Below are 57,671 nucleotides of genomic sequence, written 5' to 3' on the forward strand. Positions count from 1 at the left end.
TAGCTGCTTTCCGGGAGCGGATGGGTCGGTGAGCCGAGACCCAGGATGTAAAGAAGCAGGGCCTCGTCGTAGCCTTCCCAACGGTATTTGATGAACCCACCTTCCGGGGTCCAGCCGTGCGTCACTGTCGCGCCCTGGTTCTGTGCCCATTTCCAGTCGGCCCGGCGATAGAGCGCATCGGCAAGCATGCGGATTTCCTGCTCCTCCGCAACCACCGCGTCGAAATAGGCGGCCGCCGCTAACGCACCTGCTAGCAGGAGAGCGCTGTCGATCGTCGACAGCTCGCAGCGCCAGGCGCGCCGGCCCGTCTGCATATCAAGGAAATGATAGTAGAACCCACGGTATCCGGTGCCGTCCGGCTCCGGCCCCTGCGGACTCGTCCAGAAGAAGCGCAGCGTGCTCAACGTCAGCGCCGCGGCTGCCCGGCGCGACATGAACCCGCGCTCGACGGCGACTGGGTAGCAGGCGAGAGCGAGTCCCGTCACAGCGATGCTTGCAGGCCAGTCGGCGGCTGTCTTGTCGCGGATGAGGCCGTTGGCAGGATTCGCCTCGTCCAGGAAATAGTCGAACGTTTCGCGCTGCAACCGCAGCAGGTCGTTCAGGCTGGCGTTCTGCCGCGTTCGCCTGGAACGTCCTGTCGGTGGGGGCATGGTGGCGTCTCCGTTCACGCTTTGCCTTCAGTTTCCGATCTCGAAGATGGCGGCTCCCGACGACGCGTAGTCCAAGGCGTAGTGAAGCTCGCCTGCCGTCTGCGCGTGCACGGTGCACAGGGGCTCGCCGATGGCCACGGCATCTCCCAGCCGGACGCGCAACTCTACCCCGGCAGCTTTCGAGTCCGGCGCTCCAGCCAGCTTGGCCAGTTTTCGCGATCCTTCGGTTGTCGATCGACCGGACGATGCCTGCGCCCGACGCGCAGATCGGCGAGCGCTGCGACGCGGTCGGCGGAATGCGCATCCCGCCCTGAGCTTCGCAGATGCGCTGGAATTTCGCCCAGGCGCGGCCGTCGTCGAGCGTGCGCGCAGCGAGCTGCTGGCGTTCCCCGGTTTGGGCGCGACCACCCAATTCGAGGAGCGCTCCTGCCAGCGCGCAGGCCCGATCCCTCAGATCAATCGGCGCATCGGCCGACAGCTGGAGCACCCGGAGCACGTCGCGGGCTTCCAGTGCAGGCCCAATGCCCCGGCCGACGGGTTGGCTTCCATCCGTGAGGACGATCCTGCTCCTTAGCCCGAACGCCGTGGCGACCACAGAGAGGCGATTCGAGAGGGCCTCGGCAGCCGCCTCGCTGCGAATCTTGGCCGTTGGACCTACGGGCAGGTCGAGAACCAGATGAGAGGAGCCGGCGGCGATCTTCTTCGACATCACCGATGCAACCATTTGCCCCTCGGAATCGAGATCGAGCGCGCGTTCCACCCGGATCAGGACATCGTCTGCCGGGCTGAGGCGAACGGCTCCTCCCCAGACGATGCAGCCCGACTCTTCTTCAACCACGCGACGGATCTGCTCGATACTCAGGTCGACCGGAGCCATGGTTTCCATGGTGTCGGCGGTGCCTGCCGGCGAGGTGATGGCGCGCGACGAGGTCTTCGGCATCATCAGGCCATGGGCGGCAACGATCGCCACCACGATCGGCGTCGTGCGGTTGCCCGGTAGCCCGCCGACGCAATGCTTGTCGACCACGGTTCCGCCAGGCCAAACCAGCCGTTCGCCGACCTCGACCATCGAGCGCGTCAGGGCGACGGTTTCGGCCTCGTCGAGTGGAAATGCCGACGTGCCCGTGATGAAGGCGGCCAGCTCGATATCCGAATAGCGTCCGGAGGAAACATCGGAAAGGATTGACGCGAAATCCTGGTCGCCGAGCCGATTGCCGAACATCCTTGATCGAACGTGGCTGAAGGATTCGACCGGTTCGGGATGCCGCACGTGGATGGCGGCGCCCTCGTCGGCGCCCAGTCGGGACCAGGCCGATTCCGACAAGCCGATTTCGCCGGTGGCCAGGAGGTCCGACGATACTTGGTAAAGTGTCGCAAGGACCTCGCGGCCACCAGCCGAGAGGAGCACGCGCGAATGGGCGGTGAGGCCTTCTGAACGGCATACGTGGCAGTCTGTCCGCATGAAGACGACGGCTTCATGTTGCGTGTGGATGCCAAGACGCCGAGCGCGCAACGGAGCCGGTTCTTGTAGTGCTAACGCTGCCGCCTTCATGGAACGATCGCTTTCTCCAGGTGCTCAGGGACCCTGCACGACTGTCGAGATCCAGGGATGCGGCAGTGACAACGCCGTCGGCCACAGCCGCATCGACGCTTACATCATGCCCGTTGGCGCAGGCATGAGCAGCTTGTCGGCCACCGCCTTCTGGGCATCATCCAGCGACGCGTAGAAGGGCTCCAGCGCGACCTTGAGTCGTCGCAGTCCTTCGAGCCGCGTCGAGAGCATTCGCTCTTGAAGCTCGATCCGCTTTACTGGCGTTCCGGAATCTCCGCTCATCATGCCGGCCGGCATTTTCGCCATCGCGTCCTTGGCCGAGCTGGCGTTAGCCCGCAGCGCCTCGGCGAGGGCGTCCCATAAGGGCCGCTGGGCCTTGGTGAGCTTCAGTTCGGTCGAGAGGAAGGCGATTCGTCCCTCGACATGCTCGGGCGACATCATCTGCCCCATGGGGCTGTCGTCGCCCGACATCATGTCCATCATCATCTTCATCATGCCGTTCGACACAATGTTGTTGGACATCGAGCTGCCCGTCATCATGGGCATGGCCGAGCTGGGGGCTGCCTCCTCCGCCTTCTCCGTCGCGGCGGCGGGCGGCGAGCCGTCTCCGCCGCCGGTTTTATGATGGGCTTCGTTCGCGAGAACAGGCGCCGAGAATACAAGCATCGTCCCGATCGCCAGGGCACTAAAGAGGGTTTTCATGACTATGTCTCCTTGTTGGTATTGCGGCTTCATCAGCGCCTCGTTCAGCCTGCATCGCCCGATGCTGGGCTCGCGGACTGGAAGGTGATGCCGTTCGGCCCCTTGCCGACTGCATAGGATTTCAGGACCGACTGGTCCTTGACCGAGATCAGCGACACGGTGCCGTCGACGATGTTGGTCACCAAGACGAAGGCACCGTCGTTGCTGACGGCGACTCCATGAGCACCCAGCCCAGTGCGGATTGTCTTGACGACCTTGCCGCGTCTGGCCGCGTCGTGCGGCGTAATGGCGACCGGAAAGGAGTCGACCTTCCCAGTTGAGAGGTCGGTCCGGCTGATGGAGCCACCATGTTCGTCGGCGGTGTAGACGAAGCCTGAAGCAACGGGTTCGGCTCCCGCTGGCCTGACGATCAACGCAGCCGCGGCGACGGCTGCTGCTGCCATCAGGGCCAACAGCGTCATGCGTCGGGCGATACCCGAGCGGTTGTCGACCGCCTGGGCGACGGCATTGTTTCTCATGGTCTCATCCTCGAAATCGGTCACGCGATGTAGTCGACGACGGTCATCATGCCGGTCGCCATGTGATAGAGGTGATGGCAGTGGAAGGCCCATGTCCCTGGGTTGACGGCATCGAACGCCACCGTCACCTCGCGCATCGGCGGCATCCAGACGGTGTCGCGCACGGCTCCCGCGAAGCGGCGCCCATCGATGGCGACCACCTGGAAATGGTGGCCGTGCAGATGCATGGGATGGCCCATCATGCTGGCGTTGCGCATCGTGAGCTCGACACGCCCGCCCTTCTTGACCGGGATCGGCTGGTGGTTGCTCCATGTCCTGCCGTTGAGGGTCCAGGAGTAGCCCTGCATCGCTCCGCCGAGCTCGACGGGTTCATGGATATCGGCGATCCGCTCTGCGAGCGGTTTGGCGGCCGCAAGCCTGGTCTCGAATGAGAGATCGAGTGGAGGCCCGGCCCGATCGCCTGCGGACGCGATGCGCTTGACTTCGCCTCCCATGGTCGCCAGCACGAAGCCGGTGCGCTGGACGCCGCCTTCGCGCAGGGCCAGGATCGGCCACGCTCCCTTGTCCCCGGGAATGCTGAGCCTGATGTCGATGCGTTGGCCCATGGCGAGCGGGAAGCCGCTGCCGCGAAGGGGAACGACGGGATTGCCGTCGACGGCAATGACCTCGCCTTCGAGCGTCCCGGTATCGATCCAGAACGCCGTGGCGGTCGCCCCGTTAATCAGGCGCAGCCGGACCGTTCCGTTTCTTTCGACGGTGAAGACTTGAGGGTCATCGAGCGTACGGTCGTTTGAGAGATAAGCGTCGTATTCGATGTCGTTGACGTCCATCGGCATGGCCATGCCCCGCTCGGTCGACATGCCTTGCGTACCCATGCCCGACATCGCGTGTCCGGCCATGCCGCCGTTGTCCGACGCAGGTGCCGATCCGGTCAGCCCGGCAAGCAGTTCCTCGGGTGTCTTGAAGCTGAAGTCGTGGAGCAACACCACGACGGGCTGCTCGTCCGCGCCATCTTCAGCGGGGTCGGTGACAATCAGCGGCGCGGCAAGCAGTTGCTGCTCTTGCAGCGTATGGGCATGCATCCAATGCGTGCCCGGCGTCGCGATGGGGAAGTTATAGTCATAGGATTGGCCGGGCTGAAGCAAGGGCTGCGGCAGGTCCGGCACGCCGTCCTGCCCGAAGGGCGGCGTCAGGCCATGCCAATGGATCAAGGTCGGCGCGGCGAGCGCGTTTTCGAGCCGGACCTGGAAGCCATCGGCTGCCGACACGGTAAGCCCATGCGTGCCGTCGGGCTGCACGAGACCCAAGACGTTAGCGGCGCGGCCGGCGACCTCGATGACGCGCGTATCGGCCCGGATGATTTTAGGTGCAGCTGCCCAGGCGGCTGGTGGAATGATCAACGACTGTACGGCACTCGCCGCACCAATAGCCGCAGCAGACGCCAAGAACTGGCGACGGGATATGGATTGCATAACAAAGCTCTCATGTTCGTGACTCGAGACCGGCTTGACCGGCGGCGAAGCGCACGAACGCGAGGCTCGTGCGCTCAGGCAGTCACGGCGAGTTTTGGCGGGCGCAGGCGAATCGGTATGTCGGCGGGAGAGGAAACGAAGGGCGGCGCAGTCGCGACTGGCTGGGCCTGCGACGTCGCTACGAATGCCTGGGCGTCAACCGGAACGCAGAAAGAGCAACTCGAAGCGGAATCGGAACATATTCCTTGATCGTGGTTGTGGCCAACGTCCCTGCACGGAGCGCGATGACCATCATGTCGGACCGCCGCGGAGCCATGAATGTGCTCCACCGTCCATTGGGTACCACCCGGAGCCGCGGCTGCGTTGGCATGGCCATAAAAGGCCGTGGTGAACGCCATCAGCAGGGCGAGGCAGACGGCGACCCAACGCGGCCCGCCGAATCGTGACGAGCGCTTCATTGAACGGTCCAGCCCTGATCGGATGCATGCCGACCCACAATCAAACCTTCCACAGCGGCAGCAAAGGCCATCTTGGAACTGATCATACCCTGGAGACCTGGACAGCGATTTGTCCTAGATCAAAGAGTTCAGGGCTCTGGAAAGAGTTCGGTGGTCTTCCCCGTCGACCAATAGGTCAGCAACCCGAGCCACTCGTGCGCGGCGAGGTCCGCTGCCGCGAGGCCACCTGCATCAGAGGCCTGAACCAGAGAGTGCCAGCCCATAGCCTAGCACAACGCGAGAACTCCCGATTGACGTCGATGTATCGGGCCTGAAGGCGAGGACGCGGGCTGAATCGCCGATAGCCATGCGCTCAACTCAGTTGCCTGGGTGTGGGATATCTGCGGCAATCAGGGAATAACAAGTTCAATTTCGGGCCAAGAGTGTTACCCGTAGCCTATGTGTCCGGAACGGACCTAACCTATGTGTCCAGAACGGACCAAGAGGGCTTGGTGCCCAGAGGCGGAATCCAAGTAAATGAAATCTGGTTTTGCTTTCAAATGTTTGTGGTTCGCATAGCCACGGCACCTACCAACAGGACTACCAACAAAATATTTCTGTGGATTAGTTTGGTTCCCAAACCTCGCTCTGCACGCTACGACGCCGGCGTACCTGCACCTTATCTCACAAGCCGATAGCGGTTGCTACTTGGGGTGGCCCAGTTCGTCCCCCTTCAATGACATCCCATGATCCGGGGGGTCGAGTCGGGAGAGGGATACCGCCAATACAGTGCTGCCACTGAATTCGTTTGCTAACTCGATTCCTTTGCAAGTTATAGGGCGGTTTGCAGCCTTAAATCGTGTCCCCGCAACCAATTCTGTCATAAATCAATAGCCGTCCCGGTCTAGCCGGGGCGGTTTCTTGCGTTTTAAAGGCAAGGGACGTCTCGGTGGCGCGTTGCGCTCGAGCTGACCTTGCCCCTCTGATCTAATCCGGTTTGAAGTTCGTCTGGCCCATCGAGAGGACCAGGACATGAAACGCAGCCGCTTCTCTGAAGAGCAGGTCATCGGAATTTTGAAGGAACACGAGGCCGGGTATCGGTTGCCGATCTGTGCCGCAAGCACGGGGTCAGCGACGCCTCGATCTACAACTGAAAGGCTCGCTTCGGCGGGATGGATATTCAACTGGGCGTTGATGCGCGCTCGCTCTTGAACGCATGACTGGGGCATGCTCGATACTGTAGGTTGGCCCGTGATTGGGTCGGGGGAGTAGTCTTGCACATCACGAACAGCGGGCGCGGCATTCACCAGCGCGAAGTCAAAGGCATTGACCGACTGAAGGCAGCTATGCCGCGGGACTGGTATGCCTTTACGAATCTTGATCTGGCGCTGGGAGCCGGAAAAGCTCGGGAGATAGACGTTATCCTCGTCACCAACCGCCGGATCTTCGCGATCGACCTCAAGGATTGGTACGGCAACATCGAGAGCGTAGACGGTCGATGGCTTCTCGATGGCCACGACAAAGACGCGTCGCCGGTCGGCAAAATAAACGACATCGCGCGGCAGTTGGGAATATTGCTAACTAAGGAATTTGCGAAACGACCAGAGACAAAGCATGTCCCGGTCCCACGGGTTGAAGGCCTCGTCGTCCTCATCGGTAAAGCGGACCGCTCTGGAATTACCGAAGCCGAACGGGCGAAGGTCCTCACCCTCGGTGAATTCAAAGCAGCCGTGTTCCCCGATCAATCAGATCGAGCGACCTTCGGGAATATTGCAGAATACATCGTCCATCATCCACTCACCGAATCAACCTGGAAAGAACGCCTGAGCCGCTTCTTCAACGCAGGGCCAACGACGCTTTTCAAGCCAGGGCGGAGAAGCTTTCAGAGGTATGTTGCTGATGATTCGTCGACGTTCGAGCACCCTGATGGCATTTACCGAGAATATGACGCTCGTGAAGAGGGGACGCCCCCGAGCTTCGGTACTCTTCGCCTTTGGGATTTTACCAAGGTAAAGGACGCTCGGTTCCAGACAGAGGAAGGTCGTCTGGAAATCGCGGGCCGGGAACGCCAAGTCTATCACTGGCTGCGCGACAGGAGCGACAGCATTGATCGGAACCTGCTAACGCCAAGGCTCGAAGATCCCGATCGGAGTGTTCACTACTGGGAGATCTACGACCGCCGACCACGGCTGAAGCGATTATCTGACTTTGCCAAGACCGAGGTGAAGAGCCTTTCGCCCGTCGAACGTATAGAGCTCGCGCGACAGCTTTTGTCGGTTCAGGCGGAACTTCATCGCAATTCTGCGGCCCATCTGGATCTTGGCGGGCACAGCATTTGGCTTGAAGCACCGACCACCGTCCAGATTTCTCACCTTTTCGCCGCACGTTTCCCCGAGGTGAGATCTCTCGGCGACTCTCGGTATCATTTTCTGGCGAGCGTAACCGTCCCTGAGGACGTGCTTGGCGAAAACGCGGGGCCAATGCGACGGGACGTCTTCCTCGGCGCGGTCGCAGTGCACCAAATTATCTATGGCTGTCTGCCCGGTGGCAATCCGCCGGAGTGGTCTGCCGCCGTCGATGCAGGAGCTGAGTTCGAGGTCTTGCATCATTGGTTTGCGGAGGGCCTGGAGCTTGATGCGAAGAAGCGTTTTCCAGACGCTCGTGCAGCTCTTGAGGCATTCAACAAGGCAACTGTACAGCATCCTACCCCTGAAGAGGTTCAGATCGGACTGGCTCGATATCGGGAGGTCATACGTTCCCAATTAGCTTTGGCGTCAGCGTATCCAGTTGTCGGAGAACCGATTCGCGAGAGCGATCGCTTGGATGCATGGCGTACTGCCGCAGACGATAAGCAACTCGTGGTTAAATTGTGGAAGCAATCAGCCTGGGGCGACCTCCGAAAAGAGGGCGCGCGGATACTCGCCTTCCTCGATAGAGCAGCAGAGATCAAAGCCGACGAGCCAGAGGGCATCCCGGCCATTCATACTATCGCTTGGCTTGGCGACGCTTTTGCGGTGGTCCAAGAATGGATCGAGGGTTCCTCACTGCTTTCGATCATCGAGGAGCACCCGCAACGATGGCAAATGGCGATCGAAGCCTTGGCTGCGGTGCGGCGGCTGATCAAAATTGTCGAAAATCTCCATGCTACGGGTGTCGGTCACGGAGATCTGAAGCCTGAGAACATCGTAATCCGCGAAGATGGAAAAACGTTCCTGATAGATATTCTGGACTTCTCGTCACTTTCGGAAGGCGAAATACAAAATTCCGCGTATGCGATTGCTGGGGGCGATCGCTTCGAACGCGACAGATATGGCCTTACTTGCTTGGCAGAGGAGATTTTTGGCGCCGCACGCTTCAAACCGGAGCATGCTAGCCGACTCTCGAAAGCGATCGCGACCTGCAGGGAAATGGAGCCGCGTCTTGCGACGATTCTTCCCCTCGTGGAGGCAATCGACAAAACGTTAGGCGAGTTGGAGGAGGCCGACAGTGATCTCGCGACCGCCGCCGCCACTGTGCTCACGTTAGCCATCCGCGGTTCCGAAATCGGTGCGCTGGAGCCGGACGAAGGACGTTTCTTTTTGCGCAGTTACCGGAACCCAGTGCGTGGACCAGCCACTGTGCATTTGCGAGGTGCGTTTGAGGAAATCGAATTCCGACTAGACGACGCTGGAAAATTAAAATCTGCGACCCGTCGCAGACTGAGCCAGACGCGCATTGGAATTGTCGCCCGTCACGAGGTGTTTAACTTCGAAGGGGAAGTGCTCGTCGAACGCTCGGACCACAATGATTTTTCTTCTATGGAGCAGTTTCTTGAAGGTGACGCTATTGCAGCCTCGCTTGCAGGAAACGGCCGCGATCTCGACCCGAGCTCTCTTGAAGTTGGTGATCTCGGGGCGTCAGATGAAGACGACGAGGAACGACTGATTGAAGAGATAGCGGCGACTCCAGTTGCCGGACCGGACTCTGTCGACGTTCCTTTGCTCTGGCGCAACCTTATCGACAGCGAGAAGGAACTGACCACAGAGGGCGTGGCCCAAACGGACAGTATTTTTGACGGAGCTGCCGGACGGCACCGGCTCTCGTTTGAGTTGGAAAGCGGGACCTTTGATTTCGACCGCAACGATACAGTCGCGGTCGAGAGGTTGGGAAACAAGGGTATTTGGCGCCGAATTGGAGAGCTCGACGTTCAAAACTCGAGAGCCAGTCTCGTGGTGATAGAGACGACGCAGTACGGCAGCGCCGGCAGGCGCCTTGTCGAGGATGGACAGCGGCTACGCTTTGTCAGCCATTTTGAAACCGAGAGTCTTCGTCGCCGTGGAGAGGCCGTGGACCGCATACTAGCTGGCAACGGTCGCGCCGGCAGCCTTGTCTCCGTCTTCGATCCACGGACTAGAGCGGTTCCTAAGGTTGTCCCTCACTCGCTTAAGAGACTGGAACTAGCTAAATACGACTTGAACGCAGACCAGGTCGCGGCGTTCGAACGCATCATCTCTGCGCGCCCTTTGGGTCTTTTGCAGGGGCCTCCGGGAACTGGGAAAACGCGGTTTATTGCAGCGCTGGCTCACTACGCGATCACGGAAGGCCTCGCTCGAAACGTTCTCTTGTCAAGCCAGTCGCACGAGGCAGTGAATACCGCCGCCGAAGCATTGCTCAAGCTGTTCCGAGCATCGAAGGAGGAACCAAGCATGCTTCGGGTGGCGATGAACGACGATCAGGTTTCCGATCCGATCAGAGGATACCACACACGCAAAGTCGAGCAGGCCTTCAAGGATCGCTTTCATGCTTCTTTTAGTGAGCGAATGCACATTGTGGGCACTGCGCTGGGCATGCCGCCTGAAATCGTCAACGAGGCAATTTTGATCGAAACTGCGATCCGGCCGATTGGGCGAAGGCTTGCGGAATTCCAGACAGCTTCGGAGCCTCCGCAGGAGCGTATAAATGGGCTGAAGGAAACCTTGGGTGCGATGCTCGTGCAGCTCGGGTTAGACCCCTCATTGGTGGATGATATTGACGGCAGCGCTGATGATTTCAATCACACCTTAGTTGAGTGCCTTATGACGCGCCACGGGAGGTCGGGTGCCGCTAGCGCGGACAAGCTCAACCGACTTCTCTCTGCGGCGAGGTTGGGGCGAGACTTCGTCGGCAGCGCATCACGATCGCAGCGCAGTTTCGAGACCTTTCTTGCAGGCACTCGGCAAGTTGTGATCGGCACATGTGTTGGGCTCGGGCGAGCTTCCCTTGGCTTGACCAGCACTGCGTTCGATTTGGTTATCGTTGACGAAGCCGCAAGATGCACGGCTAGCGAGCTTCTGGTCCCGTTGCAGGTGGCTCGGTGGGCAGTGCTTGTAGGTGATCAAGCCCAGCTTCAGCCGCAGCACAAGGCCGAGGTTATCGAACAGGTTGCTGAAAGGACAAAGATCGCGAAGAACGAGATCCAACGAAGCGACTTTGAAAGGGTATTCGAGACGAAATATGGATTGGCGGCGGGCGCGCGCCTACGGACCCAGTACCGCATGCTTCCTCCAATCGGAAAGCTGGTTTCGGAGGCCTTTTATCCAAAACTCGATCTCGAGGCCGGCAGAGAAAAGCCGGCGATTGATCTCAACCTGTTGCCTGGGGAACTGTCCCACCCTCTGACCTGGATAGAAACTGACGATTTGGGAGAAGCGGCATATGACGCGAAAATGAAGGAAGGGGGAAGCAGGCAGAACAGGGTCGAGGCCGACGCAATCGTAGCGACGTTGGAAACATGGTGTGCTCACTCGCCCTTTCGCCAATGGCTTGAAGCGCAGACGGAGTTTCCAATCGCCGTCGGAATAATTTGCATGTACGCAGCCCAAAGGGACCTCATCCATCGGAAGCTTCTTAGATCATCGGTATCGGAGCTGCTGACTAAGCACATCAAGGTAGGAACCGTAGACAGCTACCAAGGCAAGGAAAACCCGATTGTCGTGCTTTCGTTGGTGCGGAATAACATCGATGGAGCGCAGGAAGGCCCGGTTCGCACTATTCGGGAAGGCTTCCTCGTCGCTCCCAACCGGATAAATGTTGCCGCCAGCAGAGCAATGGACCGCTTGGTAATCGTTGGGGCTCGACACCGCTGGCGTACCGCTGGTCCGATGGGGCAATTGGTAGCTGGCTTCGCGAAACGTGTGGTCGAGGGTTCGGCGCGAACTGTGACTGCCAGGGAGATTTTGGAACCTAGATTCAACGAAAATGCGTCGCCAAAAGAGAGCCGCGGTGAAGGACCTACCGGTGGCAGGAGGAGGAAATGATTGGCCGTCCCATACTGCGTCTGAAGGTCGATGAACTCGTCCCTCCCGAAGAAGACAAGCGAATGGAAATGGGAGTCTATGATCTCCTGTTGCCGTGTCGACGTTACGATATCTCGTACAAGGTGGCCATCTTAGGGTTGGTAAGCCCCACGTTGGAATTCCTGTTGCGCCTCGTCAAAGCGGTGCCTGGTCTTAGCGAGGACGATGCGCGCGAGTTCTTCGGCTACGATCGTGTTGAGATGGAATATGTGCTCGAAGAAGCTACTGGACCTGGCTACTTGGAACGCGAAGGAGCACGGCTTTGGCTGGCAAATCCCGGTGAAAGACTCTTTAACGACGGAGACGATGGCCCGGTGATTTATAAGGTTGAGGGCCGACGTGGATCCTATGGGTTTGATCTAATTGCCTTGGCTCCTGAGCTTCAACGTAGTTTAGACAAGTTGGAGCAGGGTCTTCCAGACTTGGTGTTGGACGAGGAGGCAACCTCTGGGGCAATCTCGAAAGATATTCCTGATCGATTTCGTCGCTTCTTTCGCGAACTAGGCGACCGATCGGATCGTGAACAGGTGCAGAAGCGGGATCTATATTCAATCGATAGCGTGTCGCCTGGCGATCGCTTCCAAGTCCCCATACGGATGAAGGTTTATGCACAGGCTGCCAATCCAAGTTTGGGCGAAATTGACCTAAACGCTTGGCGACCCGATGTCGAACTTGGGGACAGACCGGAGGTCGAAAGGGCCGCAGGTCATTTCCTTACGACAGGCCTGCGTGCCAGCTCTCGACCTGACCGTGATGGCGCTGCCTACCAAACTCTGATTGATTTGGCGCCTGAGTTCCTTGGTGATTTCACGATTCAGGCTGGATTGTCGGTAAAGCGATATTGGCGCGAAGCTGTCTCGCGCACAGGCGACCCCAGAACGGACCGTATGACTGTACCGCTCGTCGGACAGATCACCACACAACAGAATATCGAGCGGCTTTTGAGAGTGGTCGATTATGGGATCCGTAATGTCGAGGAACCGCCAGGCGTTGTCCTTTCCGTGCCTCCTAACGTTGGCTTTTGGGGCGCTACTTCTCTTCTTCGCGATGTTATCGCGCTCTTGCGACGCAGGGTGGGGGCAGACGAGGGTAACGACGAGAACGAGCCACAGAGCTACTGCATTGTTGCCGGCAAGCCAGCGAAGTATGTCGAACAAGCTTTCGATCGCGTGGAGATTCTTGACGCCTTTGAAGTGTCTCCATCTCTAGAAATGCTGCTTTTGCCGGGAGTTGCTTTTGCGGCACTGGTTCATGCCCCGATCGGAACACAGACAGGAACCGCCGCCCCACTTGGTTTCGCATCATTCGATCCGGTCGTCCTTGATAGGGCCCATTCATTTGTCATAGACCGGGTACTTAGATACGTCGGAAACGACGTGCTGCGGAGTGATGTGGAGCGGGCAATGGCGATCCCGCGGAAAGTAAAATCAGCAGAAACTATGCCGGAATCCGGAGAATCTACATTAAAATAGATGTAAAAATTTGATATAGGTCGATTTTCGTACCCGAATAAGCTCTGTTGACTGCAGCCGGTGCTTTACTATGTGAATTTGCTTTGCCATGTCCCACGCCCCGATAAGATGCAGGGTCTTTCGCCACCCGCCTTGTTTGTTTCAGTGCATCTGACCTTGCCTCCAGTTTTTATCCAGTTTTGAGTTCGTTTCCGGCGTGGGTGCCCTACTGGGCGGATCAGAACCGCGTCGAATGGCATTACATTGCGCCCGGCAAGCCAATGCAGACGGATGTTGTAGAATAGCCCCTTCTTCTCATTCAGCGGCTTTTTCCACAGGCTTCGGTCGTTCGGGCCTCGTTCGCCATCGGGAAGTCGCTGCTGCATAGGCAGCTTCTGCCTTTTCGACTCGGGATCGTTCTTCGGCGCGCTTGGCCGGGATGTTGTAGTCGAACGCGGAGCCGCGCCTGGCATGGCTGGTCGGGAGGCCGGCGCGTAGCTCGACCGATCTGAACTTGCGGGCGAGCAAGGCCGGCCGGGCCCAGATGTAGTCGGCATCCTTGCTCAGCATGTGCCAGATGATCATTGCAAGCTTGCGCGCGGTGGCGACGGCCGCGATGTGCTTCCCGCGACGCGAGGCAATCCGCTTGTAGAAGGCGCGCAGAGGACCCGGCGAGCACGCAGCCGCCCATGCCGCCTCGACTAGCATTCCCCGCGCATGGCCGCGACCCTGCTTGGTGATGCGGCCATGATAGGCCGGCCCTTCACCGGACTGCCGCACGCTCGGATTAAGACCAAGATAGGCGACAAGCCTCTGTGGATCGCCGAAGCGCCGAATGTCGCCGATTGCCGCGGCAACGCTCGCAGCCACGGTGACGTCGAGGCCGGGCAACGTCATCAGGCGGCGGATTGTCGGATCCTGGAGGGCATGCACGGCGATATCCGCCTCGACCACCGTCAACGCCTCGTTGACCTGGTTAATCAAGCCGAGGTGGCGCTCGATGGCGGCGCGCTCATCCGCGGGCAATATTTGCCTCGTCAGCCATTTACGCCCGCTGATCCCGACGAGGTTCCCATGCGGACATGGCGGGATCAGATGGGCGTGGAGTATCGACTGGATCAGGTTCTTCAGCCGCGAACGCTGGCGAACCAGCTGCGTCCGCCTGGTGACCTGTCTTCGGAGGGCAAGGGTCCCCGGATCCGGAACCCAGACCTCCGGCAGAAAGCCCGAGGCGTAGAGCTTCGCAAGGACAGTGGCGTCGATCGTGTCAGTCTTCACCTTCGCGTGCGCGATCATGTGCACCTGCTTGGGATTGGCGATCACGATCCGATCCACGTGGGGCGAAAGCACTTCAGCGACGGCCGTGGCATTGCCGGTCGCCTCGATCACCACATGATCATCGTGGGTGAGTTCCCTCCTGGCGAACTCCTCGAGCTTATTGCGCAGCATTTGAACGCGGCCGAGCTTGATGATCTCGCCATCAAGCAACGACACGACCTCAGCGGCTACGCGGTGTATGTCCATGCCTATAATACGCACGGTTCCCTCCATCGTTGGTCACGAACAGGGAGCCAGCGGGCAACACGACAAATACGGATCCGCGCTCGCAGCGCATCCGGGCGAGTCGTTGGGGCGGCCAGATAATGTGCCCGAACTCGCAGTTCATCTGCATACGACGGCCTGCCCGCACTTGCGTGCTCCCGGTGCCCCGTGGCCCGGATCCGCCAAGCTTAGCCAAACCTGACGACCGAACAAACGATGGCACCAAGAACAACATGCCGGATAATGGCTTCATCGAGAGCTTCAACGGCCGACTGCGCGATGAACTGCTCAACGAGACGCTGTTTACCTCGCTGGCTCAGGCGCGCGTAGCCATCGCCCTGTGGCGCGCCGACTACAACACTGCGCGGCCGCACTCCCAAATCGCCTGGCAGACACCGGCCGAGTTCGCCACTACCTTCAATCCGCGACGGTCGCTCGCGCTGCGCTATGCCAAAGGCTCCGCGCCAGCGGCCGTCGCTTCACCCGCCCAGTAGGGCACAACCCACGCCGGAAACGAACTCAAAACTGGATAAAAACTGGAGGCAACGTCAGCGTGCTAGACGGAGTGAGCTCCTGGTCGAATATGAACACTCACTGGCGTTCCGCTGCTCTGCAACACGAGTGCCAACCTTAACGGACGTGGGTTCTTTCCCGATGCCGCGGCAGCCTGTGAGTGGGGACGCGTGGACCACGTTTGGTGCAATGGGTTGCTGTTGACCAACCTGAAAAATCAACGACCGGTTGGCGAATGTGGTGCAAGCCGTTGAAATGAGCGCCAGAAACTACTGACCGTCCGCTTCCGCCTGACGGTTACATGCGTGTAGCCGAATAGCGGATGATTCCTATGAGGGTAGTTGATGGCGCTGGGCGCCAACTCTCAGCCGGAAAAGGGTACAGCGGTCGGCGGCCAGGGCGGCGCGGCCATAGGCGCTGCCGTGGCAAATGATCCGGTGCAAGGCGCCGTTGTTGGTGGCGCCGACTGCGCCGTTGCCGGTGCGTTGATCGGCCGGGCCAATGAACCGGACCGCTGCCCCTACCGGGATCGCTACGGGAAATGTATGCGAAAGTCTTTGGTGGGGCGGCAGCGTTGCTCGCTGACTGGCCGGCGATGGCCAGTGACGCGGTGTTGAGCGAACCGGCGCACTACAATCCCAATTTCTCTTTCGTCGGCGGCGTCGTCGTCATCGACATCGAGGCCAACGAGCTAGTTCGGCGGGAAATCTTCCTGGCGGGCTCCGTCGAATGCTTAGCATCTCGACAGCTTTGGCGGCTGGACCTCGTATCATGCCGCTGGGCGAGCCACTGGCCGGCTTAAACGCGACCGAAAAAGCCGAGGTCGCCGACAAGATCGAGATGCTTAGGCCGACAATGTTTCAATTCTACTGGTCGAGCACGACGATCCGTGATGCGTCTTTGCGACCGGATCGATCCTCGAGAAGTGAGCTGCGCAACACTTCCGATCCGAAGCATCTCGCGCGCTGGCGCTCGGAATGGCCCTACCGGCCCGAGATGTGTCTCGCCTGGCAGCCGCCGCCTCAAACCATCGTTGATTTGCAGATCCTTGGCGCGCTGTGCAATTTGGCGGACCATGTATCGATCAATGGAGCGGATCAGCTTGCTTCTAATGGCCGCCGTTTGCTTTTCGGGCGTCGCACCTGATTTCCTTCAAAAAGAGATGCAAGAAGCGTTCGATCCGGCACTGACCCTTAAGCGGGGGGCTGGTTTGAGTCGATGCCGGACCGAACCGTCTCAGGGCAACGCCGGCTTTCTGGTGGCAGATTGCCACCACGTCGCGGCTAAAACGTGGCGATAATGTGATACGGAATCACCGATTCCAACACGCACTTCGAAAATGTGACCTAGACGTTTGGGAAACGGCGCAGCGCAGCTGGTCCGGGACAGGGGGCCATCAGCCGCTCCGCGAGGTGGGCAAAGGTCAAGACCTTGTCGCGATTGTGATGAAATCACGCCGGAGTCGCGGTCGGCCCTCGTAGATGACATCGTCGCGATGGCGGTCGCCACGCCACTGGCGCCAGCTTTGCCAGGAGCTGATTAGACTGATGGCCCGGGCCATCAGCACCGGCACCGCGGGGACGCCGGGTAGACATTCTGCCGTTCGATATCATCTACCGGAGGTATATGAAACTGATGGAATTCTATCATGAGCGCAGAGTTTCCTTTCGCGGATGAAAGAAAGCTCGATTGACTCGCCCGCCCCATTCCGGTCTCGTGAATCAACGTGCGGTTGCGGCCTGCAGAAGTCAGTCGACGGACGCGATTCATGAAAGGAAACCCATGGCCAGGCATCACACCGCTGTGCACTCGACACGTCGCGGCGCCCCGACTTACGCCCAGGGCGTTTTTCGCGCTTGCCTGTGACCGGTCAAAATCCGCGGTGCGAGTATGTCAAATCGCGAGCGTGTCATCGCGGCCGTGGAGAGATGTGGCTCGGTGCAGGCAAAGGCGGCGCCTGCTTGGACTGACGCCGCGCCAGATTGGATACCCGCTGAGGAAATACGGCATCAGATCAAGCGTCCTTGAAAGGCCGACCGAAGCAAATATCAGGGACAAATCAAGCGTTGGAGGTTGGCGGAGCCTTGGCCCGATGACGAGTGGATGCGGACCTGAGCGTCGGGCCAATCCGACCCGGGAGGACAGCCCGCCCGACCTCACGGGGTCAATGTGCTGACAACGGCGGTGTGAACGAACCGTCGGTCGGCCATGTGCTTTAGACCATCGTTCATCCCGGATTCCCTCTGCGACTGAAACGGAGAAAAACATGTCCGATGCAAAACTTCAGAGTGTGCTTTCGTCTCTTTCGCAAGTGGCGAGACAGTTAGATGCTCTGCCATCAGATAGACCAGCGCCGGGTTCAAGTTGGGTAAAACTAAACACGAATGAGAACCCGTTCCCGCTTCCAGCAATCATCATGCAAAGCGCGATTGCAGCTCTCGAACGGCAGTATCTATATCCAGAAGACGATAACATCAGCTTGAGGGAAGCAGCCGCCAATGCCTACAGCGTCTCCATGGATCAGGTGATCGCCGGCAACGGATCGTCTGAATTGCTTGGACTTGTCTACAGAGCTTTCCTTGCCCCGGGGGATAGCGTGGCGATGATGTCGCCAGGGTTTTCGTTCAACCGCAAACTTGCAACGTTGCAGGGTGCTCAATTTGTCGAAATCAAATTTAGCGAAGATCATTCTTTGCCGATGGAGCAATTGCTCTTCGGTCCTGCAAAGGACGCCAAGTTCATTCTGTTAGCCAATCCGAACAATCCGACCGGAACGTTCGTTCCGGTGGCCGATATCGAACGCCTGGTAGCGAAATCGGACCGCTTGATCGTGCTGGATGAGGCCTACGTCGACTTTGCACCCGAGAATGGTCTACGCCTCATCAATCGCTATTCGAACCTTCTGGTCTTAAGGACATTTTCGAAAAGCTATGCTGCCGCCGGCGTTCGCGTCGGTTTCGGTTTCGGTCACCCTGAAATTATCGGCAGGCTACGCAATATCCAGAACGTCTTCAACATGAATGTGATCGGGCAGGCGGTTGGTATCAGCGTCCTTGCGCACCGCGCCGCCTATGCAGACAACCACAGACACATCAGGCATGAACGACGGCGAGTGACGCTCGCGCTCTCGCAACTTGGATTTTCCGTAATCCCTTCCCACGCAAACTTCTTGCTTGCCCGCGTGCCAACGGGACAGGACGGCTCATGGTGGCAATCAGCCTTTGCAAGGCAAAAAATACTTGTTGCCGTCTTTCCCGATAAAGGTTTGGAAAATTACATCCGCGTCAGCATCGGTACAAAAGAGCAAATGGATGCGTTTCTTCGTGCCGCTAGTCGTATTAGTCGAATATTGAATATGTCAAGGCCCCCGCATTAGGTTGCTAAGGCTCTGCTTTAGCATTTCTCAGGCAATAATCCGAGCGATTACACAAGCGAGAAATCTTGAAATTGCTTGGAATACGCAAGCAACCGGACTTGTTGCGTCAAAAATGGAGACAATATCATGAATAACGCCTTTCCTTCAGGCCTAGCTGTCGGCATCTTCGATCATCTGGACGAGGACGGCCTCGATATCGCCCGACAGTACGAAGATCGCCTGATGTTAGCGGAGGCGTGCGATCACCTTGGGTTCTATGCATATCATCTCGCGGAGCACCATTGTACCCCACATGGGAGAGGTCCATCACCGAATCTGTTCTTGTCGAGCGTAGCCCAGCGAACCCGGCGCCTTCGTGTCGGCCCGTTGGTAATGCTGCTTGCCCTCTATCATCCGCTACGTGCGTTCGAAGAGATCTGTATGCTGGACCAATTGAGCGGTGGCAGGCTCGAACTTGGGATAGGGCGCGGCTCGCTCCCGATCGAATTGGGTTACTTCGGGATTGGCTCGGACGCGGCGCCAAACCACTATGCGGAAGCCAGCGAAATTCTTATCAATGCGCTGAAGGGTGGCACGCTATCCTATCAAGGTCGCCATTTTGAGTTGAACAGCGTTCCGCTGACGCTAAGAACTCATCAGCGTCCACATCCGCCGACTTGGATCGCCACCAATCGACCGGAATCGGCAGTCTGGGCCGCTGCGAATGGCGTGAACATCGCGTGCGTGGGACCTTCCTCTTCCGTTCGAAGAATCACTGATGCCTTCCGCGCCGGTCGAGAGCACACCAGTGAGGCGGACGACCAAGCGCCATTTCTTGGATTGCTCCGAATGGTCGTGATTGGGCGTTCTGAAACAGATGCACGTTCACTCGCTGCACCTGCTTACGAACGGTGGCTCAAGAGCTTTAAATTCCTTTATGATCTCAATGGCATGCCGACTCCACCAAACCTGCCGCTGAGCTTCGATGCAGCAATCGAGAAGGAATTGTGCGTGGTAGGAACGGCAGCTTCTGCGGGACAAGCTCTTCTTGATCAGCTGGAAGCGGCAGGTGCAAACTACCTCCTTTGTCAACCGGCGTTTGGGGATCTGTCGTTAGATGCTTCCCTATATACCGCAACGGCGATTCAATCCGCAATTATGGCTCGAGTTGGCTAACCCCGGTTCGAACGTTCGCCCACCCAACAACGTGCCAAGCGGCATGCGGTCGCTAGCGACGACTAGGTGCGGGTTTCGGATGACCCATCAACCGGTTGGCACAGAGGCATGCGGCTTCCTCCTCAAAGCGGCGTGTTGTTGATAGGCGAAAGCGACCGTGTATGCCGCATTCTCACCCCTCGGATAGGGCCTTCATGTCCTAGGAGTAGACCCACGATCGCCTGCCAGACTTGATCGGAGCGTTGGATACGTTCGGCCCGATCAGCCTCTCGGCCCGATGTCCTTCGATCCGGCAAGCGCATCGAAAACATGTTGCTTGGCTTGGCGCACGCTCGCTTCCAGCGACGCTCCAAGAGCAAGCGAGGCGGCGATTGCGCTGGCCATCATGCAACCCGTTCCGCGCATCCCTCGCGGCAAGCGGGGCGCCTCGAACCGAACTGCAGGTTGGTTCGGCTGCAAAAGCACGTCGACGCAACGGGTTCCTTGTGCATGGCCGCCCTTGACGAGTACGGCGGTCCTCACCGTCCTCGATAGCTCTTCAGCCTGACGACAAGCCCCTTCTTCGTCCGCGGCGGGTGACGAGCCGGTAAACGCAGCCAGCTCGACCAGGTTAGGCGTTACAAGCCGGCAGATCGGCATCAGATCGTGGCGCAGCATATTAATGGCATCGTCCGCCAGCAGATTGCGTCCCGAGGTAGAGGCCAGGACCGGGTCGAGTACCACAGGCACTTGGCGGTTGACCAAAACAGCGCCGACTGCCTCAACAGCCGCCGATGTCCCAATCATGCCTATCTTGACGGCCGCGACAGCGTTGGCAGCGAACGCGGCGCGCATCTGGGCGGCGACAAGCTCCGGCGGCACAAGTTCGACGTGCTCGACAACGGCGTGCGTCTGGACGGTCACGGCCGTGACGGCAAGACAACTGCGCAGCCCGAAGGCGGAAACCGTTTCTATGTCGCGGACGATACCAGCCCCGCCGCTCGAATCCGAGCCGGCGACGATGAGCACATGCCCTGTCATCGCCACGGCGCTGTTGCCGCAAGCCATTTGAGGACACGAACCTCGGGACGCGCATTGCCGACGATGTCGGTGACGACCGCGGCGCTCTCAGCGCCCCGAGCGAAGACGCCGGTCGCGCGCTCGACGGTGAGCCCGCCGATAGCAACGAGCGGAAGCTCGCCGACACGCTGCTTCCAGACAGCGATGCGGTCTAGCCCTTGCGGATCCCATTTCATGGTCTTGAGTGTGGTCGGGTAGATCGGGCCGAGTGCTACATAGTCGGGATCAGCCGCCAGCGCGGATTTGAGCTCGGCGTCGTCGTGAGTGCTGAGGCCCATTGCAATGCCCGCCCGTCGGATCGTCTTCACATCGGCTCGTGCGAGATCTTCCTGGCCGAGATGGACGAAGTCGCAGCCCTCCTCGATCGCGACGCGCCAATGGTCGTTGATGACGAGCTGGCAGTGGTGCTGGGCGCATAAAGCCTTTGCCTTGCGGATCTCCACGCGCAATCCGGCCTCATCCACTGTCTTGATGCGAAGCTGAACCAGCTTGACGCCGAGCGGCACCAGCCGTTCGATCCAGGCAGCGCTGTCGACGATCAGGTAGAAGGGATCGAGCTTCATGAAAAAACTGCCCGGCCGATCGTCGGGGTCGATGGCACGGCGACGTCGCGGGGTTCGAGCATTCCAGAGCGGAAGGCTTCACGACCGGCATCGACAGCCTTGCAGAACGCACGTGCCATGCCGACCGGATCAGCCGCCCTGGCGACCGCCGTGTTCAGGAGCACGGCGTCAAAGCCGAGCTCCATGACGGTTGCCGCATGTGACGGCCGTCCGAGCCCTGCATCCACAATCAGCGGGAGGCCAGGGAAGTGCCCGCGCATCGAGCGCAGCGCCATGATGTTGACCGGCCCGAGCGCGGAACCGATCGGTGCGCACCACGGCATCAAGACCTTGCAGCCCGCCTCCAGCAGCCGCTCGGCAACGACAAGGTCGTCGGTGGTATAGGGGAAGACATTAAAACCGTCCTCGCACAGGATGCGGGCGGCCTCGACCAGGCCGAACACGTCCGGCTGCAGCGTATCGTGGTTGCCGATCACTTCGAGCTTGATCCAGTTGGTGCCGAAGACCTCGCGTGCCATTTTCGCGGTCGTGACGGCTTCCTTGACGGAGTGGCAGCCGGCAGTGTTGGGCAGGATTCTGGCGCCCAGCGAACGGATCAGCGACCAGAATTGTTCGCCGGCCCGACCGCCTGCCATCTCACGGCGCAGCGAGACGGTCACCACCGACGTGCCCGATGCCTTGACCGCATCGGCAAGGATGGCCGGCGAAGGATATTGCGCGGTGCCGAGAAGCAGGCGGGAAGGAAGCGTCGTCCCGAGAAGCTCGAACATGCTAGCCTCCCTGCATCGGCGAAAGGATTTCGATCCGATCGCCGTCGCTCAACCGGAATTCCGCCCGGTTGGCTTTGTGCACGAGGTCGCTGTTGACGGCGGTCGCCAGCCAATCGCCCTCATAGTCGAGCGCGGCAAGCAGCTCGGCCAGGGTGTTGGCGGCAACCTCATGCGCTTCGCCGTTGACCAACAGTTTCATGAGCAAGCTCCTTGGTTCTGTCTTGATTGAAAACCAGGTCGGCAGCCTGGCGCGCCATGGCGGGGGCGAGAAGAAAACCATGGCGATAGAGCCCGTTGATCGCGACGGTTTCTCCGCTCATTTCGACCCGCGGCAGATTGTCGGGAAAGGCTGGACGAACACCGGCGCCGGTCTCGATGATGCCAGCCTCGCCGAAGGCGGGATGGAGGGCATAGGCAGCACCTAGAAGCTCCATCATCGAACGCGCCGTGACCGGTCCGGCGGACTGGCTTTCAACCATCGTCGCGCCGATCATGAACTGCGTGTCGGCACGCGGCACCGCGTAGAGCGGAAAGCGCGGATGAAGCAGCCGGACCGGGCGCGACAGCGAGACATCAGGCGTGTGCAGGATCAGCATCTCGCCCCGAACGCCGCGCAGCCTGTCATCGACGGCGGCCATTCCCGTGCAGTCGATCTGACGATCGAAACCGGAAACATGCCGGGCGTTGGTGCCGAAGTGAAATTCGACACCCATGGCTGCGAGCTTGTCATGAAGTGCAGCCATCGCCTGGCGCGGGTCGAGATGAGCCTCATCGGGGAAGAGCAGTCCGCGGCGGAAGCGGCCGGCGAGGTCGGGTTCTAGGAGCGCAATCTCGTCTTCATCGACGCGGCGATGACCCGACGTGCGGCTGGCAAACCGGTCGAGCTCGCCCGCATCGCGCGGCGCGGCCACGACCAGTGTTCCGGCCCGCGTCACTTGCCCGGGCGTCGCCGTATCCCACCAGTCGGCGGCATCGCGTCCGAGATCGAGCACCGGCTGCTCGGCGCTTTCGCGCTCGCACCATGGCGCCAGCATGCCGCCCGCGAACCACGACGCATTGCCGCCGAGGGCATGTCTTGTCTCGGCAACTGTCACCGCCGCGCCGCGTGTGGCGAGCTCGAAGGCGGCCGTGAGGCCAGCGACGCCGGCCCCTTTGACCAGCACCCTCATGGTCGGTCGTGCGCCTGTGGCATGAGCGGCGCGCCGGTCTCGTCCGCCGGCACATAGAGATCCCCACCTTCGCGGTATTTCGCCGCCATCGCCGCCATGCCCTCTTTCTGTGCCTCGGCGCGGATGTCGTGGGAGATGCGCATGGAGCAGAATTTCGGCCCGCACATCGAGCAGAAATGCGCCAGCTTGTGCGCCTCCTTGGGCAAGGTCTGGTCGTGGAAGGACCGCGCCGTCTCGGGATCGAGCGACAGGTTGAACTGGTCTTCCCAGCGGAACTCGAAGCGCGCGCGGGAAAGGGCATCATCCCTGACTTTCGCCGCCGGATGCCCCTTGGCGAGATCGGCCGCATGCGCCGCGATCCTGTAGGTGATGACGCCAATCTTGACATCGTTGCGATCGGGAAGGCCGAGATGCTCCTTGGGCGTGACGTAGCAGAGCATGGCGGTGCCGAACCAACCGATCATCGCGGCACCGATGCCTGAGGTGATGTGGTCGTAGCCCGGCGCGATGTCGGTCGTCAGCGGTCCAAGCGTATAGAATGGCGCCTCGCCGCAGACGGCGAGTTGCTTGTCCATGTTCTCCTTAATCTTGTGCATCGGCACATGGCCGGGCCCCTCGATCATCACCTGGCAATCCTTCGCCCAGGCGATCTTCGTCAGCTCGCCGAGCGTCTCCAACTCGGCGAATTGCGCCGCGTCGTTGGCATCGGCGATCGAGCCGGGACGAAGGCCGTCGCCAAGCGAGAAGGACACATCATAGGCGCGGCAGATGTCGCAGATTTCCGCGAAGTGCTCGTAGAGAAAGCTTTCCCGGTGATGGTGCAGGCACCATTTGGCCATGATCGAGCCGCCGCGTGAGACGATGCCAGTGACCCGGTCGACGGTTAGCGGGATGTAGTGCAGCCGCACGCCTGCGTGGATGGTGAAATAGTCGACGCCCTGTTCGGCCTGTTCGATCAGCGTGTCGCGGTAGACCTCCCAGGTCAGGTCCTCGGCGATCCCGCCGACCTTCTCGAGCGCCTGGTAAAGCGGCACGGTGCCGATCGGCACCGGCGCATTGCGCACGATCCAGTCGCGGATGTTGTGGATGTTGCGGCCTGTCGACAGGTCCATCACCGTATCGGCGCCCCAGCGGATCGCCCAGACCATCTTTTCGACCTCTTCGGCCATCGAGGATGTGACCGCCGAATTGCCGATATTGGCGTTGATCTTCACCAGGAAATTGCGGCCGATGATCATCGGCTCGCTCTCGGGATGATTGATGTTTGCGGGAATGATCGCCCGTCCGCGCGCCACCTCCTCGCGCACGAATTCCGGCGTGACGAAATCTGGAATCGCCGCGCCGAAGGCCTCGCCGTCGCGCCCAAGCTTGCCGCGCAGGATCTCGCGGCCGAGGTTCTCGCGGATGGCGACGAACTCCATTTCGGGCGTGATGATGCCGGCGCGCGCATAGGCAAGCTGGGTCACCGCCTTGCCTGCCTTGGCCCTGAGCGGCCGGTTGCGAATGGGAAATTCCGGTGTCAGGCGCTCGCCCGTGACGAATCCATTGTCTTCCGGCCGGACATGGCGGCCGTCATAGGCCTCGACATCGCTGCGCGCCGTGATCCATTCGTGGCGAAGCCGGGCAAGGCCCTTGTCGATGCTGGTTTCGACAGTCGGGTCGGTATAGGGGCCTGACGGATCGTAGACGGTGACAGGCGGCTCCCCGGCTGTCGGATGGACGGAGATTTCGCGCATCGGCACTTTGATGTGCGGATGGAGGACGCCAGACTTGTGGATCTTCCGTGAGGCAGGCAGCGGTCCCGTTGAGACGGCTGGGGTTAGGGCATTCATCTTGAGGCTCCTTTGCTCATGCATTGGAGACCCAGTTCTGTGCCGGAAGGATGAAAAGACGCTTTGATCTACCTGCTTGGAAACAGGTCTTCGGGCGTAAACTCCCGCAAAGCGCTTGCACCGTCCCTACGCCAGTATGAACTGGATCAGGTTCAACGGGTCACTGCGCCGCGAAAGCCAACAGTATCTCAGCCCCTTGCCGGGACTCCCCTGGTGAATGCCTCAGGTTGAACGGGCCAGCGCTGCTTTGTCAAGCGCATTTGGCTCGCGGCGGCGATCGGCGACCAATCAAACCCAGCGGAAGCGCGCGCACGTATCGAGAGCAAGTCACGCCTGGAGGAGCGGCGAAGCGCCTACATTAGGCAAGCATGCGGATTCGAAGCCTTTTCCAGTATGGCATTTTCAGGCTTGCCGAACCGACGTTGCATCGCCCAATTGGGCGAGATTGCTATTGATGTCTGTGGGCTCGTCGTCGGCAATCCTTCCGCGTGGGTTAGACGCCCCGTTTATTCCCCCAGAGCAGAACATGGAGCTGCGGCAGTACACGCGCCTCGAACCACCTGTCACGGGTCACCTTTTCGGCCAGCCATTCCATGCGTTTCATCACACCGGCCATGTCGATGGACGCGTCTTCATTACCGGGACGCGGCGGCGTGTGATTGCCGGGCTGCAGATAGACGGGTAATTGCGGGTAGCGCGCCGCCGCGTCTTTGGCATAGGCATAGTCATCATCATCGAAGACGACGAGCTTCAGCGCCATCCGCGGCTTATCCTGTGCCGCCTTCACGCAGGCGTCGAACGCGGCCCAATCTGTCGTCATTTCGCTTGAGGGCGGCTTGGGGCTGAGCACCAGCACGTCGAGATCCGCGAACCATTCCTTAGGCATCGAGCCTTGGGTTTCCAACGCAAAGCGGTAGCCCTCATCATGCCCGCGCTCGATCAGCGGACCAAGCGGCTGGATGGCCGGATTGCCACCCGACAGCGACACCATCACGGGCTGACCGCCGGAAAGCGCAGCGACCTTTTGCCAGACCGCATCGGTTGACATCATCTCCCAATCATGGCGGAAGCGACTGTCCACCGCATGCAGGCTGTCGCACCAGGAACAGCGATAATCGCACCCGCCCGTTCTTACGAACACCGTCGGCAAACCGATCAGCATGCCTTCGCCCTGAATGGTCGGCCCAAAAATCTCGCTGACGCGGATTGCGGGCTGCAACGCGCACGTCATGGTCGGTATTCCGCCCAGGTTTTCGGCGTCTCGCTCACCCGCACGGCGGAGGTTTGTGGTAGCCGCACCTTGCACCAGTCGTGCAAGTGCCTGGCCAGACATTCCGCTGTCACACGGCCATGCCCCAGCACGTCGTTAAGATGCCGATGGTCGAACGTCCCATCGATGTAGTGTTTGAGCGCCGCCAGGTCTTGGTAGTCGCGCACAAAGCCATGTTCGTCCAGTTCTCCACCTGAAAGCTCCACTACGACGATGTAGTTGTGGCCGTGTAGGCGCGCGCACTGATGATCGGATGGCAAGGAGGTGAGCTGATGCGACGCCGAGAAGTGGAACTCTTTGGTAATGCGAAACATCACGCGCTCCTTGTCTGGACAGCGTGCAGCCAGAAGTCCGCGTCCTCATAGTCTGTCGGATCGGCAAAGCCGGCTAGATCGAATGCTTCGCGCCGTTCGACGCATGTCCCGCAGCGACCGCAATGACGTGCGCCGCCCTTGTAGCAGGACCACGTCGCCTCGAACGGTGTGGCGTACTTTGCCCCCTCGCTAACGATGTCAGCCTTCGACATATTCACATAGGGAGCGTAAAGGCGGATATCGGCGTAGCCTGCGAGCGCATGGTTCTGCATCGTCTGAAAGGCGTCGATAAAAGCCGGCCGGCAATCGGGATAGATGAAATGATCTCCGCCATGGACGGCAGTGGCCACCGCATCGGCCTTCTGCGCGGCGGCAACCCCGAAGGCGATAGCCAGCATGATGGCGTTCCTGTTCGGCACCACCGTGATCCTCATGGAGTCTTCGGCATAGTGCCCGTCGGGCACGTCCACACTATCAGTCAGCGCCGAGCCGCTCAGGTTCCGGCCAACATCGCGGATATCGACGATCTGGTGCGGAACACCCAGCCGCTTGGCGCAGATGGCGGCAAAGCCGAGTTCCTTTTTGTGCCTCTGGCCGTAATCGAACGAAAGCAGGCCAATGAGTTTCTGCTCGGTCGCCACCTTGTGAGCGAGCGAAACAGAGTCCAATCCGCCGGAGCAGATGACGAGGGCATTCATGGTTTGAATCCTTGTTTTGACCGGGTAAGGCTGCGACCGGAGATTTCTCTGCGTTCCCACTACTCCACGGAGCCGGTTTTGTGAATGGGGTGGACGCGATTGAGCGCACGTACCTTGTTGTCAGCGTCCCCAAGATGACTTTGCACGCGACTTGTCGCGCATCTTCGACCGCTGGGGGGCTGAGTCCGGCGCTGCGTATGTAGGCGTATAGACGATGCAGAAATCACTGCTGTGGCGCAGCAGCATTCCCGACACACCTTCGGCTTGTCCGGTTTGCCCCAGAACTTGTACGTCCCGAGTTTCGGCGACAACGCAAGGGTCGACCGGCAGTCCAGTGAAAGGCTTCTGCCGCGTGCTTTGCCGTTTTCTGGTCTGCGCATAGATCGCCTCGAGCCGCCGCGCCTCGTCATTGGTCAGAGCTGGGAATTCCTTTCCGAGGGCGCGGCTCGATAGGGGCCACCATTCTGGTTAAGGAAACGGAAGAGCAGATCGATCAGCCGCTCGGGCATTGTCGATAAAGGCATTCACCTATTGCCGGAATTGATCGTAGCGCTGCAGAAAAGCTGTTTCGTCAGGGAGGTACCGTTCGATCGTCCGCCGAGCGCAGGCAAAAAGAAATTCGGCGTGCGGGGTTGCATCGAAGTGTCAGTAGAAATCCGCGGTGTCATTCAGCACCCGGACGTTGAATTGCGGCGGCGGTTCCCGTTCGACCAATGGCAGAAGGCGCTTCAAATTGCTCTCCAGCACGCGCCTGTACTCGTCGATCTGGTCCAGGATCGCGGCCGAGACGGGAAACACCACTCCCGGCGATTGAAGCGGTGCATGGCAAGGACGTGGTGGATCAGGTAGCGGTGAATGCGGCCGTTTCCGTCCTCGAACGGATGGATGTAGACAAAGCCGAAGGCGAAGATTGCGGCGGCGACGACTGCATCAAGGTTTTGCGCTGGGCTTGATCGAACGCAATTCCAGAAACAACTTTCTGAAGGCGTCGCAAGGCAAGGCATTGTCGGCGCTGATCGTCGCCCCAGCTGATCCAAGCATCGGTTCCTGCTTGGGTCTAGCGCCCTAGGCGACGTCCTAGCGCCCTAGGCGACGCCATGGTCGGCGAGCGCTCTGGCTGACCTTAATCCAAATACCTAAGAATCACACGGTTCCATTGCGCTGATCGAGACGGCCTTCTAGCCCTATCCATGCCATGGATGCATTCCATCCAAACAACCAAGTTTACGGACCTGCCATGATGCTGCATAGCGAAATACCGGCAGGCACCGATCGATCACTCCACTGCCTTTGATCATTAGATGAGCGCGCCAAAAGATTCCAATAGAAGGAGAACTGTGGATGCCCCTGTGCCAGTGGATGCCCTGCTGTTCGGCGGAACTCTGAGGGGTCCTTACGCCACACCGTGTTGTAGAGACCGCATATCTGAACAGCAGGTGGCTGACAACGATGGCGCTTGCAATAGAAAGTACTAGCCCATTGCAACATGACCCCACCCTGCCTGTCCACTAGCAAAGCGAAATCATGAAATTCGGGTCAAGCGGCGTTCGAGGATTGGCTTCGGAATTGGTCGGCAAGGCCAGCGGACTTTATGCCGAAGCTTTCGCTTGGCGTTTGATTTCCAGCCGGGTTCAGCCGAATAGTTCGGTCTTCATAGGCCGCGACCTACGTGACAGCAGTCAGGCGATAGCCGACAATTGCATGGCGGCGTTGGCCGCAAATGGTTTCCAGCCGATCGATTGCGGCACCATACCTACGCCTGCCCTGGCATTATATGCATACAAACACGGCGCGGCGGCTCTTATGGTCACCGGGTCGCACATTCCAGCCGATCGCAATGGCATCAAATTCTATGGCCCGAATGGTGAAATCAGCAAGGCGGATGAGGCCGCGATTACGCGCTTTGTAGCCGAAAGATCAATTGCGTATTGCTTACCAACGGCTTGTCTGGGAACGACGTGGCCTATGCACCGTGAAGAAGCGATCGCCTCTTATCGAGAGCGCGCCCATGACATGCTGGAGCCGGGCTCACTTTCCGGCATGAGACTTGGTGTCTATCAGCACAGTTCGGTCGCGGCGGAACTGTTGGTACAGGTTCTTCGATCGCTCGGTGCCAGCGTGGTCGCCGTCGGGAAAACCGGGACCTTCGTACCTGTCGATACCGAAGCCGTGGACGCAGCAACAATCGCAAAATTGAAGAAGTGGGTCCGCGAATTCGGTCTCGATGCCATCGTGTCGACCGATGCGGACGCTGATCGGCCACTCATCGCTGATGAAAATGGCGATCTTCTTCGCGGCGACCTGGTTGGGCTTGCAACGGCTCTTTTCCTGAAGGCAGACACGATCGTGACGCCAGTGACCTCCAATTCGGGAATTTCGAAGGCCTTGGGTTTCGCGGTCCAGAGGACGAAAGTCGGGTCCCCATTTGTCATAGAAGCAATGGAAGCATTACACGGCGCCGGCGGCGTCATCGTCGGCTTTGAGGCCAATGGTGGTGTTCTGCTGGGCTCGGATTGTACGGTGAATGGGAAGACATTGACTGCACTGCCGACGCGGGACTCATTCCTCCCGATCCTGGCCGTCCTCAGTACCATGGCGTCGACAAAAAAGAAGCTGTCGCGACTGCGCGGGCTTTGGAATCTTCCTGTGTGCGCCAGTGACCGGCTTCAGAACTTCCCCGCGGAAAGTTCACGCAGATTGATGGATCATCTCGCAAGCCGGAACGCACTGCAGCACTTTCTTGCCTCGTTCGGGACCGTCGCCGAAGTTGACGAAACCGATGGCCTCAGGGCGCGGATGCTTTCAGGTGAGATCATACATCTGCGGCCTTCCGGCAATGCCCCGGAACTGCGCTGCTACTCGGAAGCTTCGACCGAGAGCAGGGCCATGGCGATCGTCGCCTCGACGCTGCAAGGGGCACAGGCATTCGCGCTTACAGACGAGATAGAGGACCTTTGATGAAAGTGGTTCCGGTCATCATCAGCGGTGGAGCTGGTTCGCGGCTCTGGCCCGCCTCAAGGCAATCGCACCCCAAACCTTTCCTCAAGGTGGCGGATGGACTTTCGCTCATCCAGCACACCGTGTTGCGCGCCGCTTCGATGCAGCATGTAGTGGAGCTTGTTACCGTGACGTCCACGGGGCACCTCTTCCTTACGAAAGACGTTTTCGACGAGCTGGATTCCGTTGTTTTGCCACGCACCTTTCTGCTTGAGCCTGAGGGTCGGGATACCGCCGCCGCCGTCGCTGCGGCAACCGTCCATGCCAAGGCAACACAGGGTCCCGATGCTGTTCTGTGTATTTTTCCCGCCGACCATATGATTGGTGATCTGCCCGCATTTCAAACCGCCATGAACCGGGCAATCGAACAGGCGCAGCAGGGGCGTATCGCAACCTTGGGCATAACCCCGGATAGGCCAGACACCGCATTCGGCTACATCGAGGCCGACGGTGAGAAAGTTGTCCGGTTCGTCGAGAAACCGAACGCCGAGACTGCCAAATCTTATGTCGCGTCCAAACGTTTCTTCTGGAACGCCGGCATCTTCTGCTTCAAGGCACAGGTCATGCTCGACGAAATGGCTGCGCATTGCCCGGAGGTGATCGATGCCGTTCTCGATAGCTATAATAACGCTCGCGTCAGCCACGGCGAACATGTTGCCAGCGTCGAACTCTCATCTGAGCACTTCGCCATGGCGCCGCGTATTTCACTCGACCATGCGGTGATGGAAAAAACCCACAATCTCGCTGTCGTTCCCTGCGAAATGGGGTGGAACGACATTGGATCTTGGAACGCAATGGCCGAACTGGTCGCCGCTGACGCGAGCGGCAACAGGATTCGCGGCGATGTCCATGTGGTCGACACCGTGGGCAGTTACATAAGCTCGGACAAACGCGTCATCGGCACCGTCGGCATCAGCGACCTGGTGATCGTGGATTCCCCAGATGCATTGCTTGTTGCATCCCGCGATCGCGTCCAGGACGTCAAGAAACTCTTCGAGGGCCTCAAGGCTGCGGGACATGAAGCGCACTTGCTTCACAGTACCGTGCACCGGCCCTGGGGCACCTACACGGTTCTGGAGGAAAGCGAGCGCTTCAAGATCAAGCGCATCGAGGTGAAGCCGGGCGGACGCTTGAGCCTGCAGATGCACCATCACCGCTCCGAGCACTGGGTCGTGGTCAGCGGCACTGCGAAAATAGTCAACGGCGACCAGGAGCTACTCCTGACCACCAATCAATCCACCTATATCCCTTGCGGCCACAAACACCGGCTCGAAAACCCCGGCAATATCGGACTGGTGATGATCGAGGTCCAAAGCGGCGAGTATCTCGGCGAAGATGACATCGTGCGGCTTGAGGACGTATACGGTCGAACCTGACAGTCCAACGTCACATGCCCTACGGTGGCTGGCAGACCGAACCTGCGTCGGCACTGGGCTGTCAGGCGACCGGCGGCTAGGCAAGGCGGGCAAACCAGAACAGGTTTTATGAGTATAGCTAGTGCGCGTCCATAAACGGCAAGCTGCTGATATTATTGAATGAATCCTGATTTTGGGTAGGCAAGGCCCGGCGGGTTCAGATACACTTCGAGATCAAGCCACTGATTCCAAAGCGTTTCTGCCACCGCCGGGGCCGACAATGCGCCAAGAACGCACCGTCCAATCCAGTGTATTTGATCTTTTCGCCGGACACGAGATCGGCTGTGAATTGAAAGCCATGTCGCAATGGCTGGACGAGCATCGCGAGCTTCTGAGCCTGGTGACGCGGGACCTGCGCCGGCACGATCTCAAGGAGACCGGCCGCGAGGGCCTGCCGGCGGAGGCTGTGCTGCGCTGCGCGCTGCTCAAGCAGCACCGCCAACTAAGCTATCAGGAACTGGCCTTTCACTTGGAGGATTCCGCCTCGTTCCGGGCTTTTGCCCGGCTGCCATGGGGGTGGAGCCCAAAGAAATCAGTCCTGCACAAGACGATCAGCGCGATCCAGGCGCCGACCTGGGAAGAAATCAACAAAGTACTGCTGGCAAGCGCCAGGCGAGAGAAGCTGGAAGGCGGCAAGGTCGTGCGCGTGGACAGCACCGTCACCGCCGCACTCGTCCACGAGCCGAGCGACAGCAGCCTGTTATGGGACGCTGTGCGGGTGATGGTGCGGCTGTTGCAGCACGCGGATGCACTGGGCAGCGCCATCCCATGGCACGATCACTGCCGCGCGGCGAAGAAGCGGTCCCGGTCGATCGAATATACCCGCGGCCGCCCGAAACGGGTGAAGCACTACCGCGAGCTGCTCAGGATCACACGCACCACCTTGGGCTATCTCCAGCAGGCGGCTGAGCAGCTGACCCTGGCGGCGAGCCCGGCCGTTGAACTGTGGCAGGCCCAAGTCCGCCATTACCGGCCGCTGATCGAGCGGATCATCGCCCAGACCGAACGGCGGGTCCTGGCAGGCGAGCCGGTCCCGGCCGGCGAGAAGCTGGTGAGCCTGTTCGAGCCGCATGCCGATATCATCGTCAAGGGCAGCCGCGACGTCGATTATGGTCACAAGATCAATCTGACGACCGGTCGCAGCGGACTGATCCTCGATCTCGTCGTCGAAGCGGGCAACCCAGCCGACAGCGAGCGTCTGCTGCTAATGCTGGAGCGCCACATCGCGTTTTACGGCGAGCCGCCGCGTCAGGCGGCGGCCGACGGCGGCTATGCCAGCCGCGCCAATCTGCGCCAGGCCAAGGCTTGGGGCGTGCGCGATATGGCGTTCCACAAGAAGAGCGCCCTCAGGATCGAAGACATGGTCAGCAGCCGCTGGGTCTATCGCAAGCTGCGCAACTTCCGCGCTGGTATCGAGGCCAGCATCTCCTGCCTGAAGCGCGCCTATGGCTTGGCCCGCTGCACCTGGCGCGGGCTCAACCACTTCAAGGCTTACGTCTGGTCCTCGGTGGTCGCTTACAATCTCGCCCTCTTCACCCGCCTCAGATCGACCTGACCCCCAGTCATCGGGCTGCGTTCAGGAGCACGCCGGCGAGCGCCGGCCGATACCCCTATGACCCCATTGCCGCCAGATCGACCCCCGGCCGCAACCTCCATGCCCTTGTACCATCACGCGTCCCCAAAACATCGCTTCAGCAGGCCAAAGACCACTGAAAACTCCGGGAAAACAGCCGTTTATGGACGCGCACTAGCTAGTGAGCGATGTCGAACAATAGGCTGGCCGAATTGTTGAGATGGCAGTTTTCCGGCGAGATTGTCAGACGACACTTGCGCATCCGCTGCAACGGCATGCGGCTACAGCGGGGCCATTAGGCGTAGGCGCATCGCTATCGCCATGCCACGTGGACAATCCTATTCGGGCTGGGCAGATGGACGGTAATTCCAGCTTTCGACGGCGTTGACTTCGTCGATGCAGACCGGCCCCGATGCACCGCAGTCCTCGCATTTCATCACAACGCGCGCCTCGTCCGTCTCATATGGCCTAACCTCGCAGCTTGTGCAGAACGGGCAAGGGATCGCTTTCATCGTGACGAACCTTCCTGATGGCCTCGGGTGGTTTCGCCGAAATCTTTCGTCTAAGCGCTCGACTTCGCAAGCGCTGATCGTTGTGCCGTAGTTCGGCGCCACCATCGGGTAGGGATATTTTGTCCACATGCCCTCGTACTATCAACCGGCTAGCCGGTTCTCTCTATCCACAGATCTGGCCTCTCGTGCGGGCCAAGGTTACATCCGTGTCACCCAGCATGAGGCCGATCTTCCGCAGAGCGAATCGATTCCGTAGAAATAAGAATTCTGCCACCGCCCCGCCGCCGTAAGGGTATTGATATACCCTTGGGATTTTGATCCGACCTAGCAGGCGGCGGGTAATCTTCAGAGGCCGACGTCAGGCAGCGTTCGGGATACCCCAGATTTCATCGAAGATACTCTCAGCCAAGCCAAGCGCCCGAGCGATCCGATCGCGATAGCCCTTGTCAAAACAATGGCCAGATTCGATCAACCCGACCTCCTCGACTGTCAGACCGCTGGTCACGGCAACGTCCTCGGTCGAATAGCCAAGATGTTCCCGACATGCCTGAATTACGGGTTTTCCGTTTGAGATTGCGGTAAGCACTGCCTCGGGCAGCGCGAAAGGCGTTGCGGTCATTTTGCCTCCAAATGCAGAGAACGGCCATTCGATAACTCGAAACAAGCGGCGGCCGATGTTGAAATAGGATGCCGAAACAGCCCGAGCCGGCGGCATCCAAAAATGCGATCACTCTCGAACGTGTGAGAGGCGCTACGCTAATATGGCGGCCGCCGCCGTTTAGATCAAGAACCTTGGCTCGCTTTACGAGGATTGCTCCAGTGGCCACAATTCGACGACACAGTGCAGCGCCGTCATCACGCTCACATCGATGATTGCGCGGCCGCTTTAACGCGCCGTCGGCTTGCGGCGCGATTGAGGAGCCGCGATCTGGCGGTCGGGCACTAGGCGCACCAGCTCGCGGACCAGCGTCAAAGTATCTGCGGGGACTGTCTAGCGATGCTTGCCGGCGGCGTTCATCTTGAGCTTTAATACCGTGTGGTCCCCTCCCGCCCATGCAGGAGGCCGGGTGCCCATCGGACAAGACGCTGAGGGACCAACATCTCTCTGTTTCAGCCCGACTGTTGGCTGTCAGATCCGCGACACCGGAGTAGGGCTGCGCTTTGCTGCGAATTCCTTCAACCTATTGAATGATGACCAGAAAATCCCCCGGAGGTTCCTTCTGCTCAGTTGGCACGACTTTTGATGCTTCTCGAGAGGCGACAGGAGATACCGACTGGCGTTCATCGTGGGTGACATCGCGCAATGCAACGAAGGAAGACAATATGTCAGGTCCGCGTCAGAATCGATTTTATGCAAAGAGGATTGCCGCCTTTAGCGCAAAGCGTTCACGAACCGCATATCAACAATGGCTTCCGTGCAAAACGCAGGGAGATCACTTGTGAAAATCCTATTCACTACGGTGGCTGTCGCGTTGCCGGCCATCGCTTTTGCTGCGCAAACGATCCCCGTATACCTCAGAGAAACAGCACGGGCCACCTTCAAGGCTCTACCATCCATCACGCCGACAGTCGCCAACAACCCGATCACACCGGAGAAGATAGCCCTGGGCAAGGCAATGTTCTTCGATCCACGCGTCTCGGCGTCAGGCGTCTTGTCGTGCAATTCGTGCCACAACTTGGCCACCGGGGGCGACGACAATCATGAAAGCTCGATCGGCCATGGCTGGCAGAAGGGACCGCGCAACGCGCCGACGGTACTGAACGCTGTCTTCAACATAGCGCAGTTCTGGGATGGTCGTGCTGAAGACCTGAAGGTTCAGGCCAAGGCACCGATCCAAGCCGCTGTCGAAATGGCCAACACACCAGGTCAACTCATCGCCACGCTCAAGTCGATGCCGCAATATGTCGAGTGGTTCAATTCAGCTTTCCCGGGCGAAGCCGATCGCGTCACCTTCGAAAACGTCGCCAAGGCAATCGAAGCCTTTGAGGCGACACTGGTCACACCGGCGCCCTTCGATGCCTTCCTCAACGGCGATGACGCCGCTATGACTTCCGAACAGAAACAGGGCCTGACGCTTTTCATGGACAAAGGCTGCTCGTCCTGCCACGGCGGTATCAACGTGGGTGGGGAGGGCTATTCCCCATTCGGCCTCGTTGAAAAGCCCAACACCGATGTCCTGCCGGAAAACGACAAAGGCCGATTTGCCGTGACCCATGAAGCCGACGATTCCTATGTTTTCCGCGTGGCGCCGTTGCGCAACGTAGCACTCACCGCGCCATACTTTCATTCGGGCAAGGTTTGGGATCTGAAACAGGCCGTCGCCATTATGGGGACCACCCAGCTCGGCCAAGAATTGACGGAAAAAGAAGTCGACCTGCTCGTTGCCTTCCTTAATTCGCTGACCGGAAAAGTACCGGAGGTCGCCTATCCCGTCTTACCCGCCGAAACGCCGACAACGCCTCGACCTGTATTGCATATCCTCCCGCAATGATTGGCCGGAGCTGGCTAGCGAAGGTCGCAATCACGAATGATTGCGACCTTCACTGGGACGAGACGATCATGACTTCCGGCGAGGCCTATCCAACTGGAAAGCTAGGGGGACTTTCATTTCCGAATTCAATTGAAACGCCAAATGAAAACCTGACCCGTCGACGCCCACATGCGTCACGACAGCATGACCGCCTTGCCGGCCACGTCGATCAGACGCTCCGACTAGCCGACTGTGTCGTGATATGTCGCTGCATGCACCCCCCGCCTTAGATTCGCTGCCAAGCTCGCAACCACCTGATCGAGCCATCGCGGACAACATTCCGCGCGGCGTTGGCGTGCGCCCGGCAGAAACCGGATGCCTTCAGATCCACCTCCTTCAAAACGTGCTCGATGGCGTTGCGACGCGCGAGCAGCTGTTGCAGCTCTGCAAACGCACCGATATGAAAACAAAGCTGCGACCAGCCAGCGACGTGGCTCGAGCATTTGTCAATGCACACCGCAAGTGCCGCTTGCTCTCGGGCTATCTCATCCATATAGCTCGGCGCAACAGAGGAAGCGCCAGTTGTTCAGTCTTCGTCAGCCGCGACCTCCTGTGCAATTCGTTCCAACAAGGAAGAAACTATGAGGCGGCAGACCCGACCCTTCACTGTGGAGGTTAAACAAAAGCGCAATTATCAAAAACGGGGCCATTCCATCTGGAGCGATGTCGATCTCTCCGCAGCTATAGCCGACACAACAAGGGAGGAGCTCAAAGACATGGATCTGCCAAATCGTCGGCTGATTGACTCTAATGTCATAGCCCTTGATGCTGAACACGCGCACAAACCGCGAGCGGAGTATCTCATGGCAAATCCCCTAGACGCTGAATCAGTAGAAACTGCAACCGAACACGCTCCCAAAGGAAGGACGCCTGAAACGAAGAAGAAAACCCCACCGTCGCGGAAGGCAAAGACTGAGCCCGGTCGCAAGAATGGCGCCAATACGGCGTCCCCGGCGAAGGAAGCAACAGCAACAGCAGCGGCCGTGCGGAGCGCCCGGAAGGTCTACTCCGGAGAAGAGCGCGCCCAGAAGCTCGCTCAGGTCGAGACGTCGATCAGCGGCGGCACCACTCTCAAGAGCGCCGTAAAGCAGGCCGGTATATCGGAACAGACCTATTATCACTGGAAGAGGGCCGCGGCGCCTAGATCCGATGGCGACGATCTGAAGGACCTGGTCGCCCTCGAGAAAGAAAACAAGCGATTGAAGAGCCTGCTCGCGGAACGCCTGCGCACAGAGAACGCGGAACTGAAGAGGAAGCTAGGGCTGCAATAAGGCTTCAGAAGATGCCGCCATTCGACCAGACGGATCGTAGAACTGTGATCGAAGGCTCGCCGGCTGTCGGATGGACGGAAATTTCGCGCACCAGCACCCTGATGTGCGGGTGGATGGCACCGGGCTTGTGGATTTTCCGCGAGGTGGGCAGTTCGGCCTGCCTATTTTACAAGGTTTTCGTGCATCGGACCTCGCAAAGCGCCCGTACGTTCTACGCCAGTATGAACTGATCAGGCTCAATGGGTCACTGCGCCGCGAAAGCCAGCAATATCTCAGGCCCTTGCCGGGACTCTCCTAGTGAATGCGTCAAATCGAGCGGGCGATTGGCCATCTTGTTAAGCGCATTCGGCTCGCGGCGGTCATCGGCGGCCGGTCGAACCCGAGGGACGCTCGCGGCTGTGTCGGCGACAAACCAAGCTCCGGAAACAATGGGCGGATTAAGGGGACCGCCGTGCCGTCGGACTAATGATCAATCCAGCGCGGCGAATTCCTTATTGCGAGCACGGCTCGACAGGTGGCGAGCACGCCCCTGTGCTCGTTGATCTGGTCCAGTATCGCGGCCGAGACAGGAAAACCACTCCTGGCGGATTACATGGCAAGCACGTGGTGAATCAGGTAGCGGTGAATACGGCCGAAGGCGAGGATGGCGGCGGCGATGACGGCATCAAGGTTTACGCTGGGCCTTGAGCGAAGGCCACCATTCCATGATGGCCGCGGCGGATTGTCAGCGCGATGTCAATGGGACGCGGATGCTGCGGGATTATAACCCACCCATGCACAGGTACTTCATTTCGAGATAATCCTCGAGGCCGTGGCGCGACCCTTCACGACCAATCCCTGATTGCTTCATTCCGCCAAAGGGTGCGGCCTCGGAGGACATGCGTCCCGTATTGATGCCGACCATTCCGTATTCGAGGGCTTCAGCCACGCGCCACACACGCTTTAGATTGGAAGCGTAGAAGTAGGCTGCAAGACCGTAAATCGTGTCATTCGCCTCGCGCACCACCTGGTCGGGATTGTTGAAGCGGATTATGGGAGCCAGCGGTCCGAAGGTTTCTTCCTGAGCAACCCGCATTGTCCTTTCGACGTCGGTGATCACCGTGGGCTCAAAGAAGGTTCCCGATTCGCCGATACGGTTGCCACCGCAACGGATCTTCCCACCCTGCCGCACAGCATCGCGAATATGATCTTCAATCTTTGCAAGCGCGCACTTATCGATCAGGGGACCGATCGAAACTTCTGGCTCGAAACCGTCACCGACGCGCAATGCACTGACGCGCTTGGTGAATTTGTCGCAGAATTCATCATACACGCTGGACTGTACGTAAAGCCGATTGGCTGAAACGCAGGTCTGGCCGGCATTCCGAAACTTTGCCTGTACCGCACCATCGACGGCAGCGTCTACGTCTGCATCATCAAAAACAATGAAAGGAGCGTTACCACCAAGTTCGAAGCTGGTTCTTTTGATCTGGTCCGAACACGCCCTCATGAGCAGCCGCCCTACCGCGGTCGACCCCGTGAAGCTAATCTTGCGGACCTTCGGGTTCGAGCAAAGTTCACGCCCAACCGCATCGCCTTCCGATGCGTAGATCAAGTTTAGAACGCCATCGGGAAAACCTGCCATCCGGGCAAGCGTGAACATAGCACCCGCGACAAGCGGTGTTTGCTCCGCGGGTTTCAGAACAATCGCGCAGCCGGCGGCAAGCGCCGGCGAAATCTTGCGAGCCACCATCGAGGCGGGAAAATTCCAAGGAGTAATGGCACCGACAACACCGATCGGCTGTTTGATTACCAGCATACGCCTGTCGTTAGAAGGCGGCGAAATCGTCTCGCCATAGATGCGATTGGCCTCCTCGGCATACCATTGGAGGTAGGCTGCAGCATGGGCGATTTCAGACTTCGCCTCTGCAAGCGGCTTACCCATTTCGGCCGTCAAAATGGCTGCAAGATCCTCGCTGTGGTCGAGGATCAGTTGGTGCCATTCCCATAAGATGTCGGAGCGCTCGCGCGCGGTGAGCGCCGCCCAATGTTCCTGCGCAGCTTCGGCCTTGTCGATTGCCAAGGAAACGTCCCGGACATCCATATCTGGAAGCTCAGCCAACAGCTCGCCTGTTGAGGGATTGAACACCGAAAAGCGCCTCGTGGCTTGCTCCGCATTCCGACCAGGCACACCGGCCAGATCGTCAAATAGCTCGGGATTTTTGAGACGTCTCGTCAGCGACTGTGTCACGGTCAAACCGTGGTCCCCCTTCATGGCTAAGTTACTAGCTGCGCTAGTGTACTAATAAGCACACCTTGTGCCGGACGATCGGACGAGATCGACCGGCCCTCCGTCTTTGCAAAAGCACTTCCTGATTAGCCGAGAGCAATGACAGCCTCAATCTCGATTCGCGCTTCGGAAAGCTTTCACTTCATGACAGGCACACGCGGGACGGGCTCGTGAAGAGCATCGCGAACCCCTTTTGCGGTGCTGTCACGTTATTTGAGGTACGGGCGCGCAAGTTCCCGCTGTGGCTTTTCAGGCAAGCCGATAAGCAACGGCCCCTGTCGCGTCCGCTCTCGTTTTCGGTACGGAAGGTGGGAATTCTCTGCTCGGTTGTTCAATCCTTTGTGCGATCGGTGTTCCACGTTCGGCATGACCTGGCGTCTTGCCGCCCCGTAGGAGCGCAATTTGTCGGTGATCCGCTTTGGCGCGATGCCCTGGTTCTTCAGAAGCCGCATCAGCAAGCGCCTGGCAGCCTTGGTGTTGCGGCGCGTCTGGACGATCTCGTCGAGCACATAGCCCTCTTGATCGACTGCTCGCCACAGCCAGCATTTCTGACCGTTGATGCCGCACCACGACTTCATCGAGATGCCATATATCGTCCTTCGCCGGCGCCTTCCGACGTAAACGACGCGCATAGTTGGGTCCATGCTCTAATAAGGAGTTTTCGATTTCCATCATCAACTCCAGTTCCCGAGTTGCATCCTTGCCGGGACGCTGCGCGGATGAGGTCGCTCCCATGCATGCGGTCCTACGGAACCGCGAACACCAGTTCGACCCCACCCGTTCCAACGCAAACATGCGGCGATCCTTGCAATCGACCTCGGAGAGAACCCTGAGCCCGGCAGGCGCTGCACCAACGAGGAGAGAAGGAGCCTAGTGACGAAGGCGATTAGAGAACTTCCTGAGACACGATCTCCGTTCGCAACGCTGCTGGCTATGCAACCTCTGCTGCACGCCTCATCACTGGCGCATAGCTGGTCGTTTTGCGCAAACCACTTCGTCTACTGGGGCTCCTCCAACCATTTGGGAGATGGATGGGTCTATCCAAAAAACTAATTTTAACTCTCTGTGAAAACTGCATAGCACATCCCTGCCGTGCGCCGTGATTTCTGCGCGGATATCGGTCCGGATGCCGACTCGAGTTTAGGGCTGCGCCGGAGACGCATAACATTGGTCTCGCCCTCGTGACGAAGGCACTGCGTTGATGAGAGCCCCTCATTTTGAAGGATTCGCAGGAGCAAAGAAATGCACATTCTCGATATTAACCAAATGACCCAGATCTTCGTGTATTCGCTTGAGATGGTTGTAATCTTCGCAACGTTATGCGCCGCGCTGGAGCTAACCTTTCCGGCTTATCGATACAGTTTTGCTTCATACGCTCGCGGCGTGCGAAATTATATTATTCGCCTCGGATGTGGTGCCTTTATGTGGCACTTCTACGCTGTGAGCGTGGGCTGGTTAGGGATAAAGCCGCTTGTAACGATCAATTTCGGTACGTTGCTTCACTCTGACAACGCAATCATTAATAATGGATTGGCCGTCCTTTCAGGCGTTTTGGTCGCGATTGCCGGCGACTTCTTCTACTACTGGATGCACCGCGCTCAGCATGCTGTTCCATTCCTGTGGCGCATGCACGCTACTCACCACTCGATCCGCGAATTGACGGCATGGAATTGCCATCATCACATTTCCGAGCCACTCGTTGCCGCAGGGTTGGTGTCACTACCACTCACGCTGTTCCACTTCGAATCTGGCGTAGTGCCTTTTGTTGCCATGACGCTGATTACTTTTCAGGTCCATCTTTCACACTCTAGCACCCGCATCAATCTTGGGCCGCTTCGATATATCATTGGCGACAACAAGTTCCACCGCATTCACCACTCGTTGGAACCCCATCACCAGCGCCGAAACTACGGGTTCTTTACAACTATCTGGGACACGATTTTTGCAACGGCATACTGGCCAAAAAAGAACGAGTGGCCGGAAGTTGGCCTCCGAGACCAATCCGAGCCGCTCACCGTGCGCGATTTCGTTATGTTTCCATTTGATCGACGTCGCTGGCGTAGAGCTAAAGTCGGAAGTGGTGAAAAGGCTGGGAATTAAACGAACGCAGCTTTACGCTTCTAATCCGATTGTCGAGGTCGGAACCCATCAACTGGACCTAGAAGGGGACGGATCCTTGGCGCTGGCCTTATCGGAGACGTAGGATCTGGAACTACCACAGGTGGGCAATGCGCGGACGACTGGCCTGCCACGGGTAGTTTCCCCCACCTGAGGAGTCCGGCCTCGATTGAAGGACGGACTGATGAAGAGAAAGCGGTTTACGGAAGAGAGCAGATCATCGCGGTTCTGCGTGAGCATGAGGCGGGAGCAAAGGCGGGCGACCTGGCGCGCAAGCATGGGATCTCCGAGGCGACGCTGTATAACTGGAAGGCGAAGTATGACGGGATGGACGTCTCCGATGCCAAACGGCTGAAAGCCTTGGAAGACGAGAACGCAAAGCTGAAGCGCGAGCCCCAAACCTTTTCCGACCGGCTCCATTCCAAAAAAAGGGGGCGGCATTGCTGCCGCCCTTCGAGATTGGTGAGAGGCGCGGACCTTAGAAATCCATGCCGCCCATGCCGCCCATGCCGCCGCCGCCCATGCCGCCAGTCATGCCGCCGCCAGCCGACTCCTTCTTCGGAGCCTCGGCGATCATGGCTTCGGTGGTGACCAGCAGGCCGGCGACCGAGGCCGCGTCCTGGAGAGCCGTGCGCACGACCTTGACCGGATCGATGATGCCCATGGCGATCATGTCGCCATATTCGCCGGTCTGGGCGTTGAAACCGAAGGTCGCGCCCTTGTTCTCGAGGATCTTGCCGGCAACGATCGAGGCTTCTGCACCGGCGTTGGCCGCGATCTGGCGGGCCGGAGCCTGCAGCGCACGACGCACGATGTTGATGCCGGCGGCCTGGTCGGAGTTGACGCCGACAGCGTTGATGGTCAGCGACGCGCGCAGCAGGGCAACGCCGCCGCCGGCAACGATGCCTTCTTCCACGGCCGCGCGGGTCGCGTTGAGGGCGTCATCGACGCGGTCCTTCTTTTCCTTGACTTCGACTTCCGTCGCGCCGCCGACGCGGATGACGGCAACGCCGCCCGCGAGCTTGGCGAGACGCTCCTGCAGCTTCTCCTTGTCGTAGTCCGAGGTGGTCTCCTCGATCTGCTGCTTGATCTGGGCGACGCGGCCCTGGATCTCTTCCTTCTTGCCGGCGCCGTCGACGATGGTGGTGTTTTCCTTGGAGATCGACACCTTCTTGGCGCGGCCGAGCATGTTGAGGCCGACGTTCTCGAGCTTGATGCCGAGGTCTTCCGAGATGACCTGGCCACCAGTGAGGATGGCGATGTCTTCCAGCATGGCCTTGCGGCGATCACCGAAGCCCGGCGCCTTGACGGCGGCGATCTTCAGGCCGCCACGCAGCTTGTTGACGACCAGCGTGGCCAGAGCCTCGCCTTCGACGTCTTCCGAGATGATGAGCAGCGGCTTCGAGGTCTGCACGACGGCTTCGAGAACCGGCAGCATGGCCTGGAGGTTGGAGAGCTTCTTCTCGTGGAGCAGGATGTAGGCGTCCTCGAGATCGGCAACCATCTTGTCGGCGTTGGTGACGAAGTAGGGCGAGAGATAGCCGCGATCGAACTGCATGCCTTCGACGACTTCGAGTTCGGTCTCGGCGGTCTTGGCTTCCTCGACCGTGATGACGCCTTCGTTGCCGACCTTCTGCATCGCTTCCGCGATCATGGCGCCGACCGACTCGTCGCCGTTGCCGGCGATCGTGCCGACCTGGGCAACCTCTTCCGAGGTCTTGATCTTCTTGGCGTTCTTGATCAGCGTCGCGACGACGTCGGTGACGGCGAGGTCGATGCCGCGCTTCAGGTCCATCGGGTTCATGCCGGCGGCAACCGCCTTGTGGCCTTCCTGGACGATCGACTGCGCCAGAACGGTCGCGGTCGTGGTGCCGTCGCCGGCAATGTCGTTGGTCTTCGAAGCAACTTCGCGGACCATCTGTGCGCCCATGTTTTCGAACTTGTCTTCGAGCTCGATTTCCTTGGCGACGGTGACGCCGTCCTTGGTGATGCGCGGGGCGCCGAACGACTTGTCGATGACGACGTTGCGGCCCTTCGGACCCAGCGTGACCTTCACCGCGTCGGCGAGGATGTTGACGCCGCGCAGCATGCGCTCGCGGGCATCACGGGAGAATTTTACGTCTTTGGCAGCCATTTTGTACTCCTGGGCATTTCGCCCGAAATTCAGATTGGATGGTACGGATGAAAGGCGGCGGCGTGTTAGCCGATGATGCCCATGATGTCGGCTTCCTTCATGATCAGAAGGTCTTCGCCATTGAGCTTGACTTCGGTGCCCGACCACTTGCCGAACAGGATGCGGTCGCCAGCCTTGACGTCCAGCGGGACCAGCTTGCCGGCTTCGTCGCGGGCGCCGGAACCAACGGCGATGATCTCGCCTTCCTGCGGCTTTTCCTTTGCCGTGTCGGGGATGATGATCCCGCCGGCGGTCTTGGATTCGGATTCGACCCGGCGAACGACCACGCGGTCATGAAGCGGGCGGAACTTCGACTTTGCCATTTTTTCTTCCTCGATGAGAACGGTGGGAAAAGCGTCCGGCAGCGCCGGACAACCTACAAAGCTCGGCTATGCCGGACCTACTGTTAGCACTCACCAAGGACGAGTGCTAACATGGTGACGGCATAAGGCCTAGGCTGGGGCTAGTCAAGACAAGAGGTGGGCGATCACGATATTCCGGGCGATGCAGGCCTGAAAGAGTTCGAGCGAATCGATGGTGTTCGGAAGCTCGGCCCGAAAGATAATATCCGCCCTTTCGGATCGCTAACCCCTTGGGCCTTCAGCGATGCGCAAGCGCCGTTTCGTTGCACCGGAGAGAGCGAGTGTGAGGCGCTGAGCATCTAGTAGCGACCGAGACGTGCCCAGCTTTTGCGTGGGGTGGCCATGCGGGATGTCTCCTGTAGCATTATCGCCCGCACCAGAGGCTTGCCCGTTTATTGGACTGTATTTCTATCCATAGGGTGGATGCATCTCATCGAAACAAACGATTTTCTCAATCTTCCGGAATCTCGCATTGACAGCACCTCACACGTCCTGATTGCCCGCTACCCTCATCGTGTGACAACTGCGAAAAAAGAGCCTGAAAGGAGAAGATCTTTCCATGAGCTCAGACGTGCGATGGAAGTTGCCGCGGGAAAATGAGCTGCAGTTGGATGCCAACGCCTCAGAGCAACCGGAACTCATCCGGTCTCCATAATCCGATTGGTGTTGGTGGGTTGCACAAGCCTGGTCAGGGACGATTTTTGCGACGTGACTGGCAGAGGTATGGCGCCGCACCCACGTCAAAAGGCATTGCTATGGAAAGGAACAGAATGGCTGATCAACTCGCAACGGGAATCATTGCCACGATCAAGAACCGCGTCGAATCGGAGAGCGGCGAGAGTGCGTCCATCATCGGCGAAATAACGACTGCCACGGAACTGACCTCGCTCGGAGTCGATTCGCTGGGTCTGGCGGATCTCCTCTGGGATGTGGAGCAGGCCTACGACATCAAGATCGACATGAACGCGGCGGATGCCTGGTCGAATCTCAAGAATGTCGGCGACATGGTGGAAGCTGTCCGCGGTTTGCTCGCGAAGGGGGTCTGATTGGACAGGCGAGTCGTCATTACTGGGATGGGCGGGCTTTGCGGCCTAGGCAACAACGCCGCCTCTATCTGAAAAGAGATGCGCGAAGGTCGCTCCGCCATCCGCCCGATGGTCACTTCTGCGCTTCATGAGATGAAGGGCACTGTCGGTACCGAGATCAAGGAGCTGCCCAAGCACGACATCGGCCGCAACCAGCTCGTCTCCATGGACCGCCACAGCTTGCTCGCTGTGCTTGCAGCGCGCGAAGCCATGCAACACGCCGGACTTTCCTGCGATGAGGGAAATCCGTATCGCTTCGGCGCGACAGTGGGCGTCTGCGGCTGGGGCTGGGGAACGGTCGAAGAAACCCTACCGCGACCTCCTTTTGGGCGGGGCGAAGCGTGCTGGCATTTACACTGCACCAAGGGGGTTGCCGAGCGCCGCTGCCAGCCAGGTCAGCATGAGTCTCGGCCTGCGCGGCCCGGTCTTTGCCATCGCCTCCGCATGCGCATCAGCCAACCATGCGATCGCTTCGGCCGCGGATCAGATCAGGCTCGGCCGGGCCGACGGGATGCTTGCCGGAGGCGCCGAAGCGTTGAGGTAGTCCACGTCCTCGGCATTCAGCCCGTCGTCGGCAAGGCAAGCGCGCATCGCGGCCTCCGGCCGCCGCTCGTATGCCTTCAGATGAAGGCATGGGAAGCAATGCGCGCGCTCGCTCCGGATACTTGCCGGCCCTTCTCCGCCGACAGAAAGGGAGTGGTGATAGGCGAGGGTGCGGGCATGGCCGTGCTGGAAAGCTATGAGCATGCCGCCGTACGCGGTGCCACAATGCTTGCCGAGATCGCAGGCATCGGCCTTTCCGGCGACGCCTTCCACATCGTCGCGCCGTCTATCGAGGGGCCATGCACGCGCATTGCCTGGGCGCAGCGAGCGCACTTGAAATGATCGCCTCCGTGATGGCGATCCGGGAGGGCGTCGTGCCGCCGACCGCTAATTATCGCGAGCCAGATCCCGATTGCGATCTCGACGTCACGCCCAATGCGGCGCGCGAGCGCAAAGTCCGCGTGGCACTGAGCAACGCCTTCGCCATGGGCGGCATGAACGCAGTTCTGGCGTTCAAGCAGGTGTAAAAGCGATGCGAGATGCCTCCAGTGACTCTATCTTCGGATCCAAATGCTTGCCGGATCACGATTGTGAAGGACCTGCCCCTTGGACCGCCTCGGTGAATGCGCCAAGTGGCAGCGGAAGCTGGACAAGCCGGGCCCCATTTTTTGGTAAAATTCTCAACTGTTGAAGCGACGTGGACGTACCGCTACCCGGAAGGTTAAGCGAGGCCCTTCGAGTCCGGCTCGAGGGCCTGTCCAAAGCTGTACCCGATAATGTCTGGAAGGCGCATGGCCGCCAGTGACCGCTTCCGTGCGAAGCCGGTCCTTAGAAAGGGAATCGATAAATGTTTGATCTGACCGGCCGCAACGCGCTCGTCACCGGAGCAAGCGGTGGAATCGGCGAGGCCGTGGCGCGGGCGCTGCACGCGCAGGGCGCAACGGTCGGCCTGCACGGCACGCGTGTCGAAAAACTCGAGGTGTTGGCTGCCGAGCTTGGCGGGCGGACAAGACTGTTTCCGGCGAACCTCTCGAACCGTGACGAGGTCAAGGCGCTGGGCGCAAACGCGGAAGCCGAACTCGAAGGCGTCGACATACTGGTCAACAATGCCGGCATCACCAAGGACGGGCTTTTTATCCGCATGTCGGACGCGGACTGGGACGCGGTACTCGAGGTCAACCTGACCGCCGTGGTCCGGCTCACCCGCGAACTGACCCATTCGATGATGCGCCGCCGCAACGGCCGCATCATCAACATCACCTCGGTGTCCGGCGTAACCGGCAATCCCGGCCAGCGAACTATTGCGCGTCAAAGGCTGGCATGATCGGCATGTCGAAATCGCTGGCGCAGGAGATCGCGACACGCGGCGTGACGGTGAACTGCGTGGCGCCGGGCTTCATCGAATCGGCCATGACCGACAAGCTGAACGACAAGCAGAAAGAAGCGATCATGGCCGCCATTCCGGCCAGGCGCATGGGCACCGGCGTGGAAGTCGCCTCGGCTGTGGTCTACCTGGCCTCGAACGAGGCCGCCTACATCACCGGCCAGACCATTCATGTGAACGGCGGCATGGCAATGATTTCGCCTCAAAAGTTCAGTGCGCCCCGATGACGCGTATCAACAGTGGAGGAAGTCCCACCCATAGCTGTCGGTTGGTCTGGCAACTGACGAGCGGGTCGGTCGGGCAACTGGCCGGGTTGAAGCCTCGTGATAAAGGCCGCCTTGGGGCCGAGGCTAGATCAAGCTCTTTCAAACGCATGCTTTCCTATCCATAGCGTGGATGCATTCATCGAAACAAAGGATTTTGCCCATTCTGCAGAACGTCGCATAGTAAGATTTCAAAGATGTAAGCCAAAAGGTAATTATCGATGTTTGTATTGGCTCCGAGCAGTATTTTTCTGGTGTACGCCTTCCGGTGTGCTCGGAACACAACCGAGTCGCATGTTCATTGCGGCTAGTTTCTTCGGTGACCTGCGCAAGCTACATCGAACCGGCTCGATGCGACAAGCGTCCTCCTGCTAGGCGCTTCCCCAACAAAACAGCAACAATGATGAGGTCTTTCCATGTGCTCTGACGTGCGGTGGAGGTTGTGCTGGGAAAATGAGTTGCAACAGGCCGACCATGTCGAACTCTCCGAGTTTTTCCGAAAGACCTACGGACCGACTGGGGCCTTCAACGCAGAGCCATTCGAAGGCGGCCGTAGCTGGGCCGGTGCGAGGCCGGAGCTCCGCGCAATCAGCTACGACGCGCACGGCGTAGCGGGTCATATCGGCATACTACGCCGCTTCATCAAAGTTGACGAGGTCGAGCTCCTGGTGGCCGACCTGGGGTTGTACGGAGTGCGACCGGATCTTGAGGGACAAGGGATCAGTCATTCAATGCGCCTTGTATATCCAGTGTTGCAGCAGCTTGGGGTTCCATTCGCTTTCGGCACCGTTCGGCACGCGATGCGGAACCATATGGAGAGGTTCTGCAGAGACGGCCTGGCGGCGATTGTGTCGGGCGTTCGTGTGCGGTCCACTCTCGCAGATGTGTATCTCGACCTGCCGACCACGCGCGTCGAGGACGTGCTCGTCGTGGTTGTGCCGATTGGACGCTCGATGAGTGAGTGGCCATCCGGCACCCTGATCGTTCGGAACGGTCCGGAGCTATGAAACATCTTGAAGGTGCCGGGTGATGGCGCTGAGGACAAGAGCGGCGGTTTTTTTGCAGAGCTACTCGGACTGAATACGCGTTCCCATTCACGTTAGCTGTGGATAACAAGGCTGAATTAACATGCAAAATCTGCGCATCTAAGTCGATCCGAGCACGAGGTTGCACGCGCACGGATTTTGCGGACCTGAATCGCCGTCACCCTGAAATCGACAAGGCATCGGCTATCCCAAAATCGGGGCTTGACGTTACGTAAGGTCCCGTGTTTTCCGATGTGCGGGAACGACTTCCAGTCTCAGCCCAAGGGCGACGAAAATGAGGGGCAGCAATGGTGGCTGGCGAACCTAATGACGTGCGCGTCAAGCGTTGTGGTGGGGGATGGGTTGTTCATATTGTCGAGGACGGCAAACTGACAGTTCTTCGGTTCAAGACACAGTCTCCCGCCGAAAATTTCGCCGATGGCCAACGAGCCAGGCTCGGTCTTGCTGCCAAGCCACCGATCGAGGAACCTGATATGTAACCGATCAGGCGTCAGATGGCTGGTGGCCTTTGGGCGCCGGCGGGAAACACTTTGCCGAAGGCCCACCCCAATGCTGCTTGCGGCCGTTCGGCTAGCCATATTCGCGATGATTGGTTGATGCGGAAGACGGTGGCCTGCTTGATCGACACGGCGGCAAAGATCATGAAAGCCAGGTCGTCAACGACCCAGCCGCGGCGCTTGAGAAAGCAGCAAGAATTGCTAGCCGCCACCGCCTAAGACAAGGGTTCACACATGCAAACCGCTGTTCGCGGATCAGCAGCTGCGAGACATTGCGCCATCCCACGAACGGCCGACGGTGTCGAAGGCGCAGTGGGCATCGGCCTTTCGAAGCTGAGCGTCAGCAACTTCGTCGAGTCTTAGACTAGACGCTCTTCAGTGCCGAACACGTTGCAACGGGCGAAGAGGCTCGCACATCTGTGGAGCGCGGCTCACGCCCCGGAGACCAGGGCAGGAATGAGCAAGGGCTCATCCGCCTCGTCAAGAATGGAGAAACTGTAACGGCCGTCTGTGTCAATATCGACGGAGTAGCTCAGGCGGTCGAGTATGTGGTTATCCTGGTCGAACGTGACGATCCGCGGCTTCAGCGAAGTGATATGCGCTTCGTCCAGGTAGATGGAGTTGCAGACGATAATCTCGTCGTCGGGCTGACAGGTGCGAGCCGCCGCTCCGTTGAGGATGCAGCACCGTGAACCGCGCTCGCCGAGGATGACATAGGTCGAAATCCGCGCTCCGGAATTCTTGTTCCATATCTCCACGAATTCCATGGGCAGGATTCCGGCTGCCTCGCAGTGGTCGGGGTCGAGCGTTATCGAACCATGGTAGTTGAGGTTCGCTTCGGTGACGTGAATGCCGTGCAGCTTGCCGGCCACTATTTTTCGCATTGGTTCTCTTGTCCCTATTCATCATGCAAGGTCAATCTTGGCAGCCGGTTCGCGCCGCTAAATTCCGACGACAAGCGCGCCGCCGCTGAGACCCGCGCCCGCTGCCGCAAGAAGAATTTTTTCGCCCGGCCGAAATGGCTCGGTCTGATTGGCCAGCGAAAGCGAGAGCGGGATTGTCGCGGCGGAAGAGTTGGCATAGTCGGCGATCGTCTTGACGATCGCGTGATCGGCTATGCCTAGGTTCCTCCCGACCGCGTCGAAAATGCGGGCGTTGGCCTGATGCGGCACGAACCGATCGATATCCTGCGGCCGCATTTGGGCTGTAGCGAGCGCGTCGTGCGAGCAGGCAGTCATCATCTCGACGGCCTTGCCGAACACTTCACGGCCGTCGGTGATCGTCATGCGGGTCTGCTCGAGATCGAGGTCGCCATGGAATGGGATGTTGCTTCCGCCGGCCGGGATCTGGATCAGTCCGTAGCGCGAGCCGTCCGAATCCACCGAAGCGCCGAGAATGCCCCGCTCAGGGTCCTCGCACGGACAAATCACCAGGGCGCCGGCGGCATCGGCGAAAAGGACCGAGCTCGCGCGCTCGGCTGGATTGATGCGGCGGCTGAGGATGTTGGCGGCGATGACAAGGCTCGATTTGCCGTGCAGGCGAGTGAACCCGTCGGCAAACATCAGCGCATAGATGAAGCCGGCGCAGGCGCCGGTGAGATCAATCGCACCGGCGCGGTTGAGGCCGAGCTTGTGCGCGACCAAGGGTGCACTGGGCGGCAGAAGGTGATCGGGCGTCGAGGTGGCAAGCAACAGCAGACCGATGTCGCTGCGGTCGACACCGGCGTTCGCCAGCGCCATGTCGCCGGCAGAGGCGGCAAGGCCCGACAGCGTGTCTTCGTCCGTTGCCCAGAAGCGCGAGCGAATCCCGGTGCGCCGCTCGATCCAGCCGGGTTCAAGCCCGAGACGATCTTCGATTTCCGGGTTCTCCACCTTGCGCGCGGGCGCATGATGACCAAACCCGAGAATGCGCGACGACCGGCTCATGGCTTTGAGCCGAAGCGTTCGCCGGCCTCCTCGATGGCGTCATAGAGCCCGTCCAACTCGTCTCCGGTGATGCAATAGGGTGGCAGAAGATAGAGGACATTGCCGAGCGGGCGCACAAGCAGGCCGCGCTCAAGGAAGAATGCGCGCAGTTTTGGCCCGATTTCGGCCAGATAGCCGGCAGAGTCGGTACGCAGATCGAGGGCGGCGATCGTGCCGGTCGACCTGCTGTCGGTGAAATATGGATTGTCCCGGAATCGTTGCAGCCCGGCGGCCTGCCTCGCGCCTAAGGCCGCGATCCGTTCGGCCACCGGCTCGTCCTGCCAGATCTCGATATTGGCAAGTGCTGCCGCGCAGGCGATCGGATTGGCGGTGTAGGAGCTCGAATGAAAGAAGGTCTTCTTCCGGTCTTCGGAATAATGGGCCTGGAAAATGGCATCAGTGGCGAGCGTGGCCGCCAGCGGGATGACGCCACCGGTCAAGCCTTTCGAGGTGCACAGGATATGTGGAGAGATGTTCGCCTGCTCGCAGGCGAACATGGTGCCGGTGCGCCCCCAGCCCGTCATCACCTCGTCGGCGATCAGCAGCGTGCCGGAGGCCTCAGTGATCTTCTTCAATTCGGTGAGAACCGAGGCCGGATACATCAGCATGCCGCCTGCCCCAAGCACCAGCGGCTCGACGATCAGCGCGGCGGCGCGCCGGTCGCGGGAGAGCGCTTCGAACCGATCCAGCGTGTCCTGCTCGCGCCCTGCGGCCGGGAAGGGAATGGTGTCGACCTCAAACAGCAAAGGTTCGTAGGCGGCGTTGAACTCGCCGCGGGCGCCGACGCTCATCGTGCCGATCGTGTCGCCATGATAGCTGTGCTCCATGACGGCGATACGCGAACGCGGCGCGCCGATGTTGCGGAAATAGCCGAGCGCCATTTTCAACGCGACTTCGACGGAGGTCGAGCCGCTGTCGGAATAGAACACCCGGTCGAGGCCGGGCGGGGCGAGGCCGACAAGCGCCTCTGCCAGCTGCTCGGCCGGCTCGTGGGTGAAGCCGGCAAAGATGATCTGGTCGAGGCTCGACGCGGTCGTCTCGATGGCCTTCATGATGCGGGGATGGCGGTGGCCATGGGTGACGACCCACCAGGAGGAAATCGCGTCCAGGATGCGGGAGCCGTCGGCCTTGTGAAGATAGGCGCCTTCCGTCCGGACAATCTCGGGGATTGCCGGCTCGAGCGCGTGCTGGGTGAAGGGATGCCAGACTCGAGACTGCGTCATCATTCGCCTCCTGCGATCGCTGTGAGGTCGAAGCCGGCAACCATCGCTTCCCTCAGCGTCTCACTTGTCAGCGGATCGAGAAGCGGCAGTCTGCCAAGCTGGCGCACGCCGCTGAATTCCACGATCGTCCTCTGCGTATCGGCCACCTCATCGCCGATGAAGGCGATGCCGATGAGCGGGATGGAACGGGCCCTGAGCGCTTCGATCGACAGCAAGGTGTGATTGATCGTGCCGAGCGTGGTGCGGGCGCACAGAATGACCGGCATCCGCCACTGTGCGAATATGTCGACGAACTTGGTGCGCCGGTTGAGCGGCACCATCAGTCCCCCGGCACCTTCGATGACGATCGGACCCGGCAAGTCCGGAAGCGAGAGCTTTGCCACGTCTATCGCGACGCCGTCGAGTTCGGCTGAACGATGCGGCGACAGCGGCTCCTTCAGGCGATACACTTCGGGCAGGACGCGCCCCATCGGCAGGCCGGCGAGCCGTTCCACAACCTCGCTGTCGGTTTCGCCGTCGAGGCCCGATTGCACCGGCTTCCAGTAGAAACCGTCGAGCAGGCCGGCGAGTCCTGCCGAAAACACTGTCTTGCCAATTCCGGTATCTGTTCCGGTGACGACGATGCGCTTGGTCATGTCGGCTCCGGTCATGTTTGGGCCAACACCTCAGCGAGCGCCTCGACCATGGCGGAAATGTCGGCTTCATCGACGTTGAGCGTGAGTGAGATGCGCAGGCGCGAGGTGCCCTCGGGCACCGTCGGCGGACGAATGCCGCGGATATCGAAGCCGCGGGCCTGCAATGCCGCCGCCACCGCCATGGTGCGCCTGTTATCGCCGATGACGAATGGCTGGATCTGCGATCCGCTGGGCGCCACACCGCAGCGCTCCGCCAACCGGCGGCCCGCGAAAGCGACACGCTCATGCAACTGAACACGGCGCAGGGGTTCGTCGGACAGCATGGCGAGCGCTTCGCGCACTGCCACTGCCATCAGCGGCGATGGTGCGGTGGCGTAGATGAATGGCCGGCAACGTTTGACGAGATAATCGCACAGCGTTCGCGGTCCGGTTACCAGCGCGCCGGACGCGCCGAGCGCCTTGCCGCAAGTATGGAGCACAACGATGTTGTCGCGGCCCTCGAATGCGGCGGCCAGCCCCCGGCCGTCCGGTCCCCAGACACCGGTGGCATGCGCTTCGTCAACGACGAGGAATGCCTCGTGCCGATCGGCAAGCGCGACGAGGCTCTCCATCGGCGCACGGTCGCCATCCATGCTGTAGAGGCTTTCGACTGCGATCCAGACGCGCCCCATGCCGCCTTCGGCGCGCCAGCGCGTGATCGCGTCCTCGACAGCATTGACGTCGTTGTGCGCGGTCAGCACGAACTGGGCGCGTCCGGCCTGTGCGCCCTCATGCATGCTGGCATGGGCGAGTTCGTCGAGAACCAGAAGGTCGCCCTTCTGCGGCAACGCGGTCAGGAGAGCGAAGTTGGCGATGTAACCGCTGCCGAAGAACAGCGCGCGGTCAGCCCCGAAGAACGCCGCCGCGTCTGCCTCCAGTTGCTCATGCTCCGGTGTATTGCCGCGCAACAGCCGCGATCCGGTCGCGCCCACCGGCGTGCCCCGCGCAATCGCCGCCGCAACCGCCTCGCCAAGTCTTTTGGAGGCGGCAAGTCCGAGATAGTCGTTCGACGAGAAGTCGAGACCGGCGCGCGGCGACAGCATCCGCAGCCGGTCCTTGCGCGCCAGCCCCTGCAAGGTTGCGTCATAGCGGGCAAGTTGTGCCCCGTTCATTGCGCCCCGAGTTCCATCGGCTCGATGCCGAGACGGCGGAACAGAAGGCTATCCTTGTCCTCGCCCGGATTGTTCGCCGTCAGCAGCGTGTCGCCGACGAAGATCGAGTTGGCGCCGGCAAAGAAGCACAGTGCCTGCATCTCGTCGGTCATGGCGGTGCGGCCGGCCGAAAGTCGGACATGCGATTTCGGCATCATGATGCGCGCCAGCGCGATCACGCGCACGAATTCAATCGGCTCGATGGGTTTAGCTTCGGCCAGCGGGGTGCCCTCGATCGGGATCAGCATGTTGATCGGAACGCTTTCGGGATGCTCCGGCAGATTGGCCAGCGTCACCAGCATGTCGATTCGGTCGATTGGCTCCTCGCCCATGCCGACGATGCCGCCGCAGCAGACCTTGATGCCGCTGTCGCGGACATTGGCCAACGTATCCAGCCGGTCGGCAAAGGTGCGGGTCGAAATGATCTCGCTGTAATAGCGCTCAGAGGTGTCGATGTTGTGGTTGTAGTAGTCGAGACCGGCCTCTTTCAGACGAGCGGCCTGCTCAAGATCGAGCATGCCGAGCGTCATGCAGGTCTCCATGCCCAACGCCTTGACGCCTTCGACCATCGCCACGACCGCACCCATGTCGCGCGCCTTGGGATTTCGCCAGGCCGCGCCCATGCAATAGCGGGTGGCGCCGGCGTCACGCGCGTTGGTCGCCTCGGCGATGACGCGCCGGACCTCCATCAGCTTTGACGCCTTCAACCCGCTTTCATGATACGCCGACTGGCTACAATAGCCGCAATCCTCCGGACATCCGCCGGTCTTGATGCTGAGAAGCCGGCTCAGCTGGACCTTGTTGGGATCGAAATTCTGGCGATGCACGGTCTGCGCTTGAAACAGCAGGTCGTTGAAGGGCGCGTCGTGGAGCGCCTGGGCTTCCGCTCGCGTCCAGGGGGGAAGCGCCCAACCGATTGGATCCGAGGTCAGGTCTGGGCTGAGTTCGTTCATAAGGTCTTGTTCTCCATAATCTTCCGTCCTTGGCCTGGAGCGTTGCAGTGGATGCTGAAGACAAGGCGCATGCCAGCGGGAAGTCTTCTATCGAAACGCGACTGGTGGCGCGCTTGAGCGGACTCTCCAACTGCTGCCCGCAGGCTCAACTCACGTCATCCGTGGGGATTACGGTTTCCGTTATTTTACTTTGAGCACAGGAATGCTCCTTTCTGATCGCGTCGCAGGATTCGGTGAAGGCGACGTCCAGCAGATAACCGAGAAGTTCCAGCCCGTGAGAGGCCGCCAACTGGCGCATCTCGTCGAGTCGGCAGATGATGACGCCAAGGGCTGCGACGCGGCTTTCTGTGCCTTGCTGGTCCGTCCCTCCCGCCTCCGTTGTTGAAGCGTGTCGCTTGGCGCCGAGAAGGCTTGCGTCGGCTGTTGGTGGAACCGGGGACGTGCTGACGCAGTTTAGCCTGCCACCGAAGGAGTTCCTGCGATCCCGGTTCATGTCCTCTCCATCAGTTCAGATGCCTGTTGCAATTTCGGTCGGCCGGCATGTCGAGACCGATGTCGAGAATGGGCGCGCTGTGGGTGAGCCAGCCGACCGATATGAGGTCGACGCCGGTCGCCGCAATTGCCGGGGCGCTCGCCCGCGTTACCCGGCCCGAAGCCTCGGTGATCGCGCGGCCACCGACCATAGCCACAGCCTGCGCAAGGTCCTCGACCGACATGTTGTCGAGGAGCACGGCGTCGACGCCCGCTGTAAGCGCGATCTCCAACTGGTCCAGCCTGTCGACCTCGACCTCGATCTTGACCATGTGACCTATGGCGCTACGCGCCCGCTCGATTGCGGTGCGGATATCGCCGGCAATGGCGATATGGTTGTCCTTGATCAGTACGGCGTCATCGAGCGCGAAGCGGTGATTGGCGCCGCCGCCCGCTCGCACCGCATATTTTTCCAGGACACGCAGGCCGGGCGTTGTCTTTCGCGTGCACACGATCTTTGCGTTATAGCCGCGCACCGCGTTTACGAGCGTAGCCGTTGCCGTCGCGATGCCGCTGAGCTTGCACAAGAAATTGAGCGCCGTGCGCTCTGCGGTCAGCAAGCTGCGGGCCGGCCCGCTTACGATCGCAATCGTCTCTCCGGCCGAAACCTTACCGCCTTCAGGACACCGCAGCTGCATGCTGATCCCGGGATCAACCAGCAGGAAGGCAAACATGACCAAATCGAGCCCGGCAACAACGCCGGCCTGCCGGGCATTCAACGCCAGCGTCGCTTTGCAATCGGCGGGGATTATCGCATCGCTCGTGATGTCGCCGGCTCTGCCCAAATCTTCCAGCAGGGCGTAGCGCACGATGGGCTCCATGATGATCTGTGGAAGCGGTGCAAGTGAAGTCATGTCAACGGCTCCGTTCGGATGCTTGCCATCTGAGCGTGACGGCATTCTCAAAAGCTGTGCAGAGCGTCAGTCGCGAAGGGAGGGCGGCGGCATCGCGCCCGGGGAAATCGGACCGATAATGCGAACCGCGGCTCTCTTCGCGTCGAAAAGCTGCGATCGCCATCAACAGTGCCACCAGGGCCGGATCGGCCGCGGCCGTCTCGCCGACAGAGATCGGCAGCAGTGTCGCGACCGTGTCGCGCAATGATTTCCCATTCCGAACAATGCCAAGCGCATTGGACACAATCGGGCGAATAGGTGAAGGGTCGGGCCGGATGGGAACAGTTGCCGGAAGCCTAGGCCACTGCCAACCCGCACAGGTAGCCGCGACGCTTTCAGCCACCCAGGCGGCGGTTGCAACCGCTTCGGTCAGCGAGTTGCTGGCAAGCCGGTTGGCGCCATGCAGTCCTGTGCATGCGACTTCGCCACAGGCCCACAGGCCGCTAACGGAAGTTCGCCCCTCGGCGTCAACGGCCACGCCGCCCATGTGATAGTGAGCAGCGGGACGCACGGGAATGGGTTCCACCGCCGGATCGATGCCGGCATGCTTGCAAATAGCGTCGATTGCCGGAAAGCGCCTTGCGAATTTCTGCCCGAGACAATGTCGGGCATCGAGATAGACGCCATGCCCGGCGGCGAGCTGATCCGAGATCGCCCGCGCAACTACATCGCGCGATGCGAGTTCTGCCCCGGGCGTGTCCGCCAGGAAGCGATGGCCGTGCTCATCGATCAGCACCGCGCCTTCGCCACGCACTGCTTCGCTGACAAGCGGCATTGGCCGGCGCGCAATGTCGAGGGCCGTCGGGTGGAATTGCACGAATTCGAGATCGGCTAGTTCCGCGCCAGCACAGGCTGCAAGCGCCAGGCCGTGCCCGAATGAGGAGAG

General features: G+C 59.9%; 48 protein-coding genes, 7 pseudogenes and 1 riboswitch (2 of these 56 only partly in view). Of the genes and pseudogenes, 22 read left to right on the forward strand and 33 right to left on the reverse strand.

Going from position 1 to position 57,671, the window contains the following annotated elements; genetic code table 11:
• From WDX12_RS14170 to WDX12_RS14190, 5 genes are all read right to left on the reverse strand, one after another.
• A protein-coding gene (locus WDX12_RS14170; RefSeq protein ID WP_434725286.1) for a glucoamylase family protein crosses the window boundary here: on the reverse strand, positions 1-434 show its 5' end (the start). The gene continues 694 nt to the left of window position 1, outside the view; only the first 434 of its 1,128 coding nucleotides appear in the window; its start codon is at positions 432-434; the stop codon falls past the left edge of the window.
• Positions 316-2,202 carry a thymidine phosphorylase family protein gene (locus WDX12_RS14175; protein ID WP_434725287.1) on the reverse strand — a complete coding sequence of 629 codons (1,887 nt, stop codon included), beginning with the start codon at positions 2,200-2,202 and terminating at the stop codon, positions 316-318. Before WDX12_RS14175 ends, WDX12_RS14170 begins: the two co-directional genes overlap by 119 nt.
• Before the next feature lie 99 nt (positions 2,203-2,301).
• Entirely contained in the window at positions 2,302-2,904 is a 603-nt protein-coding gene (locus WDX12_RS14180) for a Spy/CpxP family protein refolding chaperone (protein ID WP_434725288.1), read from the reverse strand.
• 44 nt (positions 2,905-2,948) lie between these two features.
• Entirely contained in the window at positions 2,949-3,422 is a 474-nt protein-coding gene (locus tag WDX12_RS14185) for a YncE family protein (protein ID WP_434725289.1), read from the reverse strand.
• A gap of 20 nt (positions 3,423-3,442) precedes the next feature.
• Positions 3,443-4,885, reverse strand: a complete 1,443-nt coding sequence (locus tag WDX12_RS14190; RefSeq protein ID WP_434725630.1) for a multicopper oxidase family protein — start codon at positions 4,883-4,885, stop codon at positions 3,443-3,445.
• 1,478 nt (positions 4,886-6,363) lie between these two features.
• Here WDX12_RS14190 and WDX12_RS14195 point away from each other — a divergent pair.
• The 3 genes and pseudogenes from WDX12_RS14195 to WDX12_RS14205 form a co-directional block, all read left to right on the forward strand.
• Positions 6,364-6,482: pseudogene (locus WDX12_RS14195) on the forward strand (transposase); the annotation flags it as partial.
• 123 nt (positions 6,483-6,605) lie between these two features.
• Positions 6,606-11,606, forward strand: a complete 5,001-nt coding sequence (locus tag WDX12_RS14200) for an AAA domain-containing protein (protein WP_434725290.1) — start codon at positions 6,606-6,608, stop codon at positions 11,604-11,606.
• Complete coding sequence (locus tag WDX12_RS14205; RefSeq protein ID WP_434725291.1) at positions 11,603-13,117, forward strand: hypothetical protein; 1,515 nt, start codon at positions 11,603-11,605, stop codon at positions 13,115-13,117. Before WDX12_RS14200 ends, WDX12_RS14205 begins: the two co-directional genes overlap by 4 nt.
• 294 nt (positions 13,118-13,411) lie before the next feature.
• Here WDX12_RS14205 and WDX12_RS14210 read toward each other — a convergent pair whose 3' ends face one another.
• On the reverse strand, positions 13,412-14,635 hold the full coding sequence (locus WDX12_RS14210; RefSeq protein WP_434725631.1) for an IS110 family transposase: 1,224 nt from the start codon (positions 14,633-14,635) through the stop codon (positions 13,412-13,414).
• 245 nt (positions 14,636-14,880) lie between these two features.
• Between WDX12_RS14210 and WDX12_RS14215 the strand changes: the two are divergent.
• The 7 genes and pseudogenes from WDX12_RS14215 to WDX12_RS14245 all read left to right on the forward strand — a co-directional run.
• Positions 14,881-15,132: pseudogene (locus WDX12_RS14215) on the forward strand (integrase core domain-containing protein); the annotation flags it as partial.
• 70 nt (positions 15,133-15,202) lie between these two features.
• Positions 15,203-15,405 (forward strand): annotated as a pseudogene (locus WDX12_RS14220) (nodulation protein NodU); the annotation flags it as partial.
• 90 nt (positions 15,406-15,495) lie between these two features.
• Complete coding sequence (locus WDX12_RS14225; RefSeq protein ID WP_432285006.1) at positions 15,496-15,768, forward strand: glycine zipper domain-containing protein; 273 nt, start codon at positions 15,496-15,498, stop codon at positions 15,766-15,768.
• On the forward strand, positions 15,693-15,953 hold the full coding sequence (locus WDX12_RS14230; RefSeq protein WP_432288539.1) for a hypothetical protein: 261 nt from the start codon (positions 15,693-15,695) through the stop codon (positions 15,951-15,953). Before WDX12_RS14225 ends, WDX12_RS14230 begins: the two co-directional genes overlap by 76 nt.
• On the forward strand, positions 15,923-16,297 hold the full coding sequence (locus tag WDX12_RS14235) for a hypothetical protein (protein WP_143977023.1): 375 nt from the start codon (positions 15,923-15,925) through the stop codon (positions 16,295-16,297). Before WDX12_RS14230 ends, WDX12_RS14235 begins: the two co-directional genes overlap by 31 nt.
• A 1,120-nt stretch (positions 16,298-17,417) precedes the next feature.
• Positions 17,418-18,527, forward strand: a complete 1,110-nt coding sequence (gene hisC, locus WDX12_RS14240) for a histidinol-phosphate transaminase (RefSeq protein ID WP_143977024.1) — start codon at positions 17,418-17,420, stop codon at positions 18,525-18,527.
• Positions 18,528-18,653: 126 nt separating this feature from the next.
• Positions 18,654-19,682: an LLM class flavin-dependent oxidoreductase gene (locus tag WDX12_RS14245; protein ID WP_434725292.1), complete on the forward strand. Its 1,029-nt coding sequence runs from the start codon at positions 18,654-18,656 to the stop codon at positions 19,680-19,682.
• A gap of 261 nt (positions 19,683-19,943) precedes the next feature.
• Here WDX12_RS14245 and WDX12_RS14250 read toward each other — a convergent pair whose 3' ends face one another.
• From WDX12_RS14250 to WDX12_RS14300, 11 genes are all read right to left on the reverse strand, one after another.
• Positions 19,944-20,729 carry a hydroxymethylpyrimidine/phosphomethylpyrimidine kinase gene (locus tag WDX12_RS14250; protein WP_434725293.1) on the reverse strand — a complete coding sequence of 262 codons (786 nt, stop codon included), beginning with the start codon at positions 20,727-20,729 and terminating at the stop codon, positions 19,944-19,946.
• Positions 20,699-21,304, reverse strand: coding sequence for a thiamine phosphate synthase (locus WDX12_RS14255; RefSeq protein WP_434725294.1), 606 nt, complete (start codon positions 21,302-21,304; stop codon positions 20,699-20,701). Before WDX12_RS14255 ends, WDX12_RS14250 begins: the two co-directional genes overlap by 31 nt.
• On the reverse strand, positions 21,301-22,074 hold the full coding sequence (locus tag WDX12_RS14260) for a thiazole synthase (RefSeq protein WP_434725295.1): 774 nt from the start codon (positions 22,072-22,074) through the stop codon (positions 21,301-21,303). The genes WDX12_RS14255 and WDX12_RS14260 overlap by 4 nt, the downstream gene beginning before the upstream one ends.
• A 1-nt stretch (position 22,075) precedes the next feature.
• The gene (thiS, locus tag WDX12_RS14265) at positions 22,076-22,273 is read right to left on the reverse strand and encodes a sulfur carrier protein ThiS (RefSeq protein ID WP_006334020.1); all 198 of its coding nucleotides are present in this window, start codon (positions 22,271-22,273) and stop codon (positions 22,076-22,078) included.
• Positions 22,242-23,243, reverse strand: coding sequence for a glycine oxidase ThiO (gene thiO / locus WDX12_RS14270; protein ID WP_434725296.1), 1,002 nt, complete (start codon positions 23,241-23,243; stop codon positions 22,242-22,244). Before thiO ends, thiS begins: the two co-directional genes overlap by 32 nt.
• Complete coding sequence (gene thiC, locus WDX12_RS14275) at positions 23,240-25,075, reverse strand: phosphomethylpyrimidine synthase ThiC (RefSeq protein WP_434725297.1); 1,836 nt, start codon at positions 25,073-25,075, stop codon at positions 23,240-23,242. The genes thiO and thiC overlap by 4 nt, the downstream gene beginning before the upstream one ends.
• Positions 25,076-25,180: 105 nt before the next feature.
• Positions 25,181-25,297: riboswitch (TPP riboswitch) on the reverse strand.
• A gap of 271 nt (positions 25,298-25,568) precedes the next feature.
• Positions 25,569-26,306: a 7-carboxy-7-deazaguanine synthase QueE gene (gene queE, locus WDX12_RS14280; protein WP_434725298.1), complete on the reverse strand. Its 738-nt coding sequence runs from the start codon at positions 26,304-26,306 to the stop codon at positions 25,569-25,571.
• On the reverse strand, positions 26,303-26,659 hold the full coding sequence (queD, locus tag WDX12_RS14285; RefSeq protein WP_434725299.1) for a 6-carboxytetrahydropterin synthase QueD: 357 nt from the start codon (positions 26,657-26,659) through the stop codon (positions 26,303-26,305). The genes queE and queD overlap by 4 nt, the downstream gene beginning before the upstream one ends.
• Entirely contained in the window at positions 26,659-27,357 is a 699-nt protein-coding gene (queC, locus tag WDX12_RS14290; protein ID WP_434725300.1) for a 7-cyano-7-deazaguanine synthase QueC, read from the reverse strand. Before queC ends, queD begins: the two co-directional genes overlap by 1 nt.
• Before the next feature lie 645 nt (positions 27,358-28,002).
• The gene (locus WDX12_RS14295) at positions 28,003-28,155 is read right to left on the reverse strand and encodes a hypothetical protein (RefSeq protein ID WP_434725782.1); all 153 of its coding nucleotides are present in this window, start codon (positions 28,153-28,155) and stop codon (positions 28,003-28,005) included.
• Positions 28,086-28,361, reverse strand: coding sequence for a Fic family protein (locus tag WDX12_RS14300; RefSeq protein ID WP_434725632.1), 276 nt, complete (start codon positions 28,359-28,361; stop codon positions 28,086-28,088). Before WDX12_RS14300 ends, WDX12_RS14295 begins: the two co-directional genes overlap by 70 nt.
• 520 nt (positions 28,362-28,881) lie before the next feature.
• Here WDX12_RS14300 and WDX12_RS14305 point away from each other — a divergent pair.
• The 3 genes from WDX12_RS14305 to WDX12_RS14315 all read left to right on the forward strand — a co-directional run bounded on the left by WDX12_RS14305 (position 28,882) and on the right by WDX12_RS14315 (position 33,324).
• Complete coding sequence (locus WDX12_RS14305; RefSeq protein WP_172374865.1) at positions 28,882-30,315, forward strand: phosphomannomutase; 1,434 nt, start codon at positions 28,882-28,884, stop codon at positions 30,313-30,315.
• A complete protein-coding gene (locus tag WDX12_RS14310; RefSeq protein ID WP_143974694.1) occupies positions 30,315-31,730 on the forward strand; it encodes a mannose-1-phosphate guanylyltransferase/mannose-6-phosphate isomerase in 1,416 nt (471 codons plus the stop codon). The genes WDX12_RS14305 and WDX12_RS14310 overlap by 1 nt, the downstream gene beginning before the upstream one ends.
• Before the next feature lie 259 nt (positions 31,731-31,989).
• Complete coding sequence (locus WDX12_RS14315) at positions 31,990-33,324, forward strand: ISNCY-like element ISMlo5 family transposase (protein WP_352726443.1); 1,335 nt, start codon at positions 31,990-31,992, stop codon at positions 33,322-33,324.
• 888 nt (positions 33,325-34,212) lie between these two features.
• Here the strand turns inward: WDX12_RS14315 and WDX12_RS14320 are convergent.
• Positions 34,213-34,473, reverse strand: coding sequence for an XRE family transcriptional regulator (locus WDX12_RS14320; RefSeq protein WP_027033144.1), 261 nt, complete (start codon positions 34,471-34,473; stop codon positions 34,213-34,215).
• Positions 34,474-35,260: 787 nt separating this feature from the next.
• On the opposite strand from WDX12_RS14320, the gene WDX12_RS14325 reads away from it, so the two are divergent.
• Positions 35,261-36,346 carry a cytochrome-c peroxidase gene (locus tag WDX12_RS14325; RefSeq protein ID WP_143974692.1) on the forward strand — a complete coding sequence of 362 codons (1,086 nt, stop codon included), beginning with the start codon at positions 35,261-35,263 and terminating at the stop codon, positions 36,344-36,346.
• Positions 36,347-36,611: 265 nt separating this feature from the next.
• On the opposite strand, the gene WDX12_RS14330 is transcribed toward WDX12_RS14325, so the two are convergent.
• Complete coding sequence (locus tag WDX12_RS14330; RefSeq protein ID WP_172374859.1) at positions 36,612-36,878, reverse strand: hypothetical protein; 267 nt, start codon at positions 36,876-36,878, stop codon at positions 36,612-36,614.
• Between the two features lie 88 nt (positions 36,879-36,966).
• On the opposite strand from WDX12_RS14330, the gene WDX12_RS14335 reads away from it, so the two are divergent.
• Together WDX12_RS14335 and WDX12_RS14340 are read left to right on the forward strand one after the other, a co-directional pair.
• Positions 36,967-37,656, forward strand: coding sequence for a transposase (locus WDX12_RS14335; protein ID WP_109666679.1), 690 nt, complete (start codon positions 36,967-36,969; stop codon positions 37,654-37,656).
• A 465-nt stretch (positions 37,657-38,121) separates the two neighbouring features.
• Complete coding sequence (locus tag WDX12_RS14340) at positions 38,122-38,343, forward strand: hypothetical protein (protein ID WP_133117242.1); 222 nt, start codon at positions 38,122-38,124, stop codon at positions 38,341-38,343.
• Positions 38,344-38,416: 73 nt separating this feature from the next.
• Here the strand turns inward: WDX12_RS14340 and WDX12_RS14345 are convergent, their stop codons facing one another.
• Positions 38,417-39,910, reverse strand: coding sequence for an NAD-dependent succinate-semialdehyde dehydrogenase (locus WDX12_RS14345; protein ID WP_051355484.1), 1,494 nt, complete (start codon positions 39,908-39,910; stop codon positions 38,417-38,419).
• A gap of 290 nt (positions 39,911-40,200) precedes the next feature.
• Positions 40,201-40,567, reverse strand: a pseudogene (locus WDX12_RS14350) (IS6 family transposase); the annotation flags it as partial.
• 600 nt (positions 40,568-41,167) lie between these two features.
• Here WDX12_RS14350 and WDX12_RS14355 point away from each other — a divergent pair.
• Entirely contained in the window at positions 41,168-42,025 is an 858-nt protein-coding gene (locus tag WDX12_RS14355) for a sterol desaturase family protein (protein ID WP_097576030.1), read from the forward strand.
• A 202-nt stretch (positions 42,026-42,227) separates the two neighbouring features.
• Positions 42,228-42,433, forward strand: a pseudogene (locus tag WDX12_RS14360) (transposase); the annotation flags it as partial.
• 88 nt (positions 42,434-42,521) lie between these two features.
• On the opposite strand, the gene groL reads toward WDX12_RS14360, so the two are convergent.
• Both groL and groES read right to left on the reverse strand, forming a co-directional pair.
• The gene (gene groL / locus WDX12_RS14365; protein WP_434725301.1) at positions 42,522-44,177 is read right to left on the reverse strand and encodes a chaperonin GroEL; all 1,656 of its coding nucleotides are present in this window, start codon (positions 44,175-44,177) and stop codon (positions 42,522-42,524) included.
• Positions 44,178-44,242: 65 nt separating this feature from the next.
• The gene (gene groES, locus WDX12_RS14370; RefSeq protein WP_006333965.1) at positions 44,243-44,539 is read right to left on the reverse strand and encodes a co-chaperone GroES; all 297 of its coding nucleotides are present in this window, start codon (positions 44,537-44,539) and stop codon (positions 44,243-44,245) included.
• An 809-nt stretch (positions 44,540-45,348) separates the two neighbouring features.
• On the opposite strand from groES, the gene WDX12_RS14375 reads away from it, so the two are divergent.
• From WDX12_RS14375 to WDX12_RS14390, 4 genes and pseudogenes are all read left to right on the forward strand, one after another.
• Positions 45,349-45,624 carry an acyl carrier protein gene (locus WDX12_RS14375; protein ID WP_434725302.1) on the forward strand — a complete coding sequence of 92 codons (276 nt, stop codon included), beginning with the start codon at positions 45,349-45,351 and terminating at the stop codon, positions 45,622-45,624.
• Positions 45,625-46,733 (forward strand): annotated as a pseudogene (locus WDX12_RS14380) (beta-ketoacyl-[acyl-carrier-protein] synthase family protein).
• A 320-nt stretch (positions 46,734-47,053) separates the two neighbouring features.
• Positions 47,054-47,817, forward strand: a pseudogene (gene fabG / locus WDX12_RS14385) (3-oxoacyl-[acyl-carrier-protein] reductase).
• 452 nt (positions 47,818-48,269) lie between these two features.
• Positions 48,270-48,860, forward strand: coding sequence for a NodA family N-acyltransferase (locus WDX12_RS14390; RefSeq protein WP_027056586.1), 591 nt, complete (start codon positions 48,270-48,272; stop codon positions 48,858-48,860).
• A gap of 529 nt (positions 48,861-49,389) precedes the next feature.
• Here WDX12_RS14390 and WDX12_RS14395 read toward each other — a convergent pair.
• The 10 genes from WDX12_RS14395 to WDX12_RS14440 form a co-directional block, all read right to left on the reverse strand.
• On the reverse strand, positions 49,390-49,542 hold the full coding sequence (locus WDX12_RS14395) for a hypothetical protein (protein ID WP_167514588.1): 153 nt from the start codon (positions 49,540-49,542) through the stop codon (positions 49,390-49,392).
• 285 nt (positions 49,543-49,827) lie between these two features.
• Positions 49,828-50,280 (reverse strand): aspartate 1-decarboxylase, encoded by a 453-nt coding sequence (panD, locus tag WDX12_RS14400; RefSeq protein ID WP_143974687.1) that lies wholly within the window; start codon positions 50,278-50,280, stop codon positions 49,828-49,830.
• Between the two features lie 57 nt (positions 50,281-50,337).
• Positions 50,338-51,321 carry a beta-ketoacyl-ACP synthase III gene (locus tag WDX12_RS14405; protein WP_434725303.1) on the reverse strand — a complete coding sequence of 328 codons (984 nt, stop codon included), beginning with the start codon at positions 51,319-51,321 and terminating at the stop codon, positions 50,338-50,340.
• Positions 51,318-52,583, reverse strand: a complete 1,266-nt coding sequence (locus tag WDX12_RS14410; protein ID WP_434725304.1) for an adenosylmethionine--8-amino-7-oxononanoate transaminase — start codon at positions 52,581-52,583, stop codon at positions 51,318-51,320. The genes WDX12_RS14405 and WDX12_RS14410 overlap by 4 nt, the downstream gene beginning before the upstream one ends.
• Positions 52,583-53,218, reverse strand: a complete 636-nt coding sequence (gene bioD / locus WDX12_RS14415) for a dethiobiotin synthase (protein WP_027056582.1) — start codon at positions 53,216-53,218, stop codon at positions 52,583-52,585. The genes WDX12_RS14410 and bioD overlap by 1 nt, the downstream gene beginning before the upstream one ends.
• Before the next feature lie 11 nt (positions 53,219-53,229).
• On the reverse strand, positions 53,230-54,369 hold the full coding sequence (locus WDX12_RS14420) for an 8-amino-7-oxononanoate synthase (protein WP_434725305.1): 1,140 nt from the start codon (positions 54,367-54,369) through the stop codon (positions 53,230-53,232).
• Positions 54,366-55,361 carry a biotin synthase BioB gene (gene bioB / locus WDX12_RS14425; RefSeq protein WP_434725306.1) on the reverse strand — a complete coding sequence of 332 codons (996 nt, stop codon included), beginning with the start codon at positions 55,359-55,361 and terminating at the stop codon, positions 54,366-54,368. Before bioB ends, WDX12_RS14420 begins: the two co-directional genes overlap by 4 nt.
• Positions 55,362-55,506: 145 nt before the next feature.
• Positions 55,507-55,854 carry a hypothetical protein gene (locus tag WDX12_RS14430; protein WP_027056579.1) on the reverse strand — a complete coding sequence of 116 codons (348 nt, stop codon included), beginning with the start codon at positions 55,852-55,854 and terminating at the stop codon, positions 55,507-55,509.
• 10 nt (positions 55,855-55,864) lie between these two features.
• Positions 55,865-56,746 carry a carboxylating nicotinate-nucleotide diphosphorylase gene (gene nadC / locus WDX12_RS14435; protein ID WP_027056578.1) on the reverse strand — a complete coding sequence of 294 codons (882 nt, stop codon included), beginning with the start codon at positions 56,744-56,746 and terminating at the stop codon, positions 55,865-55,867.
• 1 nt (position 56,747) lies between these two features.
• On the reverse strand, positions 56,748-57,671 hold the 3' portion of the coding sequence (locus WDX12_RS14440; RefSeq protein ID WP_434725307.1) for an L-aspartate oxidase. 618 nt of this gene lie beyond the right edge of the window; only the last 924 of its 1,542 coding nucleotides appear in the window; its start codon lies beyond the right edge, outside the window — the gene reads right to left on this strand; it ends in the stop codon at positions 56,748-56,750.

Origin of the sequence: Mesorhizobium sp. RIZ17, assembly GCF_051127865.1 — a bacterium.
Lineage (GTDB): Bacteria > Pseudomonadota > Alphaproteobacteria > Rhizobiales > Rhizobiaceae > Mesorhizobium > Mesorhizobium humile.

Coding starts and splice junctions, on each gene's coding strand:
- thiC (WP_434725297.1), bottom strand. CDS start 25,075: ATGAATGCCCTAACCCCAGCCGTCTCAACGGGACCGCTGCCTGCCTCA.
- WDX12_RS14390 (WP_027056586.1), top strand. CDS start 48,270: ATGTGCTCTGACGTGCGGTGGAGGTTGTGCTGGGAAAATGAGTTGCAA.
- WDX12_RS14245 (WP_434725292.1), top strand. CDS start 18,654: ATGAATAACGCCTTTCCTTCAGGCCTAGCTGTCGGCATCTTCGATCAT.
- nadC (WP_027056578.1), bottom strand. CDS start 56,746: ATGACTTCACTTGCACCGCTTCCACAGATCATCATGGAGCCCATCGTG.
- WDX12_RS14260 (WP_434725295.1), bottom strand. CDS start 22,074: ATGTTCGAGCTTCTCGGGACGACGCTTCCTTCCCGCCTGCTTCTCGGC.
- WDX12_RS14230 (WP_432288539.1), top strand. CDS start 15,693: ATGTATGCGAAAGTCTTTGGTGGGGCGGCAGCGTTGCTCGCTGACTGG.
- WDX12_RS14315 (WP_352726443.1), top strand. CDS start 31,990: ATGCGCCAAGAACGCACCGTCCAATCCAGTGTATTTGATCTTTTCGCC.
- groL (WP_434725301.1), bottom strand. CDS start 44,177: ATGGCTGCCAAAGACGTAAAATTCTCCCGTGATGCCCGCGAGCGCATG.
- WDX12_RS14255 (WP_434725294.1), bottom strand. CDS start 21,304: ATGAAGCTCGATCCCTTCTACCTGATCGTCGACAGCGCTGCCTGGATC.
- WDX12_RS14225 (WP_432285006.1), top strand. CDS start 15,496: ATGGCGCTGGGCGCCAACTCTCAGCCGGAAAAGGGTACAGCGGTCGGC.
- WDX12_RS14410 (WP_434725304.1), bottom strand. CDS start 52,583: ATGACGCAGTCTCGAGTCTGGCATCCCTTCACCCAGCACGCGCTCGAG.
- WDX12_RS14335 (WP_109666679.1), top strand. CDS start 36,967: ATGAGGCGGCAGACCCGACCCTTCACTGTGGAGGTTAAACAAAAGCGC.
- thiS (WP_006334020.1), bottom strand. CDS start 22,273: ATGAAACTGTTGGTCAACGGCGAAGCGCATGAGGTTGCCGCCAACACC.
- WDX12_RS14325 (WP_143974692.1), top strand. CDS start 35,261: ATGGCTTCCGTGCAAAACGCAGGGAGATCACTTGTGAAAATCCTATTC.
- groES (WP_006333965.1), bottom strand. CDS start 44,539: ATGGCAAAGTCGAAGTTCCGCCCGCTTCATGACCGCGTGGTCGTTCGC.
- WDX12_RS14430 (WP_027056579.1), bottom strand. CDS start 55,854: ATGAACCGGGATCGCAGGAACTCCTTCGGTGGCAGGCTAAACTGCGTC.
- WDX12_RS14355 (WP_097576030.1), top strand. CDS start 41,168: ATGCACATTCTCGATATTAACCAAATGACCCAGATCTTCGTGTATTCG.
- WDX12_RS14185 (WP_434725289.1), bottom strand. CDS start 3,422: ATGAGAAACAATGCCGTCGCCCAGGCGGTCGACAACCGCTCGGGTATC.
- thiO (WP_434725296.1), bottom strand. CDS start 23,243: ATGAGGGTGCTGGTCAAAGGGGCCGGCGTCGCTGGCCTCACGGCCGCC.
- queE (WP_434725298.1), bottom strand. CDS start 26,306: ATGACGTGCGCGTTGCAGCCCGCAATCCGCGTCAGCGAGATTTTTGGG.
- queD (WP_434725299.1), bottom strand. CDS start 26,659: ATGTTTCGCATTACCAAAGAGTTCCACTTCTCGGCGTCGCATCAGCTC.
- WDX12_RS14320 (WP_027033144.1), bottom strand. CDS start 34,473: ATGACCGCAACGCCTTTCGCGCTGCCCGAGGCAGTGCTTACCGCAATC.
- WDX12_RS14405 (WP_434725303.1), bottom strand. CDS start 51,321: ATGAGCCGGTCGTCGCGCATTCTCGGGTTTGGTCATCATGCGCCCGCG.
- WDX12_RS14345 (WP_051355484.1), bottom strand. CDS start 39,910: ATGAAGGGGGACCACGGTTTGACCGTGACACAGTCGCTGACGAGACGT.
- hisC (WP_143977024.1), top strand. CDS start 17,418: ATGTCCGATGCAAAACTTCAGAGTGTGCTTTCGTCTCTTTCGCAAGTG.
- panD (WP_143974687.1), bottom strand. CDS start 50,280: ATGCGAAAAATAGTGGCCGGCAAGCTGCACGGCATTCACGTCACCGAA.
- WDX12_RS14375 (WP_434725302.1), top strand. CDS start 45,349: ATGGCTGATCAACTCGCAACGGGAATCATTGCCACGATCAAGAACCGC.
- WDX12_RS14310 (WP_143974694.1), top strand. CDS start 30,315: ATGAAAGTGGTTCCGGTCATCATCAGCGGTGGAGCTGGTTCGCGGCTC.
- bioB (WP_434725306.1), bottom strand. CDS start 55,361: ATGAACGAACTCAGCCCAGACCTGACCTCGGATCCAATCGGTTGGGCG.
- WDX12_RS14300 (WP_434725632.1), bottom strand. CDS start 28,361: ATGCCTTGCCTTGCGACGCCTTCAGAAAGTTGTTTCTGGAATTGCGTT.
- WDX12_RS14420 (WP_434725305.1), bottom strand. CDS start 54,369: ATGAACGGGGCACAACTTGCCCGCTATGACGCAACCTTGCAGGGGCTG.
- WDX12_RS14330 (WP_172374859.1), bottom strand. CDS start 36,878: ATGGATGAGATAGCCCGAGAGCAAGCGGCACTTGCGGTGTGCATTGAC.
- WDX12_RS14305 (WP_172374865.1), top strand. CDS start 28,882: ATGAAATTCGGGTCAAGCGGCGTTCGAGGATTGGCTTCGGAATTGGTC.
- queC (WP_434725300.1), bottom strand. CDS start 27,357: ATGAATGCCCTCGTCATCTGCTCCGGCGGATTGGACTCTGTTTCGCTC.
- WDX12_RS14175 (WP_434725287.1), bottom strand. CDS start 2,202: ATGAAGGCGGCAGCGTTAGCACTACAAGAACCGGCTCCGTTGCGCGCT.
- WDX12_RS14340 (WP_133117242.1), top strand. CDS start 38,122: ATGATCAATCCAGCGCGGCGAATTCCTTATTGCGAGCACGGCTCGACA.
- WDX12_RS14395 (WP_167514588.1), bottom strand. CDS start 49,542: ATGATCTTTGCCGCCGTGTCGATCAAGCAGGCCACCGTCTTCCGCATC.
- WDX12_RS14250 (WP_434725293.1), bottom strand. CDS start 20,729: ATGGCTTGCGGCAACAGCGCCGTGGCGATGACAGGGCATGTGCTCATC.
- bioD (WP_027056582.1), bottom strand. CDS start 53,218: ATGACCAAGCGCATCGTCGTCACCGGAACAGATACCGGAATTGGCAAG.
- WDX12_RS14180 (WP_434725288.1), bottom strand. CDS start 2,904: ATGAAAACCCTCTTTAGTGCCCTGGCGATCGGGACGATGCTTGTATTC.
- WDX12_RS14205 (WP_434725291.1), top strand. CDS start 11,603: ATGATTGGCCGTCCCATACTGCGTCTGAAGGTCGATGAACTCGTCCCT.
- WDX12_RS14235 (WP_143977023.1), top strand. CDS start 15,923: ATGCCGCTGGGCGAGCCACTGGCCGGCTTAAACGCGACCGAAAAAGCC.